Consider the following 57,671-nt stretch of genomic DNA (forward strand, 5'->3'; position numbering starts at 1 on the left):
GGAGTCCTTCACTGGCAGAATTGCCGCAAGACCGGCGTCAATTCCGCGCTCCCGAGATGATTGTGTGAAGCCACGACGGCAAACCCGGCCGTCCTGTCTCCAGACAATCATCTTTTCGCCGACTCCGTTCTCGCACGCTACGCCCAAGCGCACTCCTACCTCCGTGGCCGACACGCTACTGAAGTAGGAAAAGAACTAGAGATCTGGCGATAACGCACTGAAATGCTCCAACTGCCAACAGGGCGTCAAATTAATGGTGACAAAATTAGTGTATTCAGGCAGAAGACTGACTTATCGTTAATTGTGCCAATATTTCTGAATCGTGTCCCCTCTTTGTTTGGTGTCCCCGCCAGCGTAACCTGAAACTTTCCCCACCAGAATGTTGTTGTAGCACTTAGGGACTGGGGCGGCTTGGTGGAGTGAACGCAGGTAGGTGGCGCGCAAAGAGCACGAATAGCCCACACAACCGGCGAAGGCCGTTTTGTGTGGGCTATTCGTGCTCGGGGTAAATCTTTTTGACGTGGGCTTCGGCAAAAAGTTTAGCGGTAGCCTGGCTTGCCAGGCGTGAGCGACCCCGCGCCACCTGCCTGCGGGCACGTAACCAAGCCGCCCCAGTCCCGACCTTCGGTCTAACCACTATTTTCAAACTGAGTATCCTTACGGATGAAAGTTTCCCGACTCACGCTGACGGACAGTTTCAGCCGTCCACAGCGTCGCGGCGGGCGCGGTACAGGATGAAGGCCATGATGCCGAGAAACATCAGGATGAACAGCACAAAACAGGCTGCAAAGTAGCTCTCTGGCAGCACGTTAATGACTGGATCCGTGCGCGGATCAAACAACCAGTCGCTGTTGCGGAACAGTAACTCGTGGAAGCCAATGAACACCGCGTTGAAATTGAACGCCATGGCAACCGCAGCGATGATGGGGATGAAGATACCCCACAAAGCCTGTCGCCATAAAACATACATCCGCCGTTCTCTAAATAACCGGCCGAGGAACCGCACCGCTGGAATTGCGGTCAGCAGCAACACCACGAGGTTAAAGACAAACAAGTGCTGCACATCGGCGAAGTGCGTAGCACCGGCTGTGCTGGACACGAAGTTCGGCATCATCACGACCTTTTGCCAAGGGCTGTAGAGGTAGGCCATGAGTACGAGAAAATTATGCATCAGGGTGGCAAAACTCATTCCCGCCACGTGCGCGAGGTTCATGAAGTGGGCCCACGCCGCGAAAAGCGGTATGGCAATCACCGTCACGAGCCAAATGCACGCACTGATGAGAAAAAGAAAGGCCGCCGTCACGTTGAGGGCGCCCTTCATGTTTACACTTCCCAATCTGCGAGGCTGTTCACCACGTGCGTTGGCTGAATCTTTTGCTGGGCAACGTATTCCGGCGTAGAAATGCCCGTGTAAACGAGTAGCTGCGCGATACCGGAGTTGATGCCAGCCTTGATGTCGGTGTTGTAGTTGTCGCCAACCATCACCACATCCTCAGCGTTCAGCCCCATTTTGTCGAGCGCGGCATCCATGATTGGGCGCCGTGGTTTGCCGATGTAAAAGGCCTCGCGCTGAACAGCCCGTTCAACAAAAGCAATCACGGAACCGGCACCAGGCACCTGACCGCGTTCGTTAGGCAAATTGGTATCCTCATTGGTCCCAATGAACATCGCCCCACGCTTGATGGCAAGCGTTGCGAGTTCGGCCTTGTGGTAAGTCAGGTCGTAGTCCAAGCCGACCACCACGTAATCGGGATCGTACTCGTTAAGCTTAATGCCAGTGCTGAGCAATGCCTTTTTGAGACCAATTTCGCCGACGATGTAGATTGACTTATTACTCAAGTCGCCATGGTTCTCGCGTAGCAAGTAGCTGGCGGTCGCCATGGATGGTGTGTACACATGATCCGGGGTCACGTAAATGTTGTGCTTACTTGCCAAGAAGTCGCACACCATTTCCGGTGTCCGGGTTGTGTTGTTGGTCAGGAACAAAAACGGGATGTTGGCGGCCTGCAAACGCTCAACGAAGCCCTTAGCTTCGGGAATGCGCTCATTGCCGCGGTAAATTGTCCCGTCAAGATCAATCATGTAGCCTTTGTACTTTGTCACGAATTGTTTCCCCACATTCTGTCTAACTTATTTCTCGTCAAGCGTGCGGATGCTAAAATGCCGTCCGCCGCGCTTAGTGCTGGTGCTGGCGCGTTCATGCTGACCGCGTTCAGGTTTGCGGTCGCGCACGCGGCGCTCACTGTAGCCCGCCTTCTGCTGTTCACCGCGGCCGCTTTGGCTGCGATTGCCGCGGTGATTACTTCCCCCACGGTTATGGCTACTTTGTTTGGTCTCGCCATCGCTGCGACCACCTTCGCTGCGGCGTGGTGCGGTATTGCGGCCGCCGCGCCGGTTCCGATTACGGCCACCGCGATGCGGCTTAGGCGTTGTTTCAGTCTCGGTTGGCGCGTCGATGCGTTCCAAAACAAAGTACGCACAGCCAAAATTACAGTACTCATACAGGTAATCTTCCAGGTGACCAATCTTCTGATCCGGCGCCGCTTGCTTGCGGTCGTCCTTATAGAAGCCCTTCAACCGCAGCTTTTCAAAACCCCAGTCACCAACCACGTAATCGTATTTATCCAAAATTTGTTCATAACGGTCAGCCAGCGCGTCCTTGCGCAGACCGTCCTTGTAGTTCAGCACCAGTGAGTACCGGCGACTGTTAATCGTCAGCAGGTCGGCACTCACCTGCGCCACGTGCACGGGTGCGGGCGCCGGAAAGCGCTCGTGAGCAGATTGTTGATCCTCAATTTCTTTATGCACTAACGTCACCTTTCCGTCCGTAGACGCTGCTTCCAGGCACACCATCGGTCCGGAATACAACGTTCTTTATAATTAATTCAGTTTAACGCACTTCCGGCGACTTGGAAACTAGCGCACCTTGGCGAAGATGTCGTGCTTGCCCTGCGCCATTTCTTCGATGTCCGCCATGCTCAGTGGGCTCCCCCAGGGGAGCTTGTGACTGAGCAACTGCCGCTCGGGTGAATCAACGCCGACGTTAATGTTCTCTTGCACGTGCACACTACTGTTGTGGATATGGCCGTGCAGATTGAGAACCTGCTTCACAATCCCCATCATCAGTGGGTAATGCGTCAAGAATAACTGTTTATGATTGATTTTGATAATAGCGCCAACGTCATGGAAACTGAATTTATCCTGACCGTGCAGTTGCGGGTCATTCTTGTGCAAATATTTGAACAGCGCGCGGTAATCGTGGTTGCCCTTGATAAACACGATGCGCCCGTGCAGGCGCTTGAGAATGGCCAGCACCTGCTCATTCGTTGGCACGTTCTCGGGATTCATGGCAATGTCGCCCAGGTGGTACACAATGTCGTTGTCGTCCACTCTAGCGTTCCACGCGTCCACCATCGCCTCATTCATTTCGTCGGTCGACGCAAACAAACGTGGCGCAAAGTCGTTCATCCCAAGCAAATCACGATGAAAAAAATGTGTGTCTGCAATGAAATACTGCAAACTAAAGCCCCCTAATGATGTTTGGGCAAAATACTTGCCGGCCGCCCAACACTAACATCTGGGCTTACCCACTTACCGACGCACCGCGTGCGCCCGCTGCCGAGCCACCCAGATAGTGACGGGAATCGTCAGGATTACCGCGAGCACTGAGAACAGCACGTCGAGCATTTCACTCACAAAAATTTTGTTATTCAGCACCTGCCACAGCGGATAGTGCAACTGGGCAAACCAGATGAACAAGCCGCAAAAGCCGCCGAAGAAACCAAAGAACAGCGTGTTAATCGCCGTGCCGATGATTTCGCGACCCATTCGCATGATGCCAGGTAAATCGGCCTCAATATCCAGCTCGTGCATCCCCGCTGCGACCGCGATGGCCGCCTCGGCGATGGCACCCAGGGTGCTCATGAGCCCCGCCGCCATGGCGAGTTGTCGGAACGACACCCCGATAGCGGTACTCATGCCCTCCAGGTCCTCACCATCTTCGGCGCCGAACCCAGCCGTGGCGCTCAGGTGCAAGGCCGTGAAGACGACCAGCACGAGGCAGGCCAGCACAATTAGCGAAGCAACAAAGGCAATACCCGCCACCTCATTGTCGCCGCTACTCAGGAAAATCGTGCAGGCTAGAATCAACATGCCAGCGACAATGCCAACACCCAGCGGTGCAAAACCGCCGGCCATCAGGATGACCGCAATCATAATGATGAGGGAATTGAGCATCAGCGCGGCAAAACTACCGGTGCCCTGCTTGCCGCCAACCGCCAGTAGCAGCACGAACAAACAGATGATTAAAGCTAACATTGCGTTCATGCGGCCACCTTCTTCCCGGCGAGGAGCGCGGCCAGGCCACTAGTAATAGGCACCGCCAGCACAATGCCGAACGCCGAAATGAGCGACTGCGCAAAACCCAGTCCCATTACCCAAGAAACGGTGTAGGCAATCGTGTTGCCATTACGCAGCCAGAGAATGCTCTCGGCAAAAGTGTCCGCCATGAAAATCATGAACAGCACGGCAATGAGCGGTCCCATAATTTTGCGACCGATCGCCATCCCCGCCTGAAAACGCACCTTGGCGTCGGCGGGCAGCTGGAACACCGCGACTGAGATGTCACTGGTTTCGTCCAGCACGGCGCCGAGTGCCCCAATTACAATCTGGGCAAAGAAAATCAGCCGCGGGTTCTGGGTGACGTAGCGGACTTCTTCAATATGAATACCGCGGTAGTTGAACGCGGTCATGATGCCGTAGCCAAGGCCAACCGCCAGCAGCGTGCTAAGTAGCGTCGCCAGACCAATACTGAAGCCAACCCGGCGGGGACCGATGATGAGCAGCGCGGTGGCGATGGTGAAGACCACCGCCAGAATGCCCATAATGTACCACGGCCAGTTGCCATGACTTTTAAGCAAACCATTAATCCCGAGCATGAAAATACCCGTATTGAGCGCAATGGCAGCCAATGTCTGGAAGGCATGCAGCCCCGTAAAGGTGAACAGCAGGATCAGGACTAAGGCCAGCAAAACACCACTAACACTATCACGCTTGGCATCACTTAGCTGGTAACTGCCCTGACTTTTGCTGAGGAACACCTGCTGGTGCGTGCGTAGCGGAAAGTCGATGGCTTGCGAGCGGGTGTAGCTATTCGTGAAGTGGACAACTTGCCCCTTGTGCTTACCGTTGAGCAGCCGGGCGCGCACCTGCTGACGCACCTGGGCGTCCTTATTATCATGATCGTCAACCAGCTTGCTAACAGCGGTAGTGCGCACGGATTCAACTTGGGCAACCTGACGTGAGTAAAGCCCAGCATCGTGGCGCAAGCCGAACCACACCAGTAGCAGGATAACCGCGGCAATCCCGACTGTCAGCAAATAACGCCGCCAGCCCGGCTGGCGCCAACTAGGCAATGTGGTTGGCGCGAAGGATTTCGTTGTACGCATCTAACACCGGTCCTTCCGGCTTGGCCCATTCTTCCCAGTGGTCGGGGTGCAAGCTTGGAAATTCATAGTTCTCATTAATATATTCTTCGTAAACTCGCACGGCGGTCCCGTGCGGAATGTTGAGTTGCACAATGCGCACCTGCTTGATGTAACCATCCAGGGCGCAACGCTCGGCAACGCCGTTCATGTAGATGTTCCCGAGCTCGTAGTAGGAAGTGCCGTCGTTGCGGTCAATTTCCTGAATTAAATCAAAAGTCTGGTACTCTGCCAAAATTAGAGTTCCTCCTTCAAGAATGCTTCGACTTCACTGGCCAGCGGGATTGATGGTTGACCGCCGGGCCGGGAAACCGCAATGCCAGACGCGGCCGTTGCGTAGACAATGGCATCTTCCAAGCTGCCGCGGCCGAGCTGGCTGAGAAAACCACCGATGAAGGTGTCACCCGCGCCGGTACTGTCGAGTGCCTTAATGTTGAAGGCCGGCGTTGCAAATTGGTCGCCATCCGCGTCCGCATAGTAGGACCCGTTTTCGGCCAGCGTAATAATCACCCGCTGCACCCCGCGCCGCAGCAAAGCGTTAGCACTTTCGGCGGTCGATGCCGCATCCACGGTGTCGATGCCGGTCAGGGCCGTGGCTTCACCTTCGTTAGGAATGATGATGTCCGTCGCCGCGAGCAATTCATCGGACACGCGGCTACGTGCCGGCGCCGGGTTAAGCACAGTAGTCACGCCGCGCTTTTTGGCTTCAATAAAGGCGGCCGTGACCGTGTCCAATGGTGATTCAAAGGTCGCGAGCAAGTAATCACCTGCTCCCAATTCATCCAGGACGGGCGTAACGTCGGTCATGGTCACCGCTGAGTTGGCACCACTGGCCACAACGATACGGTTCTGGCCAGATGGTTCAACGAAAATCACAGCGCGGCCGGTTGGCTGCTTCTTGTCGGCCAGCAGGTGGGTGGTGTTCACGCCAGCAGCCGTCAGTCCTTCTTTGAGACTCGCGCCGGCACCATCATCACCAATGCGGCCAACAAAACGCACATCCAGTCCATTCTTGGCCGCAGCGACCGCCTGGTTGGCGCCCTTGCCACCAGCGGCTTCGATTAAGCCGTCCGCAATGAGCGTTTCGCCAGGCTTCGGTGCGTGATCCACACTAAAGAGCTGGTCAAGGTTGATACTACCAATCAATGCTAAGGTCATAATTATTCTCCTCGCTTGTCTACTAGGCCATTATAAACACCGCGTAAATGGCGGCGCTGAATCTCACTTGTTAATTTAAACTAATCATACCAAATTATGAGGCTGCGACCAAAGACGGTTAGAAACCGGTGTACAAGGTGCGAAAAGCTGAATTTTCGATTTTAAAATTTCTGTTTTTCGCACCTTGTACCTTAGGTTTCTGCCTTTGAGAGCGCAACTTGACTCTAACATACGAGAGCCAATGAATTGAGTTAAACCAATCCGGTGCCAACTGTCGACTGCCTATGGTATTCTGGTAGTATTCAAACTCTGATGCACAGAAAGCGAGGCTACTTATGACTTACGATTACGAAACCGCAGCGAAGAACTACGAAAGTGCCATGATTGACGACCTGTCCGCCCTCATTCGGATTGACTCCGAACGCGACACCGCCCACGCCACCAAGGACGAACCCCTCGGCCCTGGTCCTGCCGAAGGTTTGCGTCACGCATTAGCGATGGCTGAACGTGACGGCTTTACGACCAAGAACGTGGAAAACGTGGCTGGCCGCATTGAAATCGGGAGCGGCGACGACATTCTCGGCGTGCTCAGCCACGTCGACGTGGTGCCTGCCGGCGAAGGTTGGGATACTGATGCCTTCGAACCCGTGTTGAAGGATGGCAAAATCTACGGTCGCGGTAGCGCCGACGATAAGGGACCACTGATTGCAGCCTACTACGCCCTGCGCATTTTGCGTGACCTCAAGGTGCCGTTGAACAAGCGCGTCCACCTGATTCTGGGTAGTGACGAAGAATCCGAATGGTACGGAATGGATCGCTACTTGGCCACCCAGGAAACCCCAACGCTGGGCTTCTCCCCAGACGCCGAATTTCCTATTATTAACGGCGAAAAAGGGATTGCCAGCTTCCTCGTCAGCCAAAACCGCGTTGCGGCAAAGCCGGCTGCCTACACGCTGACCAGTTTCACCGGTGGGATTCGCCCCAACATGGTACCAGTTAGCGCAACGGCGATTATCAGCGGGGCACTGCCAGCCGACTTTGCCGCTAAGCTGCAGGCTTTTGCCAAGGCTAATGGTGTCACCGCCGACTTGAGCACAGACGGCAGTCAGAACACGATTGTCTTGCATGGCCGTGGTGCCCACGCCTCCACCCCAGAAATCGGGATCAATGCCGGGACCTACCTGGCTGCCTTCCTCGACGAATCCGGTCTTGACCTGGATCCTGCCGGCAAGCAGTACGTGGCCAGCATCACCAAACTTTTGCACCAGGACACAACGGGCGTTAAGACCGGCATCAACTACATCGACAAGAAGATGGGTGCCCTGTCCGCAACTGGGGACATCTTCAACTTTAGCCAGGATGGGGACCAGACGATTCTGATTAACGTCCGCTATCCGCAAGGGACGGATGCCGCCAGCATCCGCGACCAGTACGAAACGGCCTTTGGCGTTGACGCGTACACCGTGACCATTGATGGCCACGCTCAGGAACCCCACTACGTTGCCATGGATGATCCATTGGTGCAAACCCTTCTGCAGGTATACACCGACCACACCGGTCTTGAAGGCCATGAAGTGATTGTTGGGGGCGGCACGTACGGCCGGATGCTCGAACGCGGTGTTGCCTTCGGTGCCCAGATGCCGGGCGCACCAGATGTCATGCACCTGCCTAATGAATTCATTAAGGTTGAAGACATTGTGCGAGCAGCTGCTATCTACGCTGATGCCATCGCGCGTCTGGCCAATGATTAACAGCGCAAACGTCCGCGCGGCGCTCCCGCCGGCACTGGCTAACATGCCCATCGTTAGCCTGGCCAGTACGGATTCAACTAATTTAGAAGCCAAACGGCGCTTGGAAGGGGACACTCGTGTCCCCTTCCTTGTGCTTGCAGACACCCAGACGGCTGGGGTGGGCCAGCGCGGCCACAGTTTTACCTCACCTGACAGTAGCGGTCTGTACATGTCCCTAGTCATCCCCCAACCGCGGGCGCTGCACCTACTCATGCCTGCAGCTGGTGTCGCCACAGTGCAAGCTGCGGCCGTCCTTGACGCTGCGCCACTGCAATTGAAGTGGGTTAACGACCTCACGCGCGGTCAAACTAAAATCGGCGGGATTCTCTGCTGGCTTGAGCAAACGCCAACACCCGCAGCCATCATTGGCATTGGCCTGAACATTTTCCCGAATCCGGACAAAATAGCGCTGGCTAGTGATCAGCAAACCGGGACGCTCTACCCAAGCGCACCGCAGTCGGACTTGCGGGGACGACTCGCCGGCCTAATTAGTGCTAAACTGATTGAATTAATGCAAGCACCTGAACAGATTATGCCCGCCTACCGCAAGGCCGCGAGCTACGTCGGTCAGGCAGTGCGTCTCGCAAACGGCGAGCAGCACGTTAACGGCGTCCTGCAAGGTTTCGCCGACGACGGCAGCGTCATCATTCAGACAGCAACAGGTAAAGTGACCGCGGGGAGCGGTTCGATACGTCCGCAGTTATAAGCCGGCTTCTGGTATAATGACGGACAGAGGTGCACGAAACAGTGAAGAACTTACGCAAATTTTTTAAGCAATCACCTAAATCAGCGCAGGACGCGCAAACAGACGGAGACGAGACGCGGCGTGGTCATCAGCGGCGCGAACGGTCGCAGCGGTCAGCTCACAGCGAGTTGCCGCCTTTTAGCAAGGACACCGTTTGGCTCTACATCGACACCGCGCTGCAGACCTTCAAGGGGCTCATCATCGCGGCTGTCGTTGGGCTGATTATCCTCGGCTCACTCGGCCTGGGCTTAGGCATGGGCTACTTTGCCTCCATCATCGACAAAACAAGCATTCCCACCCGGACTGCACTGCGCCGCAACATCACCAACGCCGACAACTCGGCAACGATGTACTACGCGAACAACGTGCAACTGGCTGACGTGAAGTCCGACTTGGTCCGCAAGTCGGTGCCGCTCAACCAGATGTCCCCTTGGGTGCAAAAAGCCGTCGTGGCGACCGAAGATGAGGACTTCTTTAAGCACAAAGGCGTCATGCCTAAGTCCATTATCCGGGCGGTCATTTCCTCCGTTACTGGCGTTGGTAGCCAGACTGGTGGGTCGACCCTCACCCAGCAACTGGTCAAAATGCAGCTACTCTCCAGTGAAACGACCTTCAAGCGCAAGGCGCAGGAAATCATGCTGGCGCAGCGCGTGGACAAGTACATGAGCAAGCAGGAGATTCTGGCGGCCTACCTCAACATCGCCACGCTCGGCCGCAACAACAAGGGTGAGAACATCGCCGGCGTTGAGGCCGCCGCCGAGGGGATCTTTGGCACCACCGCGGCCAAGCTCAATCTGGCGCAAGCGGCGTTCATTGCCGGCTTGCCGCAGAGCCCTTTTGGCTACACGCCATACAATACGAACGGGACTTTCGTCAAAGATCTGAAGCCGGGACTCGCACGCCAGCGGACCGTGCTTTTCCGCATGTACCGGGCCGGCTACATCACCGCTAAACAGTATGCGGATGCCAAGAAGTATGACCTCAAAGCGCATTTCCTGCGCAAATCCAGCGCGGAAAACGGCCAGGAATCCACTGACTTCGCCTACAACGCGGTCTTCAGTCAGGCGGAAACCATCATTGCCGAGAAACTGGCTAAGCGTGACGACCTGACCGTCAGCGAGATGAAGAGTGACTCGAACCTTTACAACCAGTACCTGACATCCGCTGCTACCCTGCTGCGGACCAAGGGTTACAAGATTCACAGCACGGTCATCAAGTCAGTTTACGACAAGATGCAAACGACCATGCAGAACTACAAGTACACCTTCGGCACAACGCACACCTACTCTTATACCGACCCGAACACGGGTGTGCAGAAAACCGCCACGGAGCCGGCTGAAAACGGAACCGTGCTCCTGGACAACAACACCGGTGCGATTCTCGGCTTCGTCGGCGGTGTGCAAAAGGGTGTCAACCACATCTACACCACCCGTTCACCAGGTTCCACGATTAAGCCCATCATCGTCTATGGCCCCGCAATCGAAAACAAGCTGATTGGAAGTGAATCCGCCCTCGCGGACTTCAAGACCAACTTCTCCGGTTACTCGGTCACGGACTATGGTGGCGTCATCCAAAACAAGTTCATCCCAGCTAGCAAGGCGCTGGCTTGGTCTTACAACATCCCCGCCATCAACCTCTACAACGCGGTCCGCAAAAAGATTAACGTGAAGAGTTACATGGAGAAGATGGGCATCACCACCCTGACCAATAACGACTACTCGCAGCTCGGACTGGGTCTGGGCGGTACTGACTACGGGGTTACCTTGAGCGCCCAAGCGAGTGCCTTCTCGACTTTTGCCAACGGCGGCCAGCATGTGAAGTCGTACATGATTTCCAAAATCACCGATCCAAGTGGCAACATCGTCTACCAGCACAAAACCAAGAAAACGCGCGTCTTCTCTAAGGCAACCTCCTACATCATGAGCAAAATGCTCAGTGGGGTTGTCAGCGACGGGACCGCCGCGTCGGTCGGCAGCAGTCTGCTCTTCAACAGCAAGAACTTGATTGGTAAGACTGGGACCAGTAACAACTACCGGGATATTTGGTTCATTGGGAGCACGCCGGGCGTCACGCTGGCTAGCTGGATGGGTTATGACAACAACTACGGGCAAACCTTCAACATGAGTTCCAGTGGCAGTAGCATCAACCAGCGTTACTGGACTGCCCAGATGAACGCCATTTACCAGCAGATTCCCGATCGCCTGAAGGTGAACAAGACCATGGCCAAGCCAAGCACGGTCAAGAGTGTTCTGGTCAACTCGGAAACGGGTTACCCGAACGGCTCTACAACCTTCAATGGCAGTACCGTATCGACGAGCGGCAATGAAGTCGAAAGCCTGTACAACAACTGGAAACCAGGTGCACTGACGAGTCACTTTGCCATTGGCGGGACGAGTGAAAACTACCTCAGTTTCTGGACGCACAGCGCGGATTACGGCAAAACTACCGATGGTAGTGGCAGCAGTTCGGATAACAATTCAACCACAAGCACAACTAGTGATGCATTGACGTCCAGCACCGGGAGTACGAGCAGCAGCAGTTCTTCCTCGTCCTCCAGCTCGGCCAGCATCCTCTACGGATCTTCGTCGTCGCTGACTTCGTCGTCATCGTCGCCTGCAAGTTCTAGTTCAAGTTCATACTAAGACAGAAAACACCCCTACGAACGCTGGTCGTAGGGGTGTTGTCGTATTACTAACACTCATAACTGAGGCCAAGACTGGAACAGATTGACTCAGTCCTAATTGCTTCCACCATGTTATTCACGCAATTATTGAAACCTCCAACTCAGCCACCTGAATGTGGTTAGAACAAAGTGCAAGTAATTGGATCTGCCAGCTCAAATTCGTCAACTGTGCGCGGAATCTGTAGCACACTAGTTAGCCTTTCCCACTGATGGGTGATTGGAGAACCATTGTACTCAAGAGACATCTGGCATCAAAATCTTCAGTCCAACAATCTCTTTGTCGCGGATTAAAATACAATTAGGTTGATCCCCCACTTCGTCACAATGATGCACATAGGGACTGGAGCGGATTGGCGTTGCGACCGGGAAGGGTGTGCGTGCACGCAAAAACGGCAGTGTATGTTTCGCATGTGGTTTTCATGCGAAATGTACACCGCCGTTTTTGCTAGGAGCGGGATTTTGCCACCGGTTTTGCGGCAAAATCCCCAGCGGAAGACCGCGCAGCCAGTCGACCTCGCGCTTTAGCGCGTAGTGAGACGGACACCGTAGGGCGGGCTGAAGCGGTCCCACGCACATCTTTCCCGAGAGCGTAGCCGATCCGGTCCAGTCCCGCCCCTGTACCATAGAAAAAGAGCCCAACACCAGCAACTGGTGTTGAGCCCTATCTGAATTACTTGTCTGAGTTGTTCTTGGTTGAATCGCGCTGGGTGATGTCGAAACCGAGCATGATGGTCTTCTCGTCGATTTCTTCCTTGTTCATCATCTTCGTCAGCAGGCGCATTGCCACAGCACCGATATCGTAAAGCGGCTGGTCAATGGAGGTCATCCGTGGCCGGCTCATTTCGGTCAGCTTGGTGTTGTTGCTTGCGATGATTTCGAAGTCTTCAGGAATCTTCACACCGGCATCACGTGCCGCGTTGAGAATCCCCATGGCCACTTCGTCATCAGCCACAATGGCTGCGGTTGCCTTAGCCTTTTGCAGCTGCTTGAAGATGGACAGACCTGCCTGGTAGCTGTATTCCGTTTCAAAGACGAGGCTTTCGTCGTAAGCGATGCCGGCCTGGTCCAGGGCACTCTTGTAACCCTTGAGGCGGAACTGACCGTTAATCGCTTCATCCAGCGGGCCGGTCACGAGCGCAATACGCTGGTTACCGTTGTCCAGCAACTGCTTGGTTGCCCCTTCAACAGCGGCTACGTAGTCGATGTTGACACTACCTACCTGCTTTTCGGGGTCAATGGAGCCAGCCAGCACAACTGGGGTCTTGGAGCGGTTGAATTCGCTGCGAATGTTATCACTGATGGCGTGGCCCATGTAGATCAAACCGTCAACCTGCTTGGCCAAGAGGTTGTTCACAACCTGAACTTCCTTCTTGTTGTTTTCATCGGAGTTGGCGAGGATGATGTTGTACTTGTACATTGCCGCAACGTCATCAATCCCGCGTGCGAGGCTGGAGAAGAACATGTTCGTCACATCAGGAATAATAACCCCAACGGTCGTCGTCTTCTTAGATGCAAGGCCACGGGCCACAGCGTTTGGCCGGTAATCGAGACGGTCGATAACCTCCAAAACCTTCTTACGGGTAGCTGGCTTAACGTTTGGGTTCCCATTCACAACACGTGACACGGTAGCCATGGAGACGCTCGCTTCCCGGGCAACGTCGTAAATGGTGATTGTTTGTTTTTCCATAATGCTTCAAAGATCCTTTCGCAAAATCAATTATTTTCAATGGACTGCTCATTTTGTTCGTTTTCAAGGATAGCAAAGTAATTCAACAAATGCAAGCGTTTACTGATAATTGCAGACATTTTTTCATAGCTTCTTTCTGAAATTTTGCAAGGACCCGCATGTGCTATACTGGTCGTATCAAACGCTGCCAAAGACAGCCATTCTTAGGAGGCCTTTTTCAATGAATCAACACCTGCAGAACCTGATTAACTGGGTTCAAGACGAGCACCTGGACATTGCTTACATCAGCAATCCCACTAACATCAACTACTTCTCTGGTTTCTTCCAGGACCCAGAAGAACGTGTCACTGGCCTGTTCGTGTTCCCAAACCAGGATCCCTTCCTGTTCACACCGGCCCTCTCCATTGAGGAGGTCAAGCGCTCCGGCTGGCCATTTGACGTGTACGGGTACCTCGACCATGAAGACCCATTTGCACTAATTGCAGGACATATCAAGGACCGGAACGCGAACCCTATCAACTGGGGCATTGAAAAAGACGACCTGCCCGTTTACCGCTTCGAGGCCGTCATGCAGCAGTTCCCGAATGCAACCTTCCCTGCTGACGCTTCCCGGTACATTGAACGTGCCAAGTTGATTAAATCGCCTGACGAAATCGCCCTGCTTGAAGCCGCCGGTCGTGAAGCCGATGCCGCCTTTGCAGCTGGTTTTGCCGCTCTGCACAGTGGTGTCACTGAACAGGCCGTTGTCGCCGAGATTGAATACGCCATGATGAAGCGCGGCGTCATGCAGATGAGTTTCGACACGATTGTGCAGGCTGGTGCCAACGCCGCCAATCCGCACGGTGGTCCAGAACTAAACAAGATTGAAAGTGGCCAAATGGTCCTCTTTGACCTCGGGACCGTTCACAAGGGTTACATCAGTGATTCTACCCGTACCGTTGCCTTTGGCCCCATTGACGACAAGCAAAAGGAAATCCACGCCGTCTGCTTGGAAGCCAACCTCGCCGCCATGGACGCTGCCCGTCCAGGTGTGACCGCTGCTGAACTGGACAAAATTGCCCGCGACATTATCACCAAGGCCGGCTATGGTGAATACTTCAACCACCGCCTTGGTCATGGGATTGGAACAAGCACGCACGAATTCCCGTCCATCATGGAAGGCAACGATCTCGTGCTGGAGCCGGGCATGTGCTTCTCCATCGAACCAGGGATTTACATTCCTGGTTTCGCCGGCGTTCGCATTGAGGACTGTGTCCACATCACGGCCGACGGGAACGAACCATTCACCCACACAACCAAGGAATTACAGACCTTCACTGACTAAATCTAATTATGACAAAGGGACGCCACTGCGGCGTCCCTTTTCTTGTCCGCAGAAACTGGCGCGAGTACAAAAAAAGTGGCCCGAAGGTCACTTTGCCTGCATTTAGGAATTAGAACAGCTTCGCCGCCGCGGCATCAATGGCAAGTGGAGCATCAACTATGATGTCCGCACCAGCCTTCTTCAGTTCATGAGCATCCCCGAAGCCATAGGTCACGCCGAGCGTCTTCACGTCATTGTTCTTACCGCCTTCGATGTCCGTGAAGCGGTCACCAATCATAATGCTGCTGCCCTGCTCTGCATCCATATTTTGCATCGCATAACGCAGCACGTCGGTCTTGCTGACACGTGTGCGCTCATCGGCCGAGGCACCGTACGCGCCATCAAAAAGGCTGCGCAGCTTCAGGTGATCGACAATTCGTTCAATCATCACTTCCGGCTTGGACGAAGCCACGGCAATCTTGTAGTCTTGGGCGCGCAATTTCTGCAAGGTGTCCACAATGCCATCGTACAGGCTCAGTTCAAAAATCCCCTTGTCAGTGTAATACTCCTGGTAAGAGGCAATCCCCTTCTTGACGTCAACACCTGGAAAATATTTGTGCATGCTATAGCTGAGACTGGGGCCAATCCAGTCGCGGTACTGGTTTGGTGCCAGCGGGGTCAGGCCCATGTCCTTAATCATGTACTTGATACCATCGACAATCCCGCGTTCGGAATCCGCGATTGTGCCGTCAAAATCAAAGAAGAGTGTTTTCGTCATTTCATAAACTCCATTAGCAATTTTATATTTTGAATCAATGTGTCTAGCATACCCCAGACGACGCGACAGTCGCAAGTGAAGCGCACGGACCACTATTTCCCGGAAAATAGGGCAAAAAAAAGAGGCTTTGCGCCCCTCTTCTTCATTACTGCTCGTCGTTTTCTGCTTCAGTATCAGCAGCTTCATCTTCAGCGGCAACAGTTTCTTCAGCAGTTGCGGCTTCTTCCGGCTTGACGTCTTCAGCAGTTGGTGTGGCTTCGTCCTTCGCCTGGGCAAAAGCACTCTTGCCGTCCACGATGATGTCATCAAAGTCATCATCATCGTTGTCTTCGTCGTCATCGGATTCGATGACAGCACTGCGCAATTCGGCAGTTTCTTCATCGTAATCATCGAGGTTCAAGTCGTCGTCGCCCTGCAACTTGGTCTTGAGGCCAGTCACGAGCTCTTCGGCGCTACCGCGCAAGCTAGTTGCAGCGTCCTTGGCGTATTCGTAGTAATCAGCGGCGCGATCGCCGAGTTCACTACCACTGTTTTCCAGCTTTTCCTTCAAGGCCTTGGTGTTGGCTGGGGCGAGCAGGTAGTTCGCGGCCAGTGCACTGGCGGTCCCGAGCAGGAAACCCCATACAAAGTTCGAATTCTTCGACATCGTGTGTCCTCCTATTTCTTATCCTTGCTAAGTTGATTTTTCAGAATAGAAAATGCTGCCGAGCCGGCGCGTACCGCCATGGAGCTCTTCGCAGATGTTGCGGTCTGGTTAACCCGGGTGCTCAAGTTCTTCGCCGCTTCGTTCAGCTCGGAGACGCTCTCACCAAGATCCCCCATTGCGGTAAAGACTGGGTCAATCGTTGCCACCTTGCCATTGACATCCTCAAGTAGCTCGTTTGACTTAACGAGCAATGCTTCGACCTCGTGGGTCAAGGTGCCAAGTTCATCGTTGACGACGTTCAGTGTCCGCCGTGCTTCCCCAACGGTTGGCTTAACTTCCTTAATCGTTCGACTAATCTGCCAACCGACAATAAGAACTGCCAGTGCGATAATTAAAAATGCAATCGCCGCAATTAGTCCCGCGACTTGTCCAAGTGTCATGCCACACCATCCTTTCTTTGGTTCAGAAACCTGGTTCTAGAATATCATCAAAAGAATGCGCATTCAATTTTTTGACCACATTTTGCCAAAAAAATCCGTTTATTGCCCTGCAAAATTCTGCTACACTTGAAGGCATCAATAACAACGAGGTGATTGGGTGCTTTTCTTAGATGCCCTGGATAAAACAACCAAACAAACGCATGCTTTCATCAATTATTTTTCCCGCATTAACTGGGAAAACATTACGGACACTGTCATTAGCCGCGGCGTGCAGCTCATCATCATTACGCTGGTCTTCTGGCTCCTGCGGCGCGTCGGGCGCTACCTGATCAAGCGCTCCTTCCGCCACTACAAGGCACGTGTGGAGACCGCCGGCCGCACCGACACCATGGCGGCGCTCACGCTGAACACCTTCAGCTACGTGCTGATCTTCTTTTACGCTTACAGCTTCCTGACGGTCATTGGCATCCCCATTGGCACACTGATTGCCGGGGCCGGAATCGTTGGCCTGGCCGTTGGGTTTGGTGCCCAGGGCTTCGTCAGCGACCTTGTGAATGGCTTCTTCATTATCCTTGAAGGCCAGCTCGACGTCGGTGACAGTGTGCAGCTGGGCGAAATCGCCGGCACAGTCACGGCCGTTGGTTTGCGCACCACGCAGGTGGAGAGCACCGACGGCACGCTCAACTACATCCCCAACCGCAACATCACCATCGTGCGCAACCTGTCCCGCAACGCGATGAAGATCACCGTCAATATCCCCATCGCGGCTGCGGCGGATACACCACGCGTGGAAGAGGTCCTGCGCACCGTCAACGAGCAGGAGGCACAAAGCGCCAACCCAATTACCGCGCAGCCGCAACTGCTTGGACTCAACGAAACTAAGTGGGGCGGTCTCTCCTACCAGGTGCTGCTAACGACGCAACCCGGTCAGCAAGCGGCCATGCAGCGCCACTACCTCACTGCCTACGTCGATGCTTTGACCCAGGCAGGCATTCATTTGCAGACGAGCAACAAACAAATGCTGTAAAACTAAAGGGGCTGTGCCAAAAGGCGGTTAGTTCCCGATATACAAGCAAGCACCGACCGGAATCCCGAACTTAGGATTCTGGCCGGTGCTTGTTTGTATGTTAGGGAGCCCTTCGGTGTCCATTGTACTAACAATGCTAGCCACTTTTGCTTGTGCGGCTTTGCCGCCCTTAGCAAAATGGACAGCGTAGCAAGCATTGAGTACAAGTGGCTGCCTTTTGGCACAGCCTCCCTTTTTAGTTTACACAAACTTTTTTCAGCCCATTAACTGGTCGTAATATGACAGGTTAATGCTCATAATCCTGGTACCAAGGCATTTTACTGTAAACGTCGCATACGAGCGACTAACTAGTCACGTGTATTCTCCGCCTTCACCTTCGGCACGAGTTCAAACTCCTTATCCAAGTTGTGCGCAAGGAAGTTGAAACTCTTCATCCATTCGCGGCGGGTCACAATCCCGGTGAACTCGCCCTCCTTACTAACAACCGGCAAGAAGGGATTATCCACCAGCAAATGCATCACTTCTTCAATATCGTAAGGATTCTCAATCGTTGCCACCTGTTTGTCCACCACGTCGTTTACGCAGTGTTCGTCAAGGGTGTCCACATCCAGCTTTTCTAGTCCCAGCATGGTATCCGTAATCATCGGCATCGAGATGAGACCAATGAACTTGTCGCCGCGTGCAACAACCGGGATTTTGGAGTAACGGACTTTAGTCAGCACGAGAAAGGCGTGGGTCAGCGAGTTGTCAGCCTCCAGGGTGGCAACCCGTGATGCGGGAATCAGGAAGTGTTCCTTGTTCTCCATTAACATATTACTAATCGCAGGATCAATCATTGTGTCGTCCTTTCTTTGCCGTGTGTTTCCTCAGACTCTTCAGTATATTCTACCCGCTCCGAACAAAAAATACAGTAGTTAGCGCTAACATTCGATTAATCTTCAAAAGTGAGGCGACAGACGGCCATTTCTCTGGTACAATTTTGGAAGCTTTTTAATTAATTATATGCAATTTTCTAGGAGGAAAATACAGTGACATACGCTTTAGGAGTGCGGTTAGCGGCCGAATTCATTGGGACAGCCATCATGATTGTGCTTGGTAACGGTGCCGTTGCCAACGTCGACTTGAAGGGGACCAAGGGTAACGGGTCTGACTGGATGCTCATCGCGGTTGGTTACGGCTGTGGTGTGCTGATTCCCGCCCTCATGTTCGGTTCAATTTCAGGTAACCACATCAACCCCGCCTTCACCCTCGGGCTTGCCGTTTCCGGGCTTTTCCCTTGGAGCGACGTTCTGCCATACATTCTCGTTCAGTTCGCCGGGGCCATGGTCGGCCAGCTCATCGTGGTTGCCGCCTACAAGCCGCACTACGACCTGACGACCAACACCCAGCACATCCTGGGGACCTTCGCGACCATCGACGCAACCAAGGACAAGCTGAATGGTTTCCTCAACGAATTCTTCGGGACCTACATCCTGATTCTCGGTGCCCTCGGGATTACCAAGGCACCATTCTTCGCTAAGGATATCGGGATTGCCCACTTCGGGCTTGGTTTCCTGGTTGCCACACTGGTTGCCAGTCTGGGGGGCCCAACCGGACCTGCCCTGAACCCTGCGCGTGACCTCGGTCCCCGTATCGTGCACGCCCTCCTGCCACTGAAAAACAAGGGTAACTCCGACTGGGGTTACTCCTGGGTTCCAGTCGTTGCCCCAATCGTGGCCGGTATCGCCGCGGTCGCAACGTACAAGTTCATCTTCATGTAAACCAATGAAACACAAAATGCCCACCCCGGCGCAAACCGAGGCGGGCATTTTTAATACCATCAATTCCAGCAATGAATTAGTTTGTACGTACAGCCATTCGCCGTTTGCGCCACCAATACCACGCGGCCACAATCAGTAGGCCGATCCACGCCAGCGGTGCCAGGAGCAGCAAGAAGCGCGTCCGCGCACTCTCGCGATACTGTAGTTCAATGACGTTTGTCCCCTTGTGTTGGGCAGTAATGATTGCCCCAATGTCACTACGGTCATAATCGCTCCGGTGCAGCAATTTACCGTTCAGCCACACCCGCGTATTCTCGTATGCCACAGCGGGAATCTGCACAACGTCACGCTTCTTAGCTGTCCAGCTAACGCGAAGCTTGCCACCGCTAAGCACTGTCTTTCGGTACTTGGCGTTGCGTTGCGTAATCTGCTGGTAGTAAATCGCGTAGGGACTCGCCTCATCCAGTAGCTGGTTGTAAAGCTTGTACGCTGCCTTATCAATCTTCTTACCAATCTGTCCGGGCTCTGCCGTTTTGGATGTCGTGAGCGCCACGAGCTGATCGTGGTAGAGGCGGTACTGACTGTTGTCCTGGAACCACTGCCAAGACTCACTAGGTACCGGCAGGTAGTCCGGCGTCCCCTTCGCCACCATGCTGAGTCCCGCTGCCAGGTCCGGACTCATGAACGCGGTGCGCACCTCCTGCATATCGTCCGCGCTGAGCGTCACGCTCGCAGTCGACTGCAGGACCTGAGGCTTGTTCCAAGCCTCAGCACTGCGGGCCACGTCACTGACCGTTTGGTAAGCCAGAAGCACCACGCCGAAGACAATACTCAGACGCAGCGCGCGTTGCAACAAGTCGTGCGGCTTGAATTTTGCCAGCTCACCACTCAGGTGCGTGAGCCCCATGCCCAGTGCCGCGAGTAGCAACACTGCGGCAACGGCAGCAAAACGCGACGGAAACTGCAGGAAAGAGCCCACCACGTTCCACTTCGCGACAATGCGGTTCCACGGGACCAGCGGACTGGCCAGCAGCAGGAACACCGTCCCCACACCCGCGAGCAAGGTTTCCATCAGCTCGCGATGGCGCCGCAAAAGCAGGCTGATAATCTCGGCGCAAAAGAGCACCGTGCAGACGAGCCCGAGGCTGCCACCCAGCGTGCCGCGGCCATAACTGCCGAAGGATAGCTTGCTGGTGTACGTACCGGAATTAAGCGGCATGTACGGCGCCATCACGTGATTCGTGCCGAAAACCTCCAGCAGCGCGCCCCAGACGTTGGCCGTCAGAAGCAGTGTTAGTCCGACTGCCAGCATAAAGTGGCCGGCAAAACGCCAGCGGTTCGTCGTCCGGACAAAACCAACCACGGCAAAAGGCACCAGGGCCACACACACGAGCAGCGAACTAAGGGCGTGCGTCTGCACGAGAATGGCCATACTGAAGGCCAGTGGCAGCACACCAATCGGATTGCTACGGTTTTGCACCATCCGGACGCCCTGGATGAGCACCCAAGGCATGAGCGCCGCACCCCAGGCCATGAATTCCTGCGTGGTCAGCCACGTCGGCACCCACCCCGCCAGCATGAACACCAGTGCCATGCTGGTCGCCCAAAAGCGGCTTGCGCGCAACTTGCGGCCGAGCACGTACATGCCGCTACCGGCGATGAACTCCAGCGCAAAACCAAGCACGAGTTCCAACTTGAACCAGCCGCCCAGGTGCAGTAGGAGCCAGCCAATTGCATAGGTGAGGTATGGGCCGTAAAGCGCGGTCACAATGCGGCCGGATTGCTGAAAGGCATAGTTACTCTGGAAATAAGAGAGGTTGTGGTGCTGAATTTGCATCGCCGCCTCGTAGAATCGATTGAAGTGGAAAATCGAATCCACACCCAAGATGATGCTGTGGTTTAGCAGCTGGGGCAGCACCACCAGCAAACTCACCAGCCCAATCACTATGAACGGACTGCCGCCTTTGAGCCACGCCCGCATTCGTGTTCTTTGCACAATTTCGCCGCCATTTCTTCTCGAGATATTATCTAATTAAGCATAACGGATAATGCGGTCGAGCACACTGTCTGATCATTATTTTGGGACAAAATTTAAAGACTATGTCTCAGCAAAAGGCAAAAGCACCGCCAAACCAGCAGGTTATGCTGGCTTGACGGTGCGCTTAATCCATTGAATTGCTACATTTCCGTCAGTCGGTACGGCCGCAATGCATAAAAGGTCTCAATGACTGGTGCGGGACTCAGCGGCAACCAGCGGCGAACGTAAGCACTCAAATTATCGTCTGAGCGCCAGATCAGCGACACCTGCGGATATATCCGGCGCAAGTAATCGAAGACAAAGGGGAGTAAGGTGTGCATATCCGTCGTCTCCCGCGCACTCATGACCTGAATGCACGCGCCGCCCTTCACCACTGTGGTGACCGCAAAGGCCACAACTTCACTATCTGCCAGCAGCAGTAGTGGCGCCTTGGCAATCTGGACTTCACCCAACTTACGGAGCACGGTGCGCGCGTTCAATGTACCCGCGTTCAAGTTCATTTCCCGCCGCACGCGCCGGTAGAGCTTCACCGCGAATTCATTTAAAAGTTGCGGTCGCTGCAGCAGATCCTGATAGCTGAGTACCCGTCCCGCAGCCACCTTTTGCGGCCGCATCTGCAGCGTTTGCGCGTCGATTCGCGCTACCGCCCGCATCCGGTCGGCGATGAAAGCTTCGTTAGCAACGAGCCAGCGCGTGAACTCTGTCCGCGGCAAGGCGTCTTCACAGCGCAGCGCTTCGTTCGGTCCCGCTAGCGTCCAGAGGTGCGCCGTAATTTTGCGTCCATAACGCTCGGCAAAACCTTTTCCCGGCAGGCAGTACGCGGCAAAATTCAAAACGCCGGGGCGACTCTTTGCGCGCCAAGTCGTCCACACTGCACGCACTTCGCCCTCATCCCGGAGCAACTCCAGATGCCGAGCGTGCTTGCGCAGACTGCGCAACACAATCTGCGGCGCAGCAAACAAAACATTTTCCACAGCCGGCAGTTTCACATGTTCAATCTGCATTAGCCGCGCCCCGTCTTTCCGTCGTCTTGATCAAGTCCCGCGTTCATGCGCACGAGCAGGTTTCGAGTCGGCGCCGGTTGCCACGGCAACAAATCCCACACCAGCTGGTCGCATTCGGAATTGGACGCGAACACGCCGTTCAGCACCGGCGCCCCTGTGTTCTGCGCAAAAGTAATCACGGTCGGCAAAAATTGGCGCATGGCATCCAAATTAGCCGCCCATTTCCAACCGAGCAGGAGCTCACCCGCAGCGTTACGGCGCAACAAGCCGTATGCCTGCACGGTGCCATCTTGCAGCAGCACTAGGGGTGCCGTCGTCAGCAAGCGGTCAAGCACCACCCGACTCCAGGTTTCCTCGTCGTAATCTTCAATGGGCACTGCGCGCTGCGTATCATCAAACTGCTGCCAAGTGAGGTTCAAAAACTGCTGCGCAAGCTGGTCATCCCGCATCACCGCTCGACCGGCCAGTACTTGACCTGCTTGCGGCGGTACTGAGCCGGGCAACTGTAAATTTTGCAAATCCAGTCGCGTAGCCGTGGACAACATGACAGCGCGAAAGTCCTGCGTCAGCAGCCAGCGGCCAAAGTCACTGGCCGGCACGGTATCCGCGAACATTAGGCCGCGCATGCGGCCGGCTTCAGCCATCAGTTCTGCGAGCACCTGCACCCCAACGCGCGAATAATCGGTGACATCACGGGCAAATGCGGCGGCGAAGGTCAACAGTCCTGGGTGCAAGCTGTCGACCCAGTGGGTCCAGACCGCGCGTAAGGTGCCGTCGCTGTACACGCCGCCAAGGTTCTCAGCGTGGTCGACAAGCGCCTGGTGTGCGGGATGATCTTGCGCGTAATGCCGGAGCAAAATCTGCGCGTCATCCAGTGTAATTTTGCGAATCATCTTCTGGCCTCCGGGGGCTTAGCGCGTAAACACCTGCGTCAGCTGTGGCTGCATGCCATTGCGGGTCCCGAACTGCACCTTAATCTGCTGGTCATCAACATCAATCAGTGCGTACATTCCGCCCAACTTGGCCAGCGGGCCGCGTGGCTGCGAGATACTGCCCGGGTTCACCACCACAATGCCGCGGTGCTGTTCGGCCAGCGCCACGTGCGTATGACCGTAAATAATCAGTTGCGCGTTTGCCGCCGCACCGGCATCGAGCAACTGGTCCAGGCCGCTGCGTACGCCGTAGTAGTGGCCATGGGTCATGAAGACGCGCAGTCCGTTCACATCGGTGGTCAAAGTCTTGGGAAAACTGTCATCCCAATCCATGTTGCCGACCACCGCCTGATAGGTCTTGAAAACTGAACTGCTGGCTTCCAGCTCCGAGTCGCCGGCATAGAAGTACGCCGCGCAATCTGGATACTGCGTGAGTAGTTCTTCCAGAATCAGCTTGTCACCGTGCGTGTCGCTTACTGCCAAAATCCGCATCAGAGAATCCCCCTTGAATTCAACTTATCCCCTAGCTCCCGCAGCGCCCGACCGCGGTGGCTGATTGTGTTCTTCTGGTCTAGTGTCAGTTCGGCCATCGTCTTGCCCAATTCCGGCAGGAAGAAGAACGGGTCGTAACCGAAACCGTTCTCGCCCTTCGGCATCACGCCGATTTCACCGGCCACATCCCCGTTCGCGACCACGTCCTCATCGGGGCGGTCCGGGTGCGCCAATACAATCGTCGTGTGGAAGTGTGCCGTGCGGCTCTTCGATTCGGCGTCCGCGAGGCTAGCAAGCAGCTTCGCGTTGTTGGCCGCATCGTTGTGGCCATCCCCCGCATACCGCGCGGAGAAGACGCCAGGCGCCCCGTCCAGCGCGTCGACCATCAATCCGGAATCATCCGCAATCACGGGCAGGCCGAGTTGCTTGCTGTAGCCGTCAGCTTTCAGCCGCGCGTTCTCTTCAAAAGTCGTCCCAGTTTCTGCGACTTCTTGCACGTCTGGGAACTCATCTAAGCCGCGGGTTTGCACCCCGCGCTGGGCGAAGAACTCACTAATTTCGGCAATTTTGCCCTTGTTTGAGGACGCGACCACCACGGTGTTGCCCTCATCGAGTGCGGGATCACGGTAATCCCTGGCTTCACCGGTAATGTCGACGTGACTTGCCTGCAAATCATCCATGTTCAGCCAACTACCGGCAATTTCCTTGAACATCTGCGGGTTGCCCGTCGTGTAGAATTCACGGCTGCCCCGCGTGTGCTTGGCACTCGCCAAATCAAAGTAGTCCAGCAGCACTGATACTTCGCTAACCGTCTCCATGCCGGAATCAATCAGTTTCACATCCGCGCCCATCGCCTTTTGGATGAACGGCCGCAGAAGTGGGTAGTGCGTGCAGCCCATGACCAGCGTGTCCACGTCCTTGGCGCGCATTGCGGCGAGCGTTTCGTCCACAATGCGCTCGGCGATTGGATCTTGGTACTCATTGCTCTCGACTACCGGCACAAACTTCGGGGCGGCAAGGCTGAAGACGTCAATGTCTTCGTTGCGTTTATTGATGGCCTTTTGGTAGGCACCACTTGCCACTGTGCCCTCCGTGGCGATGACGCCGACGCGGCCACTACGCGTCGCCTTCACGGCAGCGCGCGAGCCAGGTACGATGACGCCAATCACGGGAATCGGCAGCTTCGCCTTCAGGTCTTCCAAAGCCGCTGCAGTGGCGGTGTTGCACGCAATCACGAGCATCTTGATGCCTTTGCGCAGCAAGAAGTTCGTCATCTGCCAGGTGAACTCGCGCACCTGAGCTGCGGGCCGCGGCCCGTAAGGCAAGCGCGCCTGGTCGCCGATGAAAATAATGTCTTCATGTGGTAGCTGCCGCAGTGCCTCGCGCACAACGGTCAAACCACCCACGCCGGAGTCCATAAACCCAATTGGTGAATTGTTCAATGTCTCTACCACGCTTTCTGTGTTATCTGCTGAATATCATGTCGACTGTGCGCAGCCGTCGCGCGTCTGGTATGGCTACCCAAACGGCACCGGTGCGACAAACGCAGTTGACTGTTTCGAATAATGCCTGAAACTACATTGTTAACCGCTTGCAGTCGAAAAGCAAGTCTTGCACGCATAATCATTCCGATTTGCGCAGTTATAGCAAAATATTAAAACGGCTTTACTGCTTTTAGTGCAAACTTTCTGTATACTATTAGGTGAAATTAGGAGGCGCCACCATGGCTGACACACAATATACAGAATTGATGACTTCAGAACTAGAGACCCCATATTTTGGGCAACAGATGCTCCGGGACGTGCTGATTCCCAACCTGCTGGGCGCCAAAACCAGCGGCATCATGTACTTCGCGGGCCGCGACTTAGCGCCGCGCGTTCCGGTCACCGATGAACAAATTCCCGACTTGTTTGCCAAGCTGGGCTTAGGCACCCTGACCCTGAACAAAAATAAGGTCAAGCTGCGGACATACACCCTGTCTGGAGAAGTTGTTGCGACGCGGATCAAGAACTTCCCGGAAGCAGACTTTCAGTTTGAAGCCGGTCTGATTGCCCAACTCGTACAACAAGTGCTCGGCATGACCACCGAGGCCGCCAGCAACGTCGACAAACGCGGTGGCAGCGTTGAACTGACCTTGAGCATTGACCCGAGTGAGGAACAGACGATTATCTCGGCAACCCGCCGCGACCGTTAAGCACATGCATACATCCGTTGACTGTCAGGCACATTGACTTTACTACGCAGTCGCGTGCCAAAAGGCAGCCAGTCGACCTAGCGCTTTAGCGCGTAGTGAGACGGACACCGCAGGGCCACCTAACATACAAAGACGGTCCAGCTAGAATCCTAAGTTCGGGATTCTAGCTGGACCGTCTTTGTATACCGGTGGCTAACCGCCTTTTGTCACAGCCTTTTATTTAGTCAGTGTACTTAGCAAGGGTCTGTTCGAGCTGTTCCTTGGTGTGGTAACCAATGAGCTTCTCAACGACCTGGCCGTCCTTCTTCACGATGAGGGTTGGGATTGCCTGAATGCCGAAGTTCTTTGGCGTTTCGGGGTTCTGATCCACGTCCATCTTGGTAAACTTTACTTTATCGTTAGCGCCCTCGAGCTTCTCAATTACAGGGGACTGCATACGACAAGGACCACACCATGTTGCCCAGAAGTCGGTCAAGACGACACCCTGGTCAGTTTCAGCGGCAAAATCGTTATCTGTTACTACTTTAACCATTGTTTGTTCCTCCCTCTTACTTTAGGTAAGTTAATTGTACGAGATTTGTTTGCAAAAGTAAAGCTTTGCGCAGAAGACGTACAAAATTCATCCAGCTGTTCATAACTTAATTCTAGCAAAACGCGGTGACGTAACCAAATTAGTTGTTTGATTGGGAACGGGATTGGGTCGGATTAGCTCCACGAACGGGGACGGGCTGGCGGGGACCGCTTCAGCCGGCCCTGCCGTCTGCCTAACAACAGCTTATGTGACGCCTTCATGTAGTTTTTAGTAACAAGGCTTCTACTCGCGAATTCAGGTAAGCCAATCGGTGCGGAACGTTACTAAGTCAGGGCAACACCACTTAGTCGTGGGAAGGGCTGGACGGAGCGTTTGGGAACGAAGTGGCGCAAAGAAAATGAGCAGTGTATACCCGGCATGAATTTAGCCGGGTGTACACCGCTCATTTTCTCGGGAGCGCAGATTTGGCGTGGGCCTCGGCAAATCTGCCAGCGGAAGACGGCAAAGCCGGCTGCAGCGGTCCCCGCCGCGTAGTTCTCAAACGCGGAGCCCAGCTGTTCTCACACCGAAGGTAGCCTTACTTGAACACGGCAATCGTTGCCCCGCTACCACCGGAATTAGCCGGTGCGTAGCCGAATTTCTTGACATTGCGGTTCTTCTTCAGGTACTCGGTGACCCCGTTGCGAATCGCACCAGTCCCGAGCCCGTGAATAATCGTGACCTGCGGATAGTTCGCGAGCAAGGCCGCATCGATGTAGCTGTCCAGATCCGCCATCGCCTCGACATAGCGCTTGCCACGCAAGTCGAGTGAGGTACCGGGGCCGCCGCCCACTGCGCCCTTAACGGATGGAATGTGGCGTTTGGCCTTAGGTTCGCCGTCATGGGCGCCGAGCTTCTCCAGCCCGTTTTCAGCGACCGCCATCTTGATGATGCCGACCTGCACCTGCCACTGCTTGTTGTCGAGCTTCTTAATCAGCGTTCCGTTCTGGCCGTACTGCAGCACCTTGACGTTGTCGCCAACGTGCAAAGCCACCTTATTCTTGGCCTTACGCAGTACCTTATTCTTGGCGAGCGGGTTGTCCTCATGCAGACCGTTGAGTTTGGTCTTGGCCGCAATCAGCTTGTCGTCCTTAATTACCCGCGGCGCATCGTGCTGCATTTTGCGCAGGTCCTTGATGATCTTGTCCGCTTCGGTTTGCGCGTTCAGCACAATTGCATTGGCCTGCGAACGGGCGTCGCGCAGCTGCTTGTCGCGGCGTTTATTCAGGTCATCGTAGGCCTTCTTGAGGTCGTTATGCAGCTGCGTCGTCTTGTCCAGCTCCTGCTGGAGAGAAGAGTCGGTCATGGCCGCAGCCTGGCGCTCCTTCTCCAGGTCAGAAATCATGTCGTTGAGTTCGTGCGAGTCACTACTAATCAGCAACTTGGCGCGGTCAACGATGCTGGCGGACAAACCCAGACGGCTGGCGATGTCGAAGGCGTTACTACGCCCAGGCACCCCAATCAGCAGCTTGTAGGTTGGCTGCAAGGTGTCGACGTCAAAAGCCATCGACGCGTTAATCGTCTTGGGCGTGTTGTAACCATAGAGCTTCAGTTCTGGGTAGTGTGTTGTCGCTACGACATCGCTCCCCACTTCGCCGACCGCATCCAGAATGCTGATGGCCAGCGCTGCCCCTTCTTGCGGGTCGGTCCCGGCACCCAGTTCGTCAAAAAGCACGAGCGAGCGGGCGTCAATTTTGCTCAGAATATCGATGATGGTGGCCATGTGGCCAGAGAAGGTCGACAGGTTCTGTTCAATCGACTGCTCATCCCCAATGTCCGCGAAGACGTTACTGAAGACCGCCACGCGGCTTTCTTCATGGGCCGGAATGAACAAACCAGACTGGGCCATGATTTCGACCAGTCCCAATGTCTTCAGCGTGATGGTTTTACCACCGGTGTTAGGCCCCGTGATGACAATCGCCTGGTAATCGCCGCCGAGCTTAATGTCGTTGGCCACCACCGTCTCCTGGTTCAGCAGCGGGTGCCGTGCCTGAATGAGATCAACCACGTTGTTCGGATCAATAATCGGTTCAGTTGCCTTAATGGCCGCCGCGTACTTGGCCTTGGCGTTGATAAAGTCCAGATAGCCAATGACGCGCGCGTTGCCGAAGATCGAATCAATTTCTGGTTCCACCGCGGCCGACAATTCAGCCAAAATGCGGGCGACTTCGCGCTGTTCGCGTAGTTGCGCCTCGCGCAGATTGTTGTTCAGGTTGACAATGGCTTCTGGTTCGATGAACAGCGTCTGGCCCGAAGCGGACTGATCGTGGACCACACCGCCGAAGCGGTTCTTGTTTTCGGCGCGCACCGGAATCACGTAGCGGTCGTCGCGAATCGTCACAATCGGGTCACTCAGGTACTTGGCACTGGCACCACGGGTGAAGCCTTCCATGCGGTCACGAATCTGGCTTTCAATTGCCTTAATGGCGCGCCGAACGCCGGCCAGTTCGGAACTGGCTTCGTTGGCCACGTTGCCATCGTCGTCAATTGCCCGCTTCAACCGGCGGGTCAGCGCGGGTAAGTCGCTCAGCTCATCCTTGAGCGTGTACAAGCGGCGCAGCTCCACCAGTTCGGACAAGTCATCGAAGAAGTCGACGAGCGTGCTAACGGTCTGCAGCACCCGGCTGATACCGGACAGTTCCTCCCCGTTGAGCACCCCGCCAATGCGGACGCGCTTGAGACTCTGGCTGATGTCTGGTAGCGACGGGATTGGAATGCCGCCGCGCAGTCGCAGAATTTTGGCCCCATCGGCCGTTTCGTCCAGCATCTCCTGCACCTTCTCGGGATTAGCCCGCGGTTCCAGGCGGCTGGCGATTTCGTTACCCTTTGCGGTAACGGTGTGCTGCATCAAGGCAGCACGAATGCGCTCGAATTCGAGCGTTGTGAGTATTTTCTTTTGCACTTTTTATTCCTCTTTATTGCTGAAAAAAGGGACGCGAACAAATTGTCCGGGTCCCTTCTGTGTGTCGAGCCTCAGGCGGCAATCCACCAGTTGGCGATAAAATGTGACAGTACGGGGGTGTACCGCACCATCAGTACAGCCGCTTCCGAATGTCCAAGCACGTTTTGCAGGCCGTTAATCGGCACGAGGGCCAACACGAACAGCACAAACAGCATGAAGACATAGCCGCACAGCAGGTTAAGCACCCCACCAGCGAGCTTGTTGACGAGTTCGTCGCCGTAGTCAAAATACTCCAGTTCCTTCACAGAAAGTGCGAGCAGGTGCACCAATGCCCAGCAGATTGCGAAGACGAAGAGGAAGGAGATGCCGTAGTAAAAGGCGGTATCCAGCTTCAAGGCGACGTCATTGCCAAAGAAAACGAACTTACTATTAATGGTTGCGGACGGATATGGCACCCACAAATTGAGTAAGGGGCGGACAACCCCTGCGAGCACACCGGCAACCATGGCACTCACGAGGTAACCAATGGTGTAAGCGGCCTGGAACGCCATTCCGCGCCGCGCGCCGGCGTAAAAACAGTACGCCAGAAACGCGACAATTACTAAAGTTAACATCTAATCTCCACGCCTCAAGCTTCCTGCTGATCAACAATTTGCTGCGCCGACGCCTTCACTTGGTCCGCTAGGGCGTTGAATGCCAGCAGAATTGCGGCATCTTCAGTACTAATATCCGGCTGGAGACGATTAATCTGGTCAAGCTGCTCGTTGAGCATCTTCGTGACCGCATCGAACTCTTGCGTGCTACCGGGGCCAATCAAGGTGTAATGTTTCCCGGCAATGGTCGCCTTATAGCGCCGTTTCTCCTCTGCCATGCAGTCTCCGCCTCCTCACTAGTCATGTTTTTACCGCTCATTTTACCATAGAGTGCGGGGCGGGCACAATTAGGGCGTGATTTAGACCGATTACTCATCAATTCGCTAATTCATCACAACAAAATGTGTTGAGAAAAAAAGACGTGCTACCCGCAAAAATTCTGTGTGCATATCTCAAATAGCAGTCTTCTCCAATCAATTTACTGAAAATCTTCAGCAGTTGCCCATCCCTGTGCAATCGTATATTGCACAATACTTTGGTGAACTTCTGGCGCAAAAATTAACGCTCCCGCCTTCATCACTGCAATCAAGTGTGCATGATTTGCCGGCGAGGGGTCAGCAAAATCCTTGTGCAAGGCTTCCAACGATACCAAGTTGTATCGCTGCATCGCATTCTCAGGAATAGTCTGAGTAAGACACCGCATTTCAGCGGTTGCTTTGCCCATGATGTCAAGCTGCCGCTCTATAGCCGCGCGTTCTCCGATGGCTGCACAAAACGAAATCACTCGTCTAATTACTTGCGGTTCAACGGCCAATTTATCCATCATCTTAATTTGCCGTGCAACCCATTGCCAACCAGTCGCTAACGGAACATACTCCAAGCTCAAGCTGAAAAGCATCCCTTCTAAGCGGCTAAATTCTGTAATATTGGCCAAATACTGGTCGAGCTGGGCAACTACTTCAGGGGCCATATTTTGTCTACCTTCATCATGAATACTCAACAATTCTTTGATGACGGCAGTTGCGACCGCTAAGAAATCGTTACGCATTCCTGGAACCTTCAGGGCATTTAATTGGGTCAGTAGATGCACCGCGTTCTCTTCGTTCCAATCCTCAGAGGCAAGGTAACGCCAATCTTCCAGGTTGTCTTCTGATAGTATCAGTCTGTAAATTAAGTCCTCGTAATCTAGCCCCAAAGGAATCGCCATCTGCGCAATCACACTATCCGCTAGTTCAATATCGCCATGCTCAAAACGGGACATACTGGCAACAGACCAATCGCCACGTATGTCTTCAAGGGTGACACCACGATCATGGCGTAAGTGTTTAACTAGCGCGTTCAAGGTTTGTGTTGCCATGGCTATGCCTCCGTCCCGGGTACGTCCCGAATTACTTTTGTTGCCAAATCGGCAAAATATGCGCGCATATGGTCAAGTTCCAGCAACTTCAGCTTGTCCAGAAATTGACTCACATTCTGGCGTTTGTCAGCGACTGATGACGGTTGAATCACCAAATCAAGAAATTGAATGGTGAGCGAATCCTCACCATCATAGCCGTTTAATGCGGCTTTTTTAAGTTGCGGCCCGCATAATTCGACGGCTTCTTCATCACGGCGGCTCAGTAAAATTAAGAAGACGCGTTGCAGCACCCGCACAAAATAATCGTTATACGCCGGCATTGCATCGCTTTGCTGGATGACCGCGCGCTTGAAACTACGCTTCAGTGTAGGTGAATCTAGATGCGGTGCGGCCAACCATAATAGACCGTAGTCAAAAATTATCCAATCGCGCGCCCGAAATAATATGTTCTGAATCCGCTCTTGCTCTGCTGGCATCAGCAGCTGTTCCTGGTCTGTCTGCAAGGCTTCCTGCCGCGTTGAAAGAATAGCTGCAACAACATCTACTAATTCGCTAGATGCGCCATGCGTGCGCGCTTTGTAAAGACGTACCGCCTCCGGGGCAGCACCTGACTGCTGATCAAAGCGGGTGATATACAAGCGATCAATCAATTGTTTGAAGGGCGATAAATACTCAATTGCGTGTTGCTGCAAGTCCCAATAACGCACGCCCTCCCTTTGCATGACCGAGCGCAAGCGATCACCACTGATTCGTGTCTTGCCGTTTTCAAAGCGTGATAGCGTCGAAGCCGCATCGGGGGATGCAGCACGCAAGCTAATGTGCCGCTGTTCACGATAAGACTTCATGAAGCGACCCAAATTGAACTGTTCCGCCATGTCCCAATCCTCCTTTGCGAATCAATTTATTAATGTGAAGCTCAAACTACCGAACACGACCCGTTTACTCAGGGTTAAAAAGGTACCCAAAATCATTATCTCGGAGTACATTTTATTGCATAAAGCAAAACAACATCGGCTATTATGTACAAAATAATTCAACAAACACCGCAACGGGAGACCGTCTAGATTTTTAAATACTATCGTAATACGATAATGATGGTTGAACAAAGACGCCTAACTCTCAGAGGTGGTAGGACACTCCTGAGGGCTCGGCGCCCACATTCAAAAGTAAAGAAGGTGACAGTCATGACCGAATTCCTTGAGCTACTCGGTTTTATTGGCCACAATGGTTAATGCCATTGCTACTTCTTAGCTCCTGAACACCTATAGCATATAATTGTTCGTGTGTTCGTTCAACTGGCACTTACAATGTATGCTTAAGCATTCGTTCATGCCCCAGTTCGCCCCTCGGCGTCCTGGGGTTTTTGTATCTCCACGCAAAAAGGCCGGCGCTTGCGCGCCAGCCTTTCCTTGCGGTAACTTACTGCATGTCGTCATCGGCGAGGAAAGTGTTCAGCACTTCCTCAACCATGGACCATTCATCGTCATCCTCGATTGGGAACAAGTCGCCGCTTGCGGCATCCCCATTCTTATCAGGGGTGTATGAGAAGGCCTCAATCTGCACCTCGTCATCATCGTCTTCAGCAGCTTCTGGGTAAAGAAGTACGTATGACTTACCGTAGTCTTCAGAGTCAAAGGTGAAGAGGACGTTGTACAGCTCTTCGTTACCCTTGTCATCGATAAGAGTAATCTGCTGATCGTTTTCGCCTGGGCGAATTTCTTCTTTTTCAGCCATTGTTATCCTCCTTCGCAAGCGCGGTCAACTTGCCGCGCGCATCAAGATAGTTTTGTAAGATGAACTGGGCGGCAAGCTTGTCAATTGCTTGTTTCTGCTTGCGCCGTGAAACATCTGCCTCGTCGATTAACACCTTGTAGGCAGACACTGTGGTTAGACGCTCATCGATGAAATCGATGGGCAAACCGAACTTTTTGTCGAGTCGCGAAGCAAACTCACGCGTCTTTTCAACGCGCGGACCCTCGCTGTTGTTCATGTTCTTGGGCAAGCCCAGCACGAACCCCGCGATGTCATGTTCCTTCACCAGTTGTTTGATGCGTCCCATACCGAAGTTTCCAGCATTCTCGTCAATCGGGATGATTTCGAGACTTTGCGCCGTCCACCCTAACGGATCAGATAACGCAACGCCAACTGTCTTGGACCCAACGTCCAGCCCCATGAGTCTGGTCATTGCTTCTCTTTTCCGAGGTAGTTACGAACGAGTTCCTCGATAATCTCATCCCGTTCGAACTTCCGAATCGTGTTACGCGCGTCGTTGTAGCGCGGAATGTACGCCGGATCCCCTGATAGCAAGTAGCCGACAATCTGGTTAATAGGGTCGTAACCCTTTTCTTCCAGCGCTGCGTACACCGTCTTCAATGTTTCACGGACGTTCTTGGAGTCGTTATCCCGAAAATCAAAATGGACTGTTTGGTCTAATGAACTCATACTACACACCTCTATTCCTTATGCGTTCACGTTTATTTTACTTGATAGTGCACAAAAGTACAAACCAATGTTAAGCGTTTTCGAGAACGTTCTTCGCCTCGGCGAGTGCCTTGGTGATGCCGTCTGGATTCTTCCCGCCGGCTTGGGCCATGTCGGGACGACCACCACCGCCGCCACCAACCATTGGCGCAATGGCCTTGATGAGGTTCCCGGCCTTCACACCCTTGGCGATGGCATCCTTGCTGGCAGCAGCGAGCAGGTTCACCTTGCCGCCGGCGTTGACCGCGAGAACGAGCACGTCGGACGCACCCTTTTCCTTCCACTGGTCAGCCAGCTGACGCAGTTCGTTCATGCCCGCAACCTGCACTTCCTTGGCAATCAGGGAGAAGTCGCCAACCTGCTCGGCACTTTCGAAAATGCTGCCGGCAGCCTGACTGGCAATCTTACTCTGCAGAGCAGCGATGTCCTTCTGGGCATCCTTCAGTTCCTTCTGCAGACTCTTGGCCTTTTCAGGCACGTCGTCAAGCTTCGCTACCTTCAGCTCGCCCGCCGTCTGCTTGAGCGTTTCCGCCTGGCCAGACAGGTATTCGAAGGCTTCCTTGGAGGTCACGGCTTCGATCCGGCGCGTGCCGGCCCCGATGCCGCTTTCGCTGGTGATTTTGAACAAGCCCAGTTCGCTGGTGTTACTTGGGTGGGTCCCACCATCGAATTCCTTGTTGAAGTCGCCGATGGAAACCACGCGCACCACGTCGCCGTACTTGTCACCGAACACGGCGATAGCGCCGAGCTTCTTGGCACTTTCAATGTCAGTTTCAATGGCGGTGATTGGCATAGCCTTCCAGATCTGCTCATTAACCATCTGTTCAACTTGCTGGAGCTGTTCTTCCGTCACCTGACCGAAGTTGGTGAAGTCAAAACGCAGGTAGTCGGGTTCCACGAGGGAGCCGGCCTGGTGCGTGTGCTCACCGAGAACGTTGCGCAGGGACTGGTCGAGCAAGTGGGTTGCGGTGTGGTTCAGTGACACCTTGTGGCGGCGCTGCGTATCCACGTCCAGCATGTACTTGGCACCCTTAACCAGCTTGCCGCTGACAGTCAGCGTGTGCAGGTTCTGGCCGTTTGGCGCATGCTGCACGTCCGTCACGGTTGCGACAACATTGCCGTCAGTATCCTTCACGGTCCCGTGGTCGGCCACCTGGCCACCCATTTCGGCGTAGAACGGTGTCTTGGCGAACACGACGCGGGCGCTGCCAGATTCAACGCTGTCTTGTGCGGCGTCGTCAACAACGATGTCGGTCAGTTCAGCGTCGTCTTCGTGCACACTGGTCCAGCCAGTGAACTTGGAGTCGGTCTTGATGTCCATCAGCGTAGTGTCCTGGTTACCCATGGACTGGGCGTTACCGCGAGCGGCACGCGCACGGGCACGCTGAGCTTCCATGTTGGCCTTGAAACCGTCCATGTCGACGGTCAGACCATCGTCTTCAGCGATTTCGTTCGTCATTTCAACGGGGAAGCCGTAAGTATCGAACAGCAAGAAGGCATCGTTCCCGTTAATTTGCTTCTCGCCGTTCTTCTTGAGCTTGGCCATGATGCCGTCAAGCATGCTCATGCCGGCGTCAAGGCTGGCACGGAAGCGGGCTTCTTCAGATTCGATGACCTTCTGAATGAAGTCCTTGTTCTTCAGCACTTCTGGGTAGTAAGATTCCATGATCTTACCGACTGTTGGCACCAGCTTGTAGAGGAAGTCTTCATTAATCCCGAGCTTCTTGCCGTTAACGATGGCCCGGCGAATCAGGCGCCGTAGCACGTAGCCGCGCCCTTCGTTGCTAGGCAAGGCCCCGTCACCGATGGCAAAAGTAACCGTGCGGGCGTGGTCGGCGATGATCTTGAAGGAGACATCGTCAGCGGCGCTCGCGCCGTACTTTTTACCCGCAGACAGTTCTTCGGTCTGCTTGATAATTGGCATGAACAGATCGGTTTCGAAGTTGGTTGGTGTGTTCTGAATCACCGAAACGACACGTTCCAGACCCATCCCGGTATCAATGTTCTTGTGCGGCTGGTCGACAATACGGCCGTCTGGCAGGTGGTTGAACTGACTGAACACGATGTTCCAGATTTCTAGGTAGCGTTCGTTCTCGCCACCAGGGTAGTTCTCAGGGTCGTCTTCAGCGACGTTGTTGAAGCTCTGACCACGGTCGTAGAAGACTTCAGAGTCAGGACCACAAGGGCCGCCACCAATATCCCAGAAGTTGTCTTCAACTTCGAAGATGTGGCTGGCCGGCACACCGGTCTTCTCCCAGAGCTGCTTGCTTTCCTGGTCCTTCGGGTAAACGGTGATGTACAACTTATCCTTGTCGAGACCGAGCCACTGCGGGTCGGTCAAAAATTCCCAGGCCCACGGAATGACTTCCTTCTTGAAGTAATCGCCGACGGAGAAGTTCCCGAGCATTTCAAAGAAGGTGTGGTGGCGCGCCGTCTTGCCGACGTTCTCAATGTCATTGGTCCGGATGGACTTCTGGGCATTCGTAATCCGCGGGTTTTCCGGAATCACGGAACCATCAAAATACTTCTTCAGGGTCGCAACCCCGGAGTTAATCCACAGCAGTGTGGGGTCGTCCTTAGGCACGAGGCTGGCACTTGGTTCAACATAGTGCCCTTTGCTCTGGAAGAAATCCAAGAACTTCTGGCGCACTTCAGCGCTGGTCATTTGTTTCATTAAATAGCTTCCTCCTTGCGGAAAACAAAAGAGCACCATTGCATTTCAAGGACGCCTGCGCGCGGTACCACCTTGATTGCAACGATGCTCATCGTTAACCACTTCATTAATTATCTTCAACTGACATCAGGGAGCACTCCCCAGGCCGGACCAGACTGCTTTCAGCGATGCAGTCCTTTCTGTGTGGTGAGCCGGCGGGCGGAGCATGTCCTAACTGTGTGAGTATAGGTAGGATAAACCTTAATGTCAAGTGACCACTAAACTCACTTAAGCGAGCAGGTTCGACGTTTAATTTTGATTACTGGTTTACAATTTTAGCAAACCCATCCGCGACGTCGCGATTCTGGGTCTTCGTGAAGTACAACCAGTTGTTCTCATTTCCCTGGTTCTGCATCGTAATGAGAACGACTGGTTGCTTGTTGTAAATGGTGAAAAAGTACAAATGTTGATCAGCGTAAGCTGCGGTTTCCGCATCTGAATATACAGCCACGAGCGCGTAAACACCCGTGTCGACTTTACCATCATTTGACCACTTAATGGCCACTTTCTGTTCATTCACTGCCGGTGGCATTGTTGTCAAGTCGTCTGGTTCATGAATGCCGTAGAAGTTCACATTATGCCCAGGCGTATAAGCAACATAGGACTGGTTCATCTTCTTGCCCCACTGCTTCATGAATGTTGCTAGCCGCTCGGATTTTTGCTGACTCCAGGGACTGGTCTCCGTAGACTGGCTCGAGGATTGAACGGCTGCCTTTTGCTTAGTGTGCAGTGATGTTTTCTCCTGAGACGAACTGGAGGATTTGGTGACTAGTTTCGTTTTCGATTGACTACTTGTTGACTGACTCGACTTAGCCGCCGTGCAAGCGCTCAACGTTAATAAACCAGCAACCAGGACCAAAATAGGCGCAATTTTTTTCATTTGTTTTCCCCTCAACTCAACAGTTATTCATCCTGCATGTGCGCAATGACTTTTTGTGCAAGTGCTGCGTTGGCACCGGTGAAAATTTTAGGCGCAATTTGACTGATGCGTACAGTGGCTGTGGAGCCGTCATTGCCAGCGTTCGTGGCTGGGTGCGTCAACGTCATCACGTCACCGCTTACGGCATACTTGACGTATGAAGGACCTGTCCCCGCGGATGAAGCACCACTTGTGCTTGTGCCACTACCGTATAGTGCAATTTCCAAATCATTTTGCAAATTCTGAGCAACTTCAGAAGCAGATTGGTTTGCGCTGGCAGAATAGAAAAAGGCGTAATGAGCAATCAGTGCTAACTGCTTACCGGTGTACTGTGCGCTGTTTGACTTGCTGGCGGAAGCCGCTGTTTTCTTGGACGTCTCACTGGCCTTTGAACTGCTAGACGCGGCTGTTTGACTACTTGAACTATTAGTCGTTGTGCTTTGATTCTTCTGATTTAAGCTAATCAAATTAGCATCGTGCAGATTATCAGAATTGACGCCGCTACCAATGTTGGCTTGGTACGAATAGGCGAGCGGAAAACGTTTCTGCGCGTAGAAAAATTCACCGGCAGAAGTAAAGTATTGCTCATCCAAGTTGATGAACAAAGATTTCACCGTCGCCTTCTTGCCCCGATTAACGATGAGCTTACCGGTAACGTTACTGGCAACTTTACTATTACCGCTATCATCTGACGGGACATTTAGTGAAAAATCGTTAGGATCAAAACGCACCGTTTTGTTTGTTCGGTTACGAACCGTCATGTTAATACTGTACGTTGCGGCGTTAACACTCGCCTTAACCGCCTTGAATTCAAAGCCGACTTTCTTTTGTTCCTTCTTGGTCAATTTATCGTAGTTCAATGTTGTCGCTACTGGTCTTGAACTGCTGACTGACGAAGATGCACTACTCTTTTTAGTGGTGGCCTGCTTTCCGCAGCCTGCTAAGGTCAAGACGAGGCCACTAATTACCATCAACTTTTTAATCATCAATTATTCCTCACTAGTCATTTCACTTGTGGATACATTTAATCCTGGTTTGGGGCTCAATCAGTTCACGGGTTGAACACATCCACTGTTGCCTTGGCTCGAATTGAACCGCTGTACCCATTCATCTTGCCACTAGAAGTCATGCTGATTCGGTAATACTTAGCTGGGTAGGCAAAATCACTTGCCATGCCCGACGTCATCATCTGCTTGTAAAGTGACCTTGCCACTTCTTTGTCGGATGAAAAGTAACCGTGAGCAGTAGCCGTGCGGTGCGACTGCATGAGATCAGTTCCATCGGCTAACGACCACCAGCCGTTCTTAGATTTTGCACTGGCGGGTAGCGCAACCACCCCATAGCGACTAGGTGCCACTAGCGCCATAAAGGCCTGCTTAATTTTGCTACTGTTTGGAACGTAGTGATTGCTCTTAAACGGCTTCACCGTTTTTAACGTCTGGTCAGCGTTGGCTTGAAATACGGTTCCCGGTGTGGGACTAGCGGTAAAAGTTTTGTTCCCGCGACCTTTATCCGACTTAAGGTAACCATTGGCCTTCTTGATCCAGTTATTGCCACCCAAATTGAGATAAGCCTTCCCGTCAACCATGGTTTGCTTAAAGACCTGCCAATTGGTATTCGCCTTCAATGAACGGCCCGCATACTTGCCCGCCGCACTGCGCAGAACTGCAGAATTGTACGCCAGATGGAAAACACCTTTATAAGTCTGAACGCTGTTCTCACCAGTGATGGTCATGTACTTAATATTGGCAAGCTGCCCGCCACCAAGGTCGTAGTAAATTTGGCCACCGGAATAAACCTTTTTCTTAGTTGTCCACCGGGTACCAGTCTGAATAGACTTACCGCGCTTGCCGTTCTTTGTCAGGGTAATCCCGTAACCCTTAATGTAATCAACCGTTGCAGTCGTCTTTGGAATCGCACTGGATGTTGTCACTGCGGCTACCGGTTTTTCAACATGTGCCTGCCACGCCCCAATTGCTCCCATCGCAATAATCGCTGTTACTAATGCATGATGTTTCATCATCAAATCTGCTTCCTTTCCCAGTATTCCCTTACTCCTGTTTGCACCACGCAAACGAGTTTGATCAAATAGAATGATCTTTTAAATCCATTATTATGTTATGGCGTTTTTGTAGGAAAGAAAACAGATACGCGTTGCGAATCCGTAACAATTGGTCAGAAAACATCAATTCACTATTATTTCGGCTTTTTTTGCATATAATCGACAAATGACCACACTTCTTTCTGCATTTCAGTGGTTCTTAGTCTCAATGCATGACAAACTAACAGTAAGCATTTCATTACGTTCACAAGGCGGTAATACATTGGCAGATGATTTCAAAATTGAAATGCGCACGCTGATTCACAACGCGCGTAAAAGTCACCATATTAGTTTAGAACACGCCTTTAGTGGCTCAAAATCTTCACTCTCACGCTTTGAAACCGGCAAATCAGAGTTGGCCGTCGACGTTTTGCAAGATGTTTTTGAGCGCGTTGGTCTGTCCTTTTTTGATTTGCATGTGCAAACGAATGATTTAACGCCGCTGTGGCAACGGACCTGTGATGCGTTGCGAATCTGCATTGGTTTGAATGATTCACAACGCGCGAACGACCTTATCAAGGTCTATCAGCGGGAAAACCAATCGGTACCATCTCCCCTCAACCATGTTTACATGCTTTTGTTCAGGTGCATGGCTGCGCTTTGCGAACTTACACCACCCCAAACGAACTTACTAAGTGATGCAGAACAAAGTGTGATCATTAATTTTTTCAAGGAGACCCAGACATGGCAAATGTTGGAATTTACACTTTTTCAATATAGTCAATGGTTCTTAAAGCCAGTGGATGCTAAGCGAATCTTTATGGGTATGTGTGCCAACATCAATAACAGTCGGTTAAAGGATCCATCATACTTATATCGTCTGGCTTTTTTCGATGCCGCGATTGCCTATGCCCAAAATTGCCTGTTAACAAAACGCAGTCCTGATTTCACAATCAAACGTCTACAGGAAACTCGGCTCCTTTTCCATACCAATACGGAACGCCAAATACAGCTTCAACTCATCGAATTGGTTGCCAATAAGCAAGTTGACCGTGAATCAAAAATAAAGCAACTAACCGAGATTCTCAACGTCATTGCAGAACTGGGGATGCAACATCAACATGATCGTTTGCACTGGTGGGTAACGCTCTCGCTCGAAGGAGGTACACAGCAGAATGTCTGAACAAAATACCTCACTGAGCGAATTATTCATGCTGACGCGCGCCCAGCATCGCCTCACTTTAACGGACGTGGCGAAGCATGTAACCTCAATTTCCAGTATTTCTAGATACGAGAGTAATCAACAAACCTTGAGTAACGCGACGTTTAGTAAGCTGATGAATCAAGTTGGTCTTGCCCGACAGGACGTTAACAACTTAATGTATGCCAACCAGCATTTGGCTTTTCTTGAAGCGCACAACCAGATTAGTGAACTTTTAGTACAAGGACAATTCACGGCGGCCGAAACTGTTGCTTCTAACTACAATCAGCGTGCCAACGCCACCGGCAATCAGTTGGCGAACATCAATACCATCGAGCTACGTGCCAAAATAAGGCGTCGCCGCAATGGTAATTACCAGCTAAGTCGAGAGAACCAAAAGACCGTGGTTCGCTATTTTGAACGTACTCATGCGCAATGGACTGATCATGACTACGAGCTATACGCACACGTTGCCACTTGCATACCGTTGTCAACTTCATTCACCATTTATCAAAGCATCAGTAGCCTTTTCCGCGCGAATAAGATTGCGCCAGGGTACATTACTTCACTTATTTTCTGTACTCGAAACTTGCTCCTCAAAGCCATCGAGGAAGATGATCGCACCATAATTGCTTATCTGCGCGAAGACTTCATCCGCATTAAACTCACACCCACTACCAGTGATGTGGATGTCTACTTCATGGCCATCACACGTAATCTTTGCATCAAGCTTGCTGACTTCGCAATGGAACCTTCTGCAACATCTAAACAGGCCGCAGCCAGAAGCATTATGCTCGCTCGCAAATTACTAGGTGCTGCGGTAGTCAGCAAACCAGACTTAGTGTTTCAATTGTTGGTTAACCGCTCTATAAACTAGCAGGCCTGTGATAAAATTTGTCCAAATAAAAAATGTCTGACCCAACTGGTCAGACATTTTTTCATCTCGATACCCATTAATCAACGATCAAGGTTGACTTCCATCTCAAACACTCCTAAGTATTCTCAAAGCACAACTCTAACAAGCCAGACAACGCACTTGTGACATCATTTATCACCCTTACTATCCCACTAGTTATGAGTTGCGAACACTCTCAAGTGTTGCATTTACGTAAAATTCATCTACTTTGTAAAATCAGCGACTAAAATTTGCAGCTTCCTTCATGACTTGCTTCCAAACTAGCTTCACACGCAAAAGAGCATTCGCAACATTGCAAATGCTCTTTTTGAGTAACTTATGCCTTGTTCAGCCCTTTAGACTTATTCTTCCGCTTGCGTGCGCGCAGTTCAGCGCGCTTTTCAACGCGGCGGTTGAACCATTCTTCCTTGGCGATGGCCTTCTTGACCTTCTTCTTGTAGCCAGGCATGTGCTTCTTCTGCTCTTTCTTGAGCATCCCGTACATGGTCTGGGACAGCTTGTCCGCCTTCTTCTCGCGGTTGGCACGCCGGTTACGGTCGTGCGTGTCCACAATCTCGCCGCCCTTGATGGTCTTCGGCTTGAAGTGGATGCCCATGCTTTCCAGCTCGGCAATCTTGTTTTCTTCACCTGGGGCGTAGAGCGTAATAGCGGTCCCGCTCATGCCATTGCGGCCAGTCCGGCCGACACGGTGGATGAAGAATTCATTGTCCGTTGGGATCTCGGCGTTGATCACGTGGGAGACACCCTTGATGTCAATCCCGCGCGCTGCCAGGTCAGTTGCGACCACGAACTGGTATTCCTGCGCCGCAACCTTCTTCATGATGCGCCGGCGTTCGCGAGGTTCGATGCCCCCGTGAATTTTGGCGACCTTCAGGCCCTGGCTCTTCAGGTAGTCGTGAATCTTATCAACGCTGGTCTTGGTGTTGGCGAAGATGAGCGCCAGGTACGGGTGGCCGACCGTGAGGAGCTTGTAGATCAGCTCGTTGGTGTTGCCGCCCTTCTTGGCGATGAGCCAGTTATCAACCGTATCCGCGATGACGGACTGCGGCTTGAGCTCAATCACCAGCGGGTTGCTCATGTACTTCTTCAGGAACGGCTGCAGGCTCTGCGGAATCGTTGCGGAGAAGACTTCCATCTGCAATTCAGCTGGGAAGGTGCTGGCAATCTTATCGACCGTATCGAGAAAGCCCATGTCGAGCGTCATGTCGGCTTCATCAACGACAAAAGTCTGCACGGTGTAACCCGTGAGGGCTTCCGCCTTGATCAGGTCGAGAATGCGCCCAGGTGTCCCGATTGCCAGCTGGACAGGCTTGCCTTCCAGCTTCTTTTCCTGCTTCTGGCGGTCAGTCCCACCAACGAAGCGGCCGATACGCAAACCGGGCAGGCTGCCCTGGAACAACTTGGCAGTCTGGTAAATCTGAGTTGCTAGTTCCCGGCTTGGCGCCGTGATGACGGCCTGAAGTGTGTCTTCCTGCAGGTCAATTTTGGAGAGGATTGGCAAGAGGAAGGCAAGCGTCTTCCCGGAGCCCGTCTGCGACTGGCCGATGATGGACTTGCCGCGCAGGGCCTTGGGAATGACCTGCTCCTGAATTGGGGTGGGCTGCACAAACTGGTTGGCGTTCAAGGCGTCAATCAGTTCGGGGCGCAGCGCATATTGTTTAAATTGGTTTTCCATGTTCTCACTTTCCGGCACTGGCGAGCAGTGCATCTAGTTCATTCACAATCTGTTTGATTTCAGATTCATCTGCCGCCTTGGCCCCACTGGCCAGTGCGTGGCCACCGCCGTTGTGGTTCTTGGCGATGCTTTCAATCTCTTGTTGCTTGGAGCGCAGGCTGACGCGGAAATTGCCTTCCGGCTGCTCCGTGAACATTGCCCACGCGCGCACTTCGGCGAGGCGGCCGCCGGTGCCCACTGCAACCTGGTACTGGTCCGCGGCAACGCCCAAGCGTTGCAAGTCGGCCTGACGGATAACGTAGTAACCCGCGCCGTGCGCCGTGACCTGCAACTCGCTCATGGCAAAAGCCTGCAGCTTGGCCTGGCCCATCGTGACCTCGTTCATCTTCTGGTTGACCACGTCCGGACCGAAGTCGAAGGCGTCATACAACTGGGCAACCAGGCGCAGGGTGTGCGCGCTGGTGTTGTTGTACATAAAGCGGCCGGTATCGCCGACCATGCCGGCGTAGAACAAGCGCGTGGCCGCCTCGTTCATCTGGAGTTGACCATTGCTGCCGTTGATGATGTCAATCAGCACCTCGCTGGTGCTGGAGGCTTCCGGCAGCACCCAGCGCAAGTCGCCGTATGCGTCGTTGTCGGGATGGTGGTCGATTTTGATCAGCATTTTGCCCTGATTATACAACTCACCGTCAATGCGCGGGGTATCCGCGGTGTCGGTGACAATCACCAGTGCGTCCTTGTAGGCCGCTGCCGGCACGTCATCCATCGTGGCTAGCCAGGCGAGACTCGGTGAGCCCTCGCCGGCGCAGTAAACCTGCTTGTCCGGGTAGGAATTGCGGATGGTCTCCGCCAGGCCGACCTGCGAACCGAACGCGTCAGGGTCCGGCCGCTGGTGACGGTGAATAATGATGGTATCATTTTCCGCGATTGCCTGCAAAATTTGTGCTGTGACTTCCATAGTTAATTCCTCTCCAGCAGCTGGCAGGTTAACACTGCTTTGGCTGCCACTTGCTTGTCCGCATTAATATCAATGTCAAAAGTTGCGTAGCGCCGGTTAATATCCAGCACCCGCAGACCAATCTCGACGCGCGCGCTCAGCTGAATTGGGCGCAGCGAGTTCACATCGAGCTTATCAACCAGCACGTTCTGGCGCCCCAGCGTGCTGAGGTACTTGTTGACGGCGCTGATGAGCACGCCGCTGAGCACCCCGACATTGAGTGCCCCAAACTTGTTGGTCATGACCGGCGCCGTCGCCACGCCGTACGCGGCGGCGTAGCGTTCCGGCACTTCGCGCTGCGGCGTTAATGCCGCTTCGAGCTGATCGGGAATGGTGTTCGGCACCCGTTCTGGCAGCGGCACATCTTGCAGTTGGGCCAGCACCATTTTGCGTGTGAGCACGCCGAGCAGCTGCCCAGCATCGTCGACGACTGGCACCAGGTGCAAATCGCGCGCCTGCATCAGGTGGTTGACAGTCGCCACGGACTCCACCGTTTTGACCACGGCGGGATGGTGTTCCATCCCCCGCTCAATCGTGCTGGCGTCGCGCTTGCCGCTGACGGTTGCCGTACCGGCAACCCCGACAACGCGCCCGCCGCTACTGAGCACGGGCAGGTCGCGATGACCACTGGCGGCTGCGAGCTTGCGGTAGTCAGCGATGGTCGCTGGCAATTGCAGGTAGCTGACCTCCTCCAGCGGCGTGTACAAACTAGCCACGGTCAGAATGTCCCGGCGAATGGCTTGGTCAGACAGCGCCCGGTTAATCATCGTCGCCACGGTGAAGGTATCATAGCTACTAGTGATAATTGGCAGCGCGGCGGCGTTGGCTTGATCAATCACGCGCTTGCTGGTGTCAAAGCCCCCGGTGATGAGGACGGCGGCACCGCTACCCAGCGCGAGCATCTGCGCTTCTTCGCGATTCCCGACAATCAGCAGCGAGTTACGGCTGATGTAGTGTTCCATGGCACTGTTACGCATCGCACCGATCACGAACTTATCGAGCGGCTTCTCCAGCCCGGCGTTGCCCCCGAGCACGTGCCCACTGATAATCCGCACAATGTCGGCAAAAGTCAGTCGCGCACCGGTGGTTTGCGGCCGCGGATCCGTGCGCACCGTCCCCACGCGGTCAATCGTGGCCACCAGGCCCCGATCCTTAGCCGTCTTAATGGCACGGTAAGCCGTCCCTGCTGAGACGTGTTGGTGCATCGCCATCTGCCGCACCGATATCTTGGTGCCAATATCGAGCGACTCGATGTAATGCAAGAGCTGTTCACTTTTCTGTACCACAGACTGGCCTCCCTTGTGACTATTAAACTGATTATAACAGGTAGTGGAACAGTTTGGCTAACTGTATTCATCAGGCTATCATTTTGGAAAGGTATCCAATTAAAAAACAGGTGCTACTGGGCACCTGTTCATGCACTTAGTCTGCTTTGGGCCGCTCCCACAGCGGTAAATCTACATTACTAAAGGTCTGCGGTGCCAGCGCGGTTGCGGTAATGCCAAGCAAGCGCATCGGTCGCTGCAGGCGTCCCATCTGTTCCCAAAGTTGCCAGGCCGCCGCCATGATGTCGTCCGCATCGTCGAAGTACTCCTCGCGGCTCAGCCGTTTGGTCTGAGTGTTGAAGTCGACATCGCGGGCCTTCAGGACGATGGTTTTACCGTGACGTTCCTTCTTGCGCAGGCTGGTTAGCACCATCTCGGTGAGGTGCTCCAGTTCACTTTTGACCGCCGCATCGCTTTGTAGCGGCGGGTTGTAGGTACGCTCCTTCCCAATTGACTTGGCATCGCGCACCTCCACCGGCCGGTTATCAATGCCGCGCGCGTGTTGGGCGAGCACGAAGCCCATTTTGCCGAAGCGCCGCTGCAAGGCTTGCGGGTCGTACTGCAACAGGTCCGCGCCGGTATGGATACCCATGTCTTCGAGCTTTGGCAACGTCTTTTTGCCGACCCCATGAAACGCTGCGATGGACTGCGGTGCCAGGAACTCGAGGGCATCACGTGGGGCGACCACTGTGCGGCCACCCGGCTTGTTATACTCCGATGCCATTTTGGCCAGGAACTTGTTGTAAGAGACACCCACGGCGCAAGTAAGGTGTGTCGCCGCCTCGATGGTGCGCTGGAGCCACACGGCCAGGCTGATGGAATTGCTGAAGGTCTTGTTATTGGTCACATCCAGGTAGGCTTCATCCAGCGCCACCGGCTGAATGACGTCCGTGACCTGATGGAAAATCGCGTGAATCTGCGCAGACACGGCGCGGTACTTTTCAAAATCCGGGTCCTTGAACACAATCAGGTCACGGGGGATCAGCCGCAACGCTTCCTGTGCCGGCATTGCCGAGTTCACACCATACTGACGTGCCACGTAATTGGCGGTCGTCACCACGCCCTTCCCGCCTGTTTTGCGCGGATCATGGGCGATAACGAGCGCCTTTTTGCGGTATTCCGGTCGGTCGCGCATCTCGATGGACGCATAGAAGGCGTCCATGTCGACGTGCACGATACGCCGGCTAGTGTCATTCGGGATATTGAGCCGGAATAATTCACCCATGGGCCGGCCTCCTTTCTGCGTCACTTGCAATGCGAACATACTTTCGCTTACATTTTCGCATATTGGCAGGCGGGTGTGAAGAGATTGTCCGTAATTGTCAACATATCTAAAAAAGCATCGCCAAAACGGCGATGCTCAAAATACTCATAAGTTAACCGCCAAGAATGCAGCCGGTTCACCGCAGTACCATCGCCCGCCGCATGCATAGCCAACTAAGTAACAGCGTTATTGCGACAGTCACTACTAGGAGTGCCGTCCCCAAATATGGTGTGCCCGCTGTTCCTTGGTACACCGTGAACGATCCGTTAATAATTCGGCGGGTCATCACGGCAGCGGATGAAGTGCTGGGTGCAATGTGCTGCAACAGGATCCGTAGCGGAAACAAAATCACTGCCAAGAGCACAAGCACTGCGCTAATTCGGCCCCAAATGCCGCGCGGCAAGTACAATACCGCGACCCCAATCAACAGCGCCACGCTCAGCACCAACATGATAAACGCCCACTCAAAGACCACGTTGCTGACGACAGCACCAAAATTCCACGGTCCGCGGTAACCGAAGTCGCGCAGCAGTGCGATGCCGTTCCCGTTGATAAACCCCAGACGCAGTTGCACACTCCACAACGCCAGCCCGATTTCCGCCAGCAGGCCGCCAACCAGCACCGTGACCATCAGCGCCTGCCACTGCTGCGTGCGGGTTGCACCGCCGGCAAAACCGTTGTCAACATACCGCCGGATATGGGCGGCCAAACAGATGCCTAGAATCATTGCGACTGGCGAAATGAGTGTACCGTCAATCACGAAGGTCGCCGCATCCTTAGGCAGAAGCAGGCGAAACAAGAACGTGAGGCCATCACTAAAAATAAACAGTCCGAGCCACGTGTAGAGCACGTAACGACTGAAATCACGCAGGTTAACGCATGCTAGAGTGAGCGTCTTCATCTAGCTGCCTCCTATTCTTTTGCGACCATCTGCTGCAAATCAACATGCTGCCAGACCCGTTGCGCCGCCCATTCGAGCAGCAAACAAATGGCAAGCCCTACGCCGAGCAGGATAGCCAGTCGCCCAGTGGATTGTCCAACCACTCGCGGTAACAACCAATGCAGGGGATTACTACCAAGAAAGCCGATTATCACCAGGCTCATGGTTCCGCCCGCCAAACCGGCCAGCACCATCTTTTGCAAGCGCATCGTTAGTCCGTACCACACTAGGGTCAGCAACCAGACTAAGGAGATGACGACAAAATAAAGCAGCCACTCCAAGGTAAATAATTGCGGCCCCCAAGACAGATGCAGACCACCACTACGCAACAGATCCGTGTGCACATTCAGGAATAATGCCAGTCCGCATTCGTAAGTAGTCAAAATCAGCGCAGTGACCTGAGTGATGATGGTTTCCGCTCGCACGAGTGCCCAGACGATTGTGCGCCGGTTGGCCCCACTCGCCAAGCCCAGTTGAATGTAGCGAACCGCCGCAACCATCGTGCCAAATTCAAAACCAAAGGCAATGAGCAGTAAAACCCAGCCGGCCATGTAATTACTGACTTCGGCGTCGCCGCGACTCAGATAAAAGAGCACGCCCATGAAAAACAGAATGCCCAGGGCAATTTTCCAGCAGCTCCGCACGGTTTCGCGCAGCATCAATTTCGTCAAGAGTTTGCGTTTCATCGCTTACGCCCGCTTTCCAATGCGACCAATTGGCTCGTACCTCTTAAACAAATGATGATTGAGTAGTGCCACCAGCACGTTCAAAACTAACATGAGCAGTACAAAACTAAGTAAGAACGGCAGACTCACCCGCGCGAATTCTCTGGCCAACACCATTCCGGGCACTGAGATAATGATTGGCAAGATTACGACCAGCATAATAATGGCGGTGACACCCCAGCTCATGTTACGTTGCAACAGAAACCAGGCGCTGATGCCCAGCAGGCCGCACAGACTACCGACGAAGAGTCCGCCCACAAAAGTTGGCCAAAGCTGGTTATTAAAAACAAACAGTACCATTCCGTATGGCTGGACGTGCAGTGCACGCAACACCAAAGTTGCCAGTAAATTGATGGTGGCAAAGAGTAACCCCTGCAGTCCCGCCAACACTAGGGAAATTCGCCAATGGTCGCGCCGAGTCACTTCGAACTGCAATCCCTCATCGATGACGAGCGCCATGACGACTGCCGGTACGACGCAGCTGATTGTCAGCAACATGTACTCGTAACCTACACTGCTGTGCAGTAGCCACTTCATGACCAGCGCGTACAGCAGGCCGACCAGTAAAACAGCCGCCATGATTAGGCCTTGTCGACGAAGGCCGATTAACAGAAACCGTCTCCCTTTACTCATCGTCCTGTCCTCCGGCCGTCAGCGCGATAAACAGTTGTTGCAGTGGCAAGGTCTTCACCGTTACGCCTGCAGGCACCTCACGGCCATCAAGGTTGGCGAGCGTGCTAATCGTGGTCACCGCCCCGCGGTGGTGCGTCTGCAGTGGTGTGGTGCCGGCGGTGAACTCGACCACCTTCTGCGCCGGACCGGTAATCGTGTGCGCACTGGCGGCGATATGCTCGGCGGTATCGGCGAGCAGCACCTGCCCATCGGCAATCACCGTGACTTCCTCCACGAGGGTCGCAATTTCCTCAATCAGGTGCGTCGCGATAACGAAGGTCCGTGGCCGCTTGCCATAAGTGGCAAGCAGTTCATCGTAGAACAGTTCCCGGTTCGGCGCGTCCAGCCCCAGCACTGGTTCATCAAGCAGGACGAACTCGGATGGCACGCAAAGCGCGACGATTAACTTGGCAATCGTTTTGTAGCCAGTTGATAGCTGGGCGAGTCGCTTCTTGGTGTCGAGTCTGAATACCTTCACCAGATGCGCGGCATATTCATCATCAAAACCGCCGTAGAACTGCTTGGTGATGTTGAAAATCCACTTCACATTGCGGTCAGGCGCCCACAGGGTCTGCGGACCCATGAGGTACACGTCGTTCAGCAGGCGCTCGTTGTCTTGCAGCTCCTCACCGTCCAGACTCACGCTACCGCCAGACTTCAAGATTTGGTTGGCAATAATCTTGAGGAGTGTGCTCTTGCCAACCCCGTTGCGGCCGAGGAGCGCATAAATTTTACCCGCCTCGAATTCCAGATTCACATCCGTCAGCACCTGCTTGTGGCCGTAGCTCTTGCGCAGGTGACTTAGCTTAATCGCGCGCATTGTCATACCCCTCCTCGATACCCTGAACCAACTCTTCTTCACTAATGTCCAGTGCCCTTGCGTCCGCAATCAGTTGCTGCAACTGCACCGTGATGAACTCCTGACGACGCCGGCGCTTCACCGCGGCGACCGCTCCGGTGGCGACAAACATCCCCACGCCGCGGCGTTTCTCCAATAGTCCCGCGTCGACCAACTGATTCATCCCCTTGAGCACGGTGGCCGGATTCAGCTGCTCCTCGCGTGCCAGCTGCGTGGTCGACGGCACCTGACTCGCCTCCGGATATTCTCCTGTTAAGATGCCCGTGACCAGCTCATCACTAATCTGCTGGTACAGGGGCACCAAGCTTGTTGCATCGAGTTGCACGGTGGCACCTCCTTTTCACGTTCTGGCACTTAATTGGTTAGTTACATGAGCAACTAACCTTCAAGATGAATATACTGCGTTAACGGTTACATGTCAATTTAAGTACTAAATTTTTGACAACGAATGGCCAGAAGTTCGGCATTAAAAAAGCACCCGCTGGTTTTGCCAACAGGTGCTTGCTTTTAATTAGTGTTTAATCGAATTCTTCCGCCCACTTGAACCCGTCGCGTTCCAGCAACTGGTCCGCTTCAGCAGGACCATGGCTACCGGCTGCGTACGTTGCCAGCGGGGCATCATCATCCCAAGCCTGGCGCACGACGTCCACGTACTTCCAGGTGGCGTCTTGTTCCTGCCAGCGGGTGAAGTTGGTCTGGTCACCCATGAGCGCGTCCTGAATCAGACGTTCGTAGGCTTCTGGGGCTTCATCAATCTTGTCCTGCGGGTAACGGAAGGACAAGGGATCCTGGCGCAGCGCGTATTCACTACCCATCGTCTTGCCATTGAGCGTCAAGGTGTAACCCTGCTCCGGTTCAACGAACACGGTCAAACGGTTCGAACGTGCTTCATTGCAACCCACGGCGTCAAAAATATTGTGCTCAAGCGGCTTGAAGTTGATGCTGATTTCGGTTGCCTTACGCGGCATCCGCTTCCCAGTGCGCACATAGAACGGCACACCCGCCCAGCGCGAATCACTGAGCATAATGCGGCCAGCCACGTAGGTTTCAATTTGAGAGTCACTCGCCACACCGTCTTCTTCGCGGTAAGCAGGCTGATCGCCGGCGGCCACGTATTGGCCGCGCACCCAATCGCGTTTTGCTTGTTCCGGCGTGAGCACTGGCAGGTTGGCAAAGAGTTCATTCTTAGCCGCGTGCACCGCTTCTGGTGTGAAGGTATCCGGCTGCCGCATGGCCACGTAGGCAATCAGCTGCATGATGTGGTTCTGGACCATATCGCGCAGGGCGCCCGCAGTCTCGTAGTAGCCCGCGCGTTCTTCAACACCGACGTTCTCGGACAGGGTGATCTGCACGTCGCTGATGTAATCCTTGTTCCAGATTGGCGTCAGCAGCGGGTTGGTGAAGCGCAGCGCCAGCAGGCCCTGCACCATTTCCTTACCCAGGTAGTGGTCAATACGGTAGATTTGGTCTTCGTTGAAGGCCGCACCGATGGAGTCGTTCAGCTCCTTAGCACTGGCAAAATCACGACCGAATGGCTTTTCAATAATCAGACGGTTGTAGCCACTTGGCGACAGAAGCTTTTCGCTGCGAATATGACTAGCAATCGTGCCGAAGAAACGCGGTGCCATCGCCATGTAAAAGAGGCGGTTGCCGCCAGCCCCATACTGCTCGTCCAACTTGTTGGAGAGGTTCTTGAGCGTCACGTAATGATCCGCGTCAGTCACATCATGACTCTGGTAGTAGAAGTGGCTCGCGAAACGTTGCACAGCGTCAGCGCTGGTATTAGGTTCATTTTCCAAACTACCGGCGACAATCTCGCGGTAGAATTCATTGGTCCATGGCCGGCGCGCAGTCCCAATCACGGCAAAATGTTCGCCAAGCACACCACGGCGGAAGAGTTGGTACAAGGATGGGTAGAGCTTGCGGCGGGCAAGGTCCCCCGACCCACCGAAAATCGTAATAATACTGCATTGTTCCTTCGGCATATTGACTACTCCTAATCTTTAATCCACTTTACTTAATCAATTGTGGCCGCGTGCTCGATTTTGTCAACAAACACGTTCTCCGCATTTGCTGTCTGCACGGTCAGCACTTTCTTGGTCCGCGAGTTGCGCACCGTCATCAAGGTCGGCGTTGCTTGCAAAACGTAGACGAAATCACCAAGTTTGAGGTCCAGGGCGCTCAAGTAATCCAGCAGCGCTGCCTCATCAATGACGCGCGCGACAACGGCCTTATCTCCGACCACCATCGTCGACATCTGGGCAAAATGTTGCTTCTTGTAATGCCCGTTGGCGTCCGGAATCACCCCGCCGTGCGGGCAGGTCTGCGGCCGTTGCAACAGGTAGTCCAGCCGGTTAGCTAGGTCATCGGTCGTGGCGTGTTCAAGCGCCTCGGCCTCCTTGTGCAGGGCATCATACGGGTAGAGCAGCTGCTTCATGAGAAAGACTTCCCAGAGGCGGTGGTTACGCACCAGACGTGCCGCAATTTTGTTACCCGTCTTGGTGAGCTGAATACCTTGGTAGGGTGTATGGGTCACGTAGCGTTGCTTGACCATTTTGGTGACCATCTCGCTCACTGATGCCGCAGAGACATTCAGGTGCGTGACGATTTCTTTATTGCTGACAGTGTGGTCATCGCCGCCGAGCTCCATAATAATTTTTAGATAATCTTCCTCGTTCGGAGTCATGCGTATCCCCTATTCGTTATATTCACTAGTCTATTATGCTATAAATCCCGCCAAAAAGACACGTGCAGCACCCTAAATGCTGTCCGAATTGGCGAATTTATGACAAATTCCGAATGGTCTGGTTGCGCGAGCGGGGATGGTCAGGGAAGTTCGGCGGCGATTGCGTTGCCGTGGCTTATTTTTTCGTAGTGTGCCGCAATAATGAGAAATCGCGGCCGCAATCGACCGCCCGTCATGTTCGCTTAATTACCGCCTTTACAGCCTTTCCATCAATCGCAAGCAGTTTATCGCGACACCAGTTGATAATTACGTATTGACACAATGAGTAATCAGGGTTAAATTAATTGCAATCACATGGCAACGAAGGAATAAGTACCAAGAGCGTGCACGCAGAGAGTCGGCGGGTGGTGAAAGCCGGTTACATCAACTTGGAAAAATGGTTCTGGAGTCATTTTCGCCGCGAGCTTCGGTTAGCGGCGTTCGGGAGCGCCCGTTACCGCGCACCACTATCGGTTCTCTTTGGCAGAATCCGTAGTGACTGAGCAACTGCGTGTGAACGCAGCTGAAATTCGGGTGGTAACACGCACATTGCGTCCCGGGGACTTCGGTCTCCGGGACTTTTTTGTTTCTGAGACCAATCGCTGTCACACTTACACAAAATTTTGGAGGAATACTCATGACAACACTCAACTACAAATTCGATCAGGTTGGTTCCTATCTGCGCCCCGCCGCATTGAAGCAGGCGCACGCTGACTTCGCAGACGGCAAGATTGACGCCCAGCAGCTGACAGACATCAAGCACGCGGCCATCAAAGGCCTCGTTGCCGGCGAAATTAAGGCCGGCCTCAAGGGCATCACGGATGGTGAATTCAACCGCTCTTGGTGGCACCTCGACTTCCTCTGGAACCTCACCGGCGTCGACAAGTACGACTACGAAGCGTCCTACAAGTTCCACGGCAGTAAGACCCGCACCGACAACGTGGAGCTCACCGGCAAGATTGCGGCTAACCCCGAACACCCCTTCTACGCTGACTTTGACTACCTCAAGTCCCTACTGCCGGCCGGCGTTGAACCTAAGGTCACCATCCCATCCCCAAGCATGCTCTTCCGCGACAACCGCTCCGACAACTGGCACCAGTTCTACGCCACTTGGGGCGCTTACCTGAACGACCTCGCTCAGGCTTACCATGACACCCTGCAGCAGTTCTACGCTCGCGGTGCCCGTTACGTTCAGTTGGACGACACCACTTGGGCATTCCTGATTGCCCGTCTTGGTGAGAACAATGACAACCCCAGCGAATTCACCAAGTACGCACAGATTGCTGAAGACGTTGTTTACGTGGTCAACAAGGCGCTCGCTGGCCTGCCAGAAGATCTGAAGGTCTCCACCCAAATTTGCCGTGGGAACTTCAAATCCACTTACCTCTTTGAAGGCAGTTACGCCCCCGTTGCCGCATACCTCGGCCAGCTCCACTACAATGCCTTCTTCCTGGAATACGACAACGCACGTGCCGGCGACTTCTCGCCGCTGGCCAAGATCTGGAACGACCGCGAAGACGTTGAAATCGTCCTCGGACTGGTCACCAGCAAGTTCCCTGAACTGGAAAACAAGGCTGAAGTTGAAGCGCGCATTAAGGAAGCAGCCAAGTTCGTCCCACTCAGCAACTTGGCACTGTCCACCCAGTGTGGGTTTGCTTCCACCGAAGAAGGCAACCAGCTCACCGAAGCCGACGAATGGGCTAAGCTCGGCCTCATCCGCGAGATCAGCGAAGACGTTTGGGCTTAGATTGACCGCGACAAACTAAAACAGTACTAAAAACGGGACGCATCCGGTCAAGAGGATGCGTCCCGTTTTAATTTTGGTGCAATCAAAACGTTGAATTCTACAGTAATGTGCCGAGCAGATAGGCCGCAATTCCGAGCAGTGGGGTCCCCAGATAATACGTCCACGCCTGTACGTACCGCTTTTCGCGCAAGAGCACGACAGTATCCACCATGTAAGTTGAAAAAGTCGTGAAGCCGCCGCAAAAGCCGGTGGCCAATACCAGTTGCCCAGTAGCCGGCAAGGCTTGTTGTGCCAGCACGGCAAACAGGAACGCGCCAAGGCAGTTAATCAGGAGTGTCGCCAGTGGCAAGTCTGGCCACAACATTTTGCCCAGATTGGTGACGAAATAACGCAGGCAGGCGCCCAGGCCCGCCGCGCCGGCCAGAAGAATCATCGTCATGCGCGTGGTCGCCTCCCCATTCGTTGGGCGAGCAACATCCCCGCCAGTGCCAGCAATAACCCGCCAATTAGCGACAACGCAAGATAGCCAAAAGCAAGCACTGCCGCGCTATTCCGCATGACGGGCACCGTTGCGCCCATGAGTGTCGAGAAGGTCGTGAAGGCGCCGATGAGGCCAGTACCGAGCAGCAGAAGCAGCCAGTCGGGCAGATCAAAGCGCTCAGCAGCAGAGTAAGTGAGAAAAGACAGCAGGAAGCTGCCCAGCCAATTCACGAGTAGCGTCGCTTCTAAACTGTTTGGTGCCAGTAGCCGCCCCACAGCATAACGTGCCAGCCCACCCAAACAACCGCCGGTAAATACAGCTAGGTAACGCACGGCCTGTTCTTTCGTCATGTGGTCGTCCTCCTTGCAAACAATAATCCTTATAGTTTAGTGCAGGTGCGCAGCAGCGACAAGTGATCAACACAAAAAGGTGAACCGCCACTGGCAGTTCACCTTTTTTGCCGCAACTCTATATTTTGCCTATCAGTGCTCCGACGATTCAACGGCGCGCACGTTGAACACCACCCCGCGGTCAAACATGCGGGTGCTGCCGAGCGCCATGAGCGCGCCCACGACCAGCACAATACCCGCGAGAATCCAGGAGTGCAGAAACGCACCAAGGAACATCAATCCCATGTCGACTGGAATAATCAAGAGCATCACGCCCATCATGCTGGAAGTCCCCTTCTGGTTACTGGCGTCAAACAGCTGTGAAAACGGCAGGTGCGTGTGCACCATACTGCGACCCATCAGCAAGGTGATGCCGTACAGAGACAGCAGTACGCCGATGCCAGCAATCAACGTTTGCAAGCCGCCAATCAGGGCAAAGATGACCACCAGCGGCAGACACAGTGGCAAAATTAACCGTGCGAACAACACCTTCATGCAGGCGCGCAGGAAGCGGCCATCATGGCGCAACGGCACCCGCTGGAACAGGCGCATCGCTTCCGGCTGACTGGAAAAACCGAGGTTGTAGATGGCAACCGGCAACGCCAGGTTAAACATGAGGAGCGCGTACGCCCCGCCGCGCCCGATGCTCTGCAGCAAACTGTGCAGGCTGGCGCCATCATCACCCATCGTGACCAGGAAGACAACCGGAATGATTAGTGAGTATGCGAGTTGCGGATACACACGCAGCTTGAAGTCGCGTTCTTCGCGGAGCACGCGCCAGGCAAAATCAAAGTAGCCGCGCTCCTCATCGCCGCGCGTGAACAGCTTGCGGCAAAAGCGCACGTACCAACCGTCATGCCGCGGGGCATCGCTCGACTGATCCAACTTGGCCAGGTATTGCTCAAACCGGCTGGAGTTATGCCAGAACAAAACGGTGAGCGCAATCGTCACACCAAATGCCAGCACCGTCAGCAGCACGTTCAGTAGATTAAAATCGCCAGCGGTGAGCAGCACCGGACCTGCAAACCAGCTGGGCAAAGCGAGCAGGTAGTAGCCCGCTTGCACGTGCCCCAATGCCCCCAAGGCGTCAGCCATGTGCGGCAAGACCTGTCCAGCCAGGTAAATACCAACAACCATGACAATCTGCACCATGTTCAAAATATTCTTCAGGCGTTCGCCGTCAAAAAAGCGCAGGACCAGCAAGTAGACAAAGAGGGCCAGCATGAAGGAAAACAGCCCCAAGAGTAAGAGCGCGACGGCCCCGCCGATCACCGCGACTGGTCCGTAATGCACAACTAGCGCCACCACACTCGGTAGCCCGATGGCAATCACGTTCAGCAACAGGTAGAAGCCGACCACCGTCAGCCGCGCCGCACTCAGGGTGCGTTCACTGACGCCCCGCGCAACAAACAGCGGCCGGTCGCGCGGATCCAGCATCAAACTGGAGTAACTGGTCAGCATGGTCAGGAATACCATCACGAAAATCGTGGCAAAAACCGTGCTCAGTGCGAACAGATGCGGCAAAGGGATGAGCAAAAACAGGCCAATCAGCACGCCAAAAAACAGGTACAGCAAGAAAGAATTACGTAAATCATGGTTGCCGCTGCCCGCCTTTTTTTGCGTGTTAAAGCCCAGGCCCACGTGATCACGACTGGCGAGCGCGAATTTGGTCTGGACAATTAAGCGGTACTGCTGATAATTAATGCCCAGCTTACTGATGCGGCGAGCGTTTTTATCCAGAAACTGCATCACCTGCGGCAAAACTTCGCTACTCATCGCCATCACCGCCCTCCGTCGCTGGGGCATCCGCGGTGATACCCATGAGTTCATCAGCAAAGGCCCGCGCCCGCTGACCGTGTTCGGAGTAGCCGGTCATCGCATTAAACAGTTCCTGCAAACTCGTATCGGCGTCGCGGTTCAACTCAGCGAACGGCCCGTCTGCCACCACCGTGCCGCCGTTGAGCAAAATAATGCGGTCGGACAATTTCTGCACCACGTCCATGATGTGGCTGGAGTAG

56 protein-coding genes (1 of these 56 running past the window's edge) are annotated in these 57,671 nt (G+C 53.9%); 10 read left to right on the forward strand and 46 right to left on the reverse strand.

Annotated features, from left to right (window positions below; translation table 11 throughout):
• Positions 1–697: 697 nt before the first annotated feature.
• The 8 genes from EKM97_RS02810 to rbsK all read right to left on the reverse strand — a co-directional run bounded on the left by EKM97_RS02810 (position 698) and on the right by rbsK (position 6,641).
• The gene (locus tag EKM97_RS02810) at positions 698–1,321 is read right to left on the reverse strand and encodes a TIGR01906 family membrane protein (protein ID WP_125570764.1); all 624 of its coding nucleotides are present in this window, start codon (positions 1,319–1,321) and stop codon (positions 698–700) included.
• 2 nt (positions 1,322–1,323) lie between these two features.
• Positions 1,324–2,082 carry a TIGR01457 family HAD-type hydrolase gene (locus EKM97_RS02815; RefSeq protein ID WP_125570832.1) on the reverse strand — a complete coding sequence of 253 codons (759 nt, stop codon included), beginning with the start codon at positions 2,080–2,082 and terminating at the stop codon, positions 1,324–1,326.
• 48 nt (positions 2,083–2,130) lie between these two features.
• Entirely contained in the window at positions 2,131–2,808 is a 678-nt protein-coding gene (locus tag EKM97_RS02820; RefSeq protein ID WP_225419199.1) for a YutD family protein, read from the reverse strand.
• 108 nt (positions 2,809–2,916) lie between these two features.
• Positions 2,917–3,519 carry a metallophosphoesterase gene (locus EKM97_RS02825; RefSeq protein ID WP_125570766.1) on the reverse strand — a complete coding sequence of 201 codons (603 nt, stop codon included), beginning with the start codon at positions 3,517–3,519 and terminating at the stop codon, positions 2,917–2,919.
• 72 nt (positions 3,520–3,591) lie between these two features.
• Positions 3,592–4,326 carry a YibE/F family protein gene (locus tag EKM97_RS02830; protein WP_125570767.1) on the reverse strand — a complete coding sequence of 245 codons (735 nt, stop codon included), beginning with the start codon at positions 4,324–4,326 and terminating at the stop codon, positions 3,592–3,594.
• Positions 4,323–5,447: a YibE/F family protein gene (locus EKM97_RS02835; RefSeq protein ID WP_125570768.1), complete on the reverse strand. Its 1,125-nt coding sequence runs from the start codon at positions 5,445–5,447 to the stop codon at positions 4,323–4,325. Before EKM97_RS02835 ends, EKM97_RS02830 begins: the two co-directional genes overlap by 4 nt.
• Complete coding sequence (locus EKM97_RS02840; protein ID WP_125570769.1) at positions 5,407–5,721, reverse strand: hypothetical protein; 315 nt, start codon at positions 5,719–5,721, stop codon at positions 5,407–5,409. Before EKM97_RS02840 ends, EKM97_RS02835 begins: the two co-directional genes overlap by 41 nt.
• Positions 5,721–6,641: a ribokinase gene (rbsK, locus tag EKM97_RS02845; RefSeq protein ID WP_125570770.1), complete on the reverse strand. Its 921-nt coding sequence runs from the start codon at positions 6,639–6,641 to the stop codon at positions 5,721–5,723. The genes EKM97_RS02840 and rbsK overlap by 1 nt, the downstream gene beginning before the upstream one ends.
• 335 nt (positions 6,642–6,976) lie before the next feature.
• On the opposite strand from rbsK, the gene pepV reads away from it, so the two are divergent.
• From pepV to EKM97_RS02860, 3 genes are read left to right on the forward strand one after another with little or no spacing between them, the layout of a single operon-like run.
• Positions 6,977–8,392, forward strand: a complete 1,416-nt coding sequence (pepV, locus tag EKM97_RS02850) for a dipeptidase PepV (protein ID WP_125570771.1) — start codon at positions 6,977–6,979, stop codon at positions 8,390–8,392.
• On the forward strand, positions 8,385–9,137 hold the full coding sequence (locus tag EKM97_RS02855) for a biotin--[acetyl-CoA-carboxylase] ligase (protein ID WP_164507412.1): 753 nt from the start codon (positions 8,385–8,387) through the stop codon (positions 9,135–9,137). Before pepV ends, EKM97_RS02855 begins: the two co-directional genes overlap by 8 nt.
• Before the next feature lie 41 nt (positions 9,138–9,178).
• On the forward strand, positions 9,179–11,818 hold the full coding sequence (locus tag EKM97_RS02860; protein ID WP_125570773.1) for a transglycosylase domain-containing protein: 2,640 nt from the start codon (positions 9,179–9,181) through the stop codon (positions 11,816–11,818).
• A 711-nt stretch (positions 11,819–12,529) separates the two neighbouring features.
• Here EKM97_RS02860 and ccpA read toward each other — a convergent pair.
• A complete protein-coding gene (ccpA, locus tag EKM97_RS02865; protein WP_125570774.1) occupies positions 12,530–13,546 on the reverse strand; it encodes a catabolite control protein A in 1,017 nt (338 codons plus the stop codon).
• A 220-nt stretch (positions 13,547–13,766) separates the two neighbouring features.
• On the opposite strand from ccpA, the gene EKM97_RS02870 reads away from it, so the two are divergent.
• The gene (locus EKM97_RS02870; protein ID WP_125570775.1) at positions 13,767–14,870 is read left to right on the forward strand and encodes a M24 family metallopeptidase; all 1,104 of its coding nucleotides are present in this window, start codon (positions 13,767–13,769) and stop codon (positions 14,868–14,870) included.
• 109 nt (positions 14,871–14,979) lie between these two features.
• On the opposite strand, the gene EKM97_RS02875 is transcribed toward EKM97_RS02870, so the two are convergent.
• The 3 genes from EKM97_RS02875 to EKM97_RS02885 all read right to left on the reverse strand — a co-directional run bounded on the left by EKM97_RS02875 (position 14,980) and on the right by EKM97_RS02885 (position 16,713).
• Entirely contained in the window at positions 14,980–15,627 is a 648-nt protein-coding gene (locus EKM97_RS02875) for an HAD hydrolase-like protein (protein WP_125570776.1), read from the reverse strand.
• A 145-nt stretch (positions 15,628–15,772) separates the two neighbouring features.
• A complete protein-coding gene (locus EKM97_RS02880; protein ID WP_125570777.1) occupies positions 15,773–16,273 on the reverse strand; it encodes a YtxH domain-containing protein in 501 nt (166 codons plus the stop codon).
• A gap of 11 nt (positions 16,274–16,284) precedes the next feature.
• On the reverse strand, positions 16,285–16,713 hold the full coding sequence (locus EKM97_RS02885; RefSeq protein ID WP_125570778.1) for a DUF948 domain-containing protein: 429 nt from the start codon (positions 16,711–16,713) through the stop codon (positions 16,285–16,287).
• Positions 16,714–16,870: 157 nt separating this feature from the next.
• Between EKM97_RS02885 and EKM97_RS02890 the strand changes: the two genes are divergently transcribed.
• Positions 16,871–17,740, forward strand: a complete 870-nt coding sequence (locus EKM97_RS02890; protein ID WP_225419200.1) for a mechanosensitive ion channel family protein — start codon at positions 16,871–16,873, stop codon at positions 17,738–17,740.
• A 347-nt stretch (positions 17,741–18,087) separates the two neighbouring features.
• Here EKM97_RS02890 and cbpB read toward each other — a convergent pair whose 3' ends face one another.
• Positions 18,088–18,576: a cyclic-di-AMP-binding protein CbpB gene (gene cbpB, locus EKM97_RS02895; RefSeq protein WP_125570779.1), complete on the reverse strand. Its 489-nt coding sequence runs from the start codon at positions 18,574–18,576 to the stop codon at positions 18,088–18,090.
• A 192-nt stretch (positions 18,577–18,768) separates the two neighbouring features.
• On the opposite strand from cbpB, the gene EKM97_RS02900 reads away from it, so the two are divergent.
• A complete protein-coding gene (locus EKM97_RS02900; RefSeq protein WP_125570780.1) occupies positions 18,769–19,500 on the forward strand; it encodes an MIP/aquaporin family protein in 732 nt (243 codons plus the stop codon).
• Between the two features lie 76 nt (positions 19,501–19,576).
• Here the strand turns inward: EKM97_RS02900 and EKM97_RS02905 are convergent, their stop codons facing one another.
• The 5 genes from EKM97_RS02905 to racE all read right to left on the reverse strand — a co-directional run bounded on the left by EKM97_RS02905 (position 19,577) and on the right by racE (position 25,408).
• Positions 19,577–21,496 (reverse strand): hypothetical protein, encoded by a 1,920-nt coding sequence (locus EKM97_RS02905; protein ID WP_125570781.1) that lies wholly within the window; start codon positions 21,494–21,496, stop codon positions 19,577–19,579.
• A 182-nt stretch (positions 21,497–21,678) separates the two neighbouring features.
• Entirely contained in the window at positions 21,679–22,542 is an 864-nt protein-coding gene (locus tag EKM97_RS02910) for a hypothetical protein (protein WP_125570782.1), read from the reverse strand.
• Positions 22,542–23,435: a hypothetical protein gene (locus tag EKM97_RS02915; protein WP_125570783.1), complete on the reverse strand. Its 894-nt coding sequence runs from the start codon at positions 23,433–23,435 to the stop codon at positions 22,542–22,544. Before EKM97_RS02915 ends, EKM97_RS02910 begins: the two co-directional genes overlap by 1 nt.
• Positions 23,436–23,453: 18 nt before the next feature.
• A complete protein-coding gene (locus EKM97_RS02920) occupies positions 23,454–23,966 on the reverse strand; it encodes a metallophosphoesterase (protein ID WP_125570784.1) in 513 nt (170 codons plus the stop codon).
• Positions 23,966–25,408 (reverse strand): glutamate racemase, encoded by a 1,443-nt coding sequence (gene racE / locus EKM97_RS02925; protein ID WP_125570785.1) that lies wholly within the window; start codon positions 25,406–25,408, stop codon positions 23,966–23,968. Before racE ends, EKM97_RS02920 begins: the two co-directional genes overlap by 1 nt.
• A gap of 281 nt (positions 25,409–25,689) precedes the next feature.
• On the opposite strand from racE, the gene EKM97_RS02930 reads away from it, so the two are divergent.
• Positions 25,690–26,160: a DUF2507 domain-containing protein gene (locus EKM97_RS02930; RefSeq protein WP_125570786.1), complete on the forward strand. Its 471-nt coding sequence runs from the start codon at positions 25,690–25,692 to the stop codon at positions 26,158–26,160.
• Positions 26,161–26,380: 220 nt separating this feature from the next.
• Here the strand turns inward: EKM97_RS02930 and trxA are convergent, their stop codons facing one another.
• The 13 genes from trxA to EKM97_RS02995 all read right to left on the reverse strand — a co-directional run bounded on the left by trxA (position 26,381) and on the right by EKM97_RS02995 (position 39,719).
• Positions 26,381–26,692, reverse strand: coding sequence for a thioredoxin (trxA, locus tag EKM97_RS02935; RefSeq protein WP_125570787.1), 312 nt, complete (start codon positions 26,690–26,692; stop codon positions 26,381–26,383).
• Positions 26,693–27,269: 577 nt separating this feature from the next.
• On the reverse strand, positions 27,270–29,633 hold the full coding sequence (locus EKM97_RS02940; RefSeq protein ID WP_125570788.1) for an endonuclease MutS2: 2,364 nt from the start codon (positions 29,631–29,633) through the stop codon (positions 27,270–27,272).
• A gap of 71 nt (positions 29,634–29,704) precedes the next feature.
• Entirely contained in the window at positions 29,705–30,247 is a 543-nt protein-coding gene (locus tag EKM97_RS02945; protein ID WP_125570789.1) for a CvpA family protein, read from the reverse strand.
• A 14-nt stretch (positions 30,248–30,261) separates the two neighbouring features.
• Positions 30,262–30,504 carry a cell division protein ZapA gene (locus EKM97_RS02950; protein ID WP_125570790.1) on the reverse strand — a complete coding sequence of 81 codons (243 nt, stop codon included), beginning with the start codon at positions 30,502–30,504 and terminating at the stop codon, positions 30,262–30,264.
• 200 nt (positions 30,505–30,704) lie between these two features.
• Positions 30,705–31,583 carry a helix-turn-helix domain-containing protein gene (locus tag EKM97_RS02955; protein WP_125570791.1) on the reverse strand — a complete coding sequence of 293 codons (879 nt, stop codon included), beginning with the start codon at positions 31,581–31,583 and terminating at the stop codon, positions 30,705–30,707.
• A gap of 2 nt (positions 31,584–31,585) precedes the next feature.
• A complete protein-coding gene (locus tag EKM97_RS02960) occupies positions 31,586–32,458 on the reverse strand; it encodes a helix-turn-helix domain-containing protein (RefSeq protein ID WP_125570792.1) in 873 nt (290 codons plus the stop codon).
• A gap of 544 nt (positions 32,459–33,002) precedes the next feature.
• Positions 33,003–33,317, reverse strand: coding sequence for a DUF1292 domain-containing protein (locus EKM97_RS02965; protein WP_125570793.1), 315 nt, complete (start codon positions 33,315–33,317; stop codon positions 33,003–33,005).
• The gene (ruvX, locus tag EKM97_RS02970) at positions 33,310–33,768 is read right to left on the reverse strand and encodes a Holliday junction resolvase RuvX (RefSeq protein WP_125570794.1); all 459 of its coding nucleotides are present in this window, start codon (positions 33,766–33,768) and stop codon (positions 33,310–33,312) included. The genes EKM97_RS02965 and ruvX overlap by 8 nt, the downstream gene beginning before the upstream one ends.
• Entirely contained in the window at positions 33,765–34,025 is a 261-nt protein-coding gene (locus tag EKM97_RS02975) for an IreB family regulatory phosphoprotein (protein WP_125570795.1), read from the reverse strand. Before EKM97_RS02975 ends, ruvX begins: the two co-directional genes overlap by 4 nt.
• A gap of 70 nt (positions 34,026–34,095) precedes the next feature.
• Positions 34,096–36,738 carry an alanine--tRNA ligase gene (gene alaS / locus EKM97_RS02980; protein WP_125570796.1) on the reverse strand — a complete coding sequence of 881 codons (2,643 nt, stop codon included), beginning with the start codon at positions 36,736–36,738 and terminating at the stop codon, positions 34,096–34,098.
• A 298-nt stretch (positions 36,739–37,036) separates the two neighbouring features.
• Positions 37,037–37,657 (reverse strand): DUF4767 domain-containing protein, encoded by a 621-nt coding sequence (locus tag EKM97_RS02985; protein ID WP_125570797.1) that lies wholly within the window; start codon positions 37,655–37,657, stop codon positions 37,037–37,039.
• Positions 37,658–37,680: 23 nt separating this feature from the next.
• On the reverse strand, positions 37,681–38,682 hold the full coding sequence (locus tag EKM97_RS02990) for a hypothetical protein (RefSeq protein WP_125570798.1): 1,002 nt from the start codon (positions 38,680–38,682) through the stop codon (positions 37,681–37,683).
• Between the two features lie 65 nt (positions 38,683–38,747).
• Positions 38,748–39,719, reverse strand: a complete 972-nt coding sequence (locus EKM97_RS02995; RefSeq protein ID WP_125570799.1) for a hypothetical protein — start codon at positions 39,717–39,719, stop codon at positions 38,748–38,750.
• A 301-nt stretch (positions 39,720–40,020) separates the two neighbouring features.
• On the opposite strand from EKM97_RS02995, the gene EKM97_RS03000 reads away from it, so the two are divergent.
• Both EKM97_RS03000 and EKM97_RS03005 read left to right on the forward strand, forming a co-directional pair.
• On the forward strand, positions 40,021–40,920 hold the full coding sequence (locus tag EKM97_RS03000; protein WP_125570800.1) for a hypothetical protein: 900 nt from the start codon (positions 40,021–40,023) through the stop codon (positions 40,918–40,920).
• A complete protein-coding gene (locus tag EKM97_RS03005) occupies positions 40,913–41,815 on the forward strand; it encodes a helix-turn-helix domain-containing protein (protein ID WP_125570801.1) in 903 nt (300 codons plus the stop codon). The genes EKM97_RS03000 and EKM97_RS03005 overlap by 8 nt, the downstream gene beginning before the upstream one ends.
• Positions 41,816–42,170: 355 nt before the next feature.
• Here the strand turns inward: EKM97_RS03005 and EKM97_RS03010 are convergent, their stop codons facing one another.
• The 11 genes from EKM97_RS03010 to EKM97_RS03060 all read right to left on the reverse strand — a co-directional run bounded on the left by EKM97_RS03010 (position 42,171) and on the right by EKM97_RS03060 (position 52,997).
• A complete protein-coding gene (locus EKM97_RS03010; protein ID WP_125570802.1) occupies positions 42,171–43,529 on the reverse strand; it encodes a DEAD/DEAH box helicase in 1,359 nt (452 codons plus the stop codon).
• Between the two features lie 4 nt (positions 43,530–43,533).
• A complete protein-coding gene (locus tag EKM97_RS03015; protein WP_125570803.1) occupies positions 43,534–44,487 on the reverse strand; it encodes a DHH family phosphoesterase in 954 nt (317 codons plus the stop codon).
• Between the two features lie 2 nt (positions 44,488–44,489).
• On the reverse strand, positions 44,490–45,812 hold the full coding sequence (locus EKM97_RS03020) for a DRTGG domain-containing protein (protein WP_125570804.1): 1,323 nt from the start codon (positions 45,810–45,812) through the stop codon (positions 44,490–44,492).
• 136 nt (positions 45,813–45,948) lie between these two features.
• Positions 45,949–47,076, reverse strand: a complete 1,128-nt coding sequence (gene dinB, locus EKM97_RS03025) for a DNA polymerase IV (protein WP_125570805.1) — start codon at positions 47,074–47,076, stop codon at positions 45,949–45,951.
• Between the two features lie 175 nt (positions 47,077–47,251).
• Complete coding sequence (locus tag EKM97_RS03030) at positions 47,252–48,016, reverse strand: hypothetical protein (protein ID WP_125570806.1); 765 nt, start codon at positions 48,014–48,016, stop codon at positions 47,252–47,254.
• A gap of 11 nt (positions 48,017–48,027) precedes the next feature.
• Entirely contained in the window at positions 48,028–48,741 is a 714-nt protein-coding gene (locus tag EKM97_RS03035) for a hypothetical protein (RefSeq protein WP_125570807.1), read from the reverse strand.
• A 3-nt stretch (positions 48,742–48,744) separates the two neighbouring features.
• A complete protein-coding gene (locus EKM97_RS03040; RefSeq protein WP_125570808.1) occupies positions 48,745–49,413 on the reverse strand; it encodes a hypothetical protein in 669 nt (222 codons plus the stop codon).
• Positions 49,406–50,272, reverse strand: a complete 867-nt coding sequence (locus tag EKM97_RS03045) for an ATP-binding cassette domain-containing protein (RefSeq protein WP_164507413.1) — start codon at positions 50,270–50,272, stop codon at positions 49,406–49,408. Before EKM97_RS03045 ends, EKM97_RS03040 begins: the two co-directional genes overlap by 8 nt.
• A complete protein-coding gene (locus EKM97_RS03050) occupies positions 50,259–50,636 on the reverse strand; it encodes a GntR family transcriptional regulator (protein ID WP_125570810.1) in 378 nt (125 codons plus the stop codon). The genes EKM97_RS03045 and EKM97_RS03050 overlap by 14 nt, the downstream gene beginning before the upstream one ends.
• A gap of 193 nt (positions 50,637–50,829) precedes the next feature.
• On the reverse strand, positions 50,830–52,296 hold the full coding sequence (gene zwf, locus EKM97_RS03055; RefSeq protein WP_125570811.1) for a glucose-6-phosphate dehydrogenase: 1,467 nt from the start codon (positions 52,294–52,296) through the stop codon (positions 50,830–50,832).
• A 32-nt stretch (positions 52,297–52,328) separates the two neighbouring features.
• Complete coding sequence (locus EKM97_RS03060; protein WP_125570812.1) at positions 52,329–52,997, reverse strand: metal-dependent transcriptional regulator; 669 nt, start codon at positions 52,995–52,997, stop codon at positions 52,329–52,331.
• A gap of 676 nt (positions 52,998–53,673) precedes the next feature.
• Here EKM97_RS03060 and EKM97_RS03065 point away from each other — a divergent pair.
• The gene (locus tag EKM97_RS03065; RefSeq protein WP_125570813.1) at positions 53,674–54,783 is read left to right on the forward strand and encodes a vitamin B12 independent methionine synthase; all 1,110 of its coding nucleotides are present in this window, start codon (positions 53,674–53,676) and stop codon (positions 54,781–54,783) included.
• A 97-nt stretch (positions 54,784–54,880) separates the two neighbouring features.
• Here EKM97_RS03065 and crcB read toward each other — a convergent pair whose 3' ends face one another.
• The 4 genes from crcB to EKM97_RS03085 form a co-directional block, all read right to left on the reverse strand.
• Positions 54,881–55,222 (reverse strand): fluoride efflux transporter CrcB, encoded by a 342-nt coding sequence (gene crcB, locus EKM97_RS03070; protein ID WP_164507414.1) that lies wholly within the window; start codon positions 55,220–55,222, stop codon positions 54,881–54,883.
• Positions 55,219–55,614, reverse strand: coding sequence for a fluoride efflux transporter FluC (locus EKM97_RS03075; protein ID WP_125570814.1), 396 nt, complete (start codon positions 55,612–55,614; stop codon positions 55,219–55,221). Before EKM97_RS03075 ends, crcB begins: the two co-directional genes overlap by 4 nt.
• A 132-nt stretch (positions 55,615–55,746) precedes the next feature.
• A complete protein-coding gene (locus EKM97_RS03080) occupies positions 55,747–57,435 on the reverse strand; it encodes an ABC transporter permease (RefSeq protein ID WP_125570815.1) in 1,689 nt (562 codons plus the stop codon).
• A protein-coding gene (locus EKM97_RS03085; protein ID WP_125570816.1) for an ABC transporter ATP-binding protein crosses the window boundary here: on the reverse strand, positions 57,422–57,671 show its 3' end. Its footprint extends 569 nt past the window's final position; 250 of the gene's 819 nt are visible here — the last part of the coding sequence; the start codon falls outside the window, past its right edge; it ends in the stop codon at positions 57,422–57,424. Before EKM97_RS03085 ends, EKM97_RS03080 begins: the two co-directional genes overlap by 14 nt.

Origin of the sequence: Lacticaseibacillus songhuajiangensis (genome assembly GCF_003946025.1) — a bacterium.
Taxonomy (GTDB): Bacteria; Bacillota; Bacilli; order Lactobacillales; family Lactobacillaceae; genus Lacticaseibacillus; species Lacticaseibacillus songhuajiangensis.

Coding starts and splice junctions, on each gene's coding strand:
- EKM97_RS02810 (WP_125570764.1), bottom strand. CDS start 1,321: ATGAAGGGCGCCCTCAACGTGACGGCGGCCTTTCTTTTTCTCATCAGT.
- EKM97_RS02815 (WP_125570832.1), bottom strand. CDS start 2,082: ATGATTGATCTTGACGGGACAATTTACCGCGGCAATGAGCGCATTCCC.
- EKM97_RS02830 (WP_125570767.1), bottom strand. CDS start 4,326: ATGAACGCAATGTTAGCTTTAATCATCTGTTTGTTCGTGCTGCTACTG.
- EKM97_RS02835 (WP_125570768.1), bottom strand. CDS start 5,447: ATGCGTACAACGAAATCCTTCGCGCCAACCACATTGCCTAGTTGGCGC.
- rbsK (WP_125570770.1), bottom strand. CDS start 6,641: ATGACCTTAGCATTGATTGGTAGTATCAACCTTGACCAGCTCTTTAGT.
- pepV (WP_125570771.1), top strand. CDS start 6,977: ATGACTTACGATTACGAAACCGCAGCGAAGAACTACGAAAGTGCCATG.
- EKM97_RS02855 (WP_164507412.1), top strand. CDS start 8,385: ATGATTAACAGCGCAAACGTCCGCGCGGCGCTCCCGCCGGCACTGGCT.
- ccpA (WP_125570774.1), bottom strand. CDS start 13,546: ATGGAAAAACAAACAATCACCATTTACGACGTTGCCCGGGAAGCGAGC.
- EKM97_RS02870 (WP_125570775.1), top strand. CDS start 13,767: ATGAATCAACACCTGCAGAACCTGATTAACTGGGTTCAAGACGAGCAC.
- EKM97_RS02875 (WP_125570776.1), bottom strand. CDS start 15,627: ATGACGAAAACACTCTTCTTTGATTTTGACGGCACAATCGCGGATTCC.
- EKM97_RS02880 (WP_125570777.1), bottom strand. CDS start 16,273: ATGTCGAAGAATTCGAACTTTGTATGGGGTTTCCTGCTCGGGACCGCC.
- EKM97_RS02885 (WP_125570778.1), bottom strand. CDS start 16,713: ATGACACTTGGACAAGTCGCGGGACTAATTGCGGCGATTGCATTTTTA.
- cbpB (WP_125570779.1), bottom strand. CDS start 18,576: ATGATTGATCCTGCGATTAGTAATATGTTAATGGAGAACAAGGAACAC.
- EKM97_RS02910 (WP_125570782.1), bottom strand. CDS start 22,542: ATGCAGATTGAACATGTGAAACTGCCGGCTGTGGAAAATGTTTTGTTT.
- EKM97_RS02915 (WP_125570783.1), bottom strand. CDS start 23,435: ATGATTCGCAAAATTACACTGGATGACGCGCAGATTTTGCTCCGGCAT.
- EKM97_RS02920 (WP_125570784.1), bottom strand. CDS start 23,966: ATGCGGATTTTGGCAGTAAGCGACACGCACGGTGACAAGCTGATTCTG.
- EKM97_RS02930 (WP_125570786.1), top strand. CDS start 25,690: ATGGCTGACACACAATATACAGAATTGATGACTTCAGAACTAGAGACC.
- trxA (WP_125570787.1), bottom strand. CDS start 26,692: ATGGTTAAAGTAGTAACAGATAACGATTTTGCCGCTGAAACTGACCAG.
- EKM97_RS02945 (WP_125570789.1), bottom strand. CDS start 30,247: ATGTTAACTTTAGTAATTGTCGCGTTTCTGGCGTACTGTTTTTACGCC.
- EKM97_RS02950 (WP_125570790.1), bottom strand. CDS start 30,504: ATGGCAGAGGAGAAACGGCGCTATAAGGCGACCATTGCCGGGAAACAT.
- EKM97_RS02955 (WP_125570791.1), bottom strand. CDS start 31,583: ATGGCAACACAAACCTTGAACGCGCTAGTTAAACACTTACGCCATGAT.
- EKM97_RS02960 (WP_125570792.1), bottom strand. CDS start 32,458: ATGGCGGAACAGTTCAATTTGGGTCGCTTCATGAAGTCTTATCGTGAA.
- EKM97_RS02965 (WP_125570793.1), bottom strand. CDS start 33,317: ATGGCTGAAAAAGAAGAAATTCGCCCAGGCGAAAACGATCAGCAGATT.
- ruvX (WP_125570794.1), bottom strand. CDS start 33,768: ATGACCAGACTCATGGGGCTGGACGTTGGGTCCAAGACAGTTGGCGTT.
- EKM97_RS02975 (WP_125570795.1), bottom strand. CDS start 34,025: ATGAGTTCATTAGACCAAACAGTCCATTTTGATTTTCGGGATAACGAC.
- alaS (WP_125570796.1), bottom strand. CDS start 36,738: ATGAAACAAATGACCAGCGCTGAAGTGCGCCAGAAGTTCTTGGATTTC.
- EKM97_RS02985 (WP_125570797.1), bottom strand. CDS start 37,657: ATGAAAAAAATTGCGCCTATTTTGGTCCTGGTTGCTGGTTTATTAACG.
- EKM97_RS02990 (WP_125570798.1), bottom strand. CDS start 38,682: ATGATTAAAAAGTTGATGGTAATTAGTGGCCTCGTCTTGACCTTAGCA.
- EKM97_RS02995 (WP_125570799.1), bottom strand. CDS start 39,719: ATGATGAAACATCATGCATTAGTAACAGCGATTATTGCGATGGGAGCA.
- EKM97_RS03005 (WP_125570801.1), top strand. CDS start 40,913: ATGTCTGAACAAAATACCTCACTGAGCGAATTATTCATGCTGACGCGC.
- EKM97_RS03010 (WP_125570802.1), bottom strand. CDS start 43,529: ATGGAAAACCAATTTAAACAATATGCGCTGCGCCCCGAACTGATTGAC.
- EKM97_RS03015 (WP_125570803.1), bottom strand. CDS start 44,487: ATGGAAGTCACAGCACAAATTTTGCAGGCAATCGCGGAAAATGATACC.
- dinB (WP_125570805.1), bottom strand. CDS start 47,076: ATGGGTGAATTATTCCGGCTCAATATCCCGAATGACACTAGCCGGCGT.
- EKM97_RS03030 (WP_125570806.1), bottom strand. CDS start 48,016: ATGAAGACGCTCACTCTAGCATGCGTTAACCTGCGTGATTTCAGTCGT.
- EKM97_RS03035 (WP_125570807.1), bottom strand. CDS start 48,741: ATGAAACGCAAACTCTTGACGAAATTGATGCTGCGCGAAACCGTGCGG.
- EKM97_RS03040 (WP_125570808.1), bottom strand. CDS start 49,413: ATGAGTAAAGGGAGACGGTTTCTGTTAATCGGCCTTCGTCGACAAGGC.
- EKM97_RS03045 (WP_164507413.1), bottom strand. CDS start 50,272: ATGCGCGCGATTAAGCTAAGTCACCTGCGCAAGAGCTACGGCCACAAG.
- zwf (WP_125570811.1), bottom strand. CDS start 52,296: ATGCCGAAGGAACAATGCAGTATTATTACGATTTTCGGTGGGTCGGGG.
- EKM97_RS03060 (WP_125570812.1), bottom strand. CDS start 52,997: ATGACTCCGAACGAGGAAGATTATCTAAAAATTATTATGGAGCTCGGC.
- EKM97_RS03065 (WP_125570813.1), top strand. CDS start 53,674: ATGACAACACTCAACTACAAATTCGATCAGGTTGGTTCCTATCTGCGC.
- crcB (WP_164507414.1), bottom strand. CDS start 55,222: ATGACGATGATTCTTCTGGCCGGCGCGGCGGGCCTGGGCGCCTGCCTG.
- EKM97_RS03075 (WP_125570814.1), bottom strand. CDS start 55,614: ATGACGAAAGAACAGGCCGTGCGTTACCTAGCTGTATTTACCGGCGGT.
- EKM97_RS03080 (WP_125570815.1), bottom strand. CDS start 57,435: ATGGCGATGAGTAGCGAAGTTTTGCCGCAGGTGATGCAGTTTCTGGAT.